The following is a 57,671-nucleotide window of genomic DNA, read 5'->3' as shown; positions in this document are numbered from 1 at the left end:
AAGGCCGAGCGGCCGGCCAGCTTCAGGCACAGGCGGTTCAGGCGGCTGGGCGTGATGCGCAGCTTGTCCGCATACACCGCGACCTGCCATTGTTCGCGGAAATGCTGCTCCACCAGCGTGCGGAAGCGACTGAACAGCTCGAAGTCGCCGCGTCCGGACAGCTCGGCCGAACGATGATCCGCTTCCAGTCGCACCAGCAGCAGCATCACGCTGCGCGCCAGCCATTCCAGCATCAGCGTATGGCCGGTGCGAGGTGCGGCGGACTCGGCGATCAACAGGCGTAGCAGGGTTTCCATGCGCGTGTGCAGGTCCGGCACCCGGCCCAGTTCGATCGCCATGGGGCGCAGGAACAGTGGTGAAAAAAGTTCGCCATGGGCATCGCCGCCGGCCGAAAACACCACGTGCGGATCGACGGTCAGCACGAAACCCACGGCCCGTTCCGAAAAGTCGAAACCGTGTACCAGCGAGGGGTAGATGGTGATGACCACCGGCCCGTCGTATTCCCAGACCTCGTCTTCCATCAGAGCGCTGACATGGCCCGACATTAAAAAAAGTACCTGAAAAAGACCGGTGTGGGTGTGCGGTGCAATATGCCAGTCATGGATGCGGCTGCGCGTCTCGATCAGTTCGATATGCACCGATTCCGCATCGTCCGGCCGCACAGCCTCGCCGTACAGGGAAAATTGGGGAACCTCGCTGGCGCGGGGTTTGCTGCGTGCCTGAGGCATGGTGTCTCCTTCGACTGTGCGAGAGCGACAGACGGATCTTGTTGGTATGTAAAAATAGTACAAGTTTTTGGCGTGATCATCCATTTTTAATTTGCCCTCTGCCGACTAAGATGGCCGCCATAACAACAAGAAAAACAGATGTGTACCGGCATTCCGGCGCCCCTGCGAAGGCGCGCGGATGTACCTGACCCTGATCACGGAGACCCCCATGCGTACCCAAGTTGCCATCATCGGCGCCGGCCCGGCCGGTTTGCTGCTATCCCACCTGCTGCATCTCAAGGGCATCGAATCTGTCGTGCTGGAGACCCGCAGCCGGGAAGAAATCGAATCCACCATCCGTGCCGGCGTGCTCGAACAGGGCACCATGGACATCCTCACCGAGACCGGTGTGGGTGAGCGGATGAAGCGCGAAGGCGCCCTGCACCACGGCATTGAACTGGCTTTCGGCGGCCGTCGCCACCGGATCGACCTGACCGAGCTGACCGGCCAGGCCATCACCGTCTATGCCCAGCACGAAGTGATCAAGGACCTGGTGGCGGCGCGCCTGGCGGCGCAGGGCCAATTGCTGTTCGGCGTCAGTAGCACCACGATCGAAGGGATCGAGAGCGACAAGCCGCGCGTACGCTTCATGCATGAGGGCGAGCAGCACACCCTGGAGGCCGATTTCATCGCCGGCTGCGATGGCTTCCATGGCGTCTCGCGTCCGGCCATTCCGGAGAGCCGTCGCCAGGACTACCAGCGTATCTATCCCTTCGGCTGGTTCGGTGTGCTGGTGGAGGCGCCGCCTTCCTCGGACGAGCTGATCTATGCCCAGCATGAGCGCGGCTTCGTGCTGGTGAGCACGCGCTCGCCTACGGTGCAGCGCCTGTACTTCCAGTGCGACCCCAAGGACAGCGTGGACAACTGGAGCGACGACCGCATCTGGAACGAATTCCACACCCGGCTGGAAAACGGTGATGGCTGGCGAGTCAAGGAAGGCCGGATCTTCCAGAAGGGCATCATCGGCATGCGCAGCTTCGTTTCCACGCCGATGCAGCACGGACGACTGTTCCTGGCCGGCGATGCGGCCCACATCGTGCCGCCGACCGGGGCCAAGGGTCTGAATCTGGCGGTGGGGGACGTCAAGCGCCTGGCCGAAGGAATCGACGGCTTCTATCGCAAGTCCAGCGAGGAAGGGCTGGCTTCCTACACCGAGCTGGCGCTCAAGCGCATCTGGCGCGCCGAGTATTTCTCGTGGTGGATGACCAGCATGCTGCACACCTTCGAGGATGCCACGCCGTTCCAGCGCCAGATCCAGCGCGCCGAGCTGGAGAATGTAGTCAATTCGCGGGCGCTGTCGACGGCGCTGGCGGAAAACTACGTCGGCGCCTTCTGAATCCGCGCCGCATCGCCATTCCGATGTTGCCGCCAGGATCCGCGCGAAGGCCGGATCACTGGTAACGGCCCGCTTCCGGCGGCCGTTTCTCCACGGCCCTGTCACCTTGTGCCAGCAGCCGGCGGTAGTAGCGTCGGGCGACGTAGACGCAGGCGTGCCAATAGCACTCTGCCCCGGCGAGCACTCCCAGGATGCTGCCGGGATGGCCCAGGCCGACACTGCGCCCCAGCCCCGCCAGCACGGCGCAGGCCAGCAGGCCCATCCAGGTTTGCCAGTGACGAAGCAGGCGCGGCGAGAGCCCCCGCCAGCGCGCCAGGCGTTGCCTGCGGTCAAGGCCGGCGAGTTCGGGAATCTGTTTGAGCGACCAGTAGATTTTCATGCCAGGCTCCGTTTGTTCCCGCCGTGGCGCGGGACGAGTGACGTGCTGCAATCTGGACATCGAGGGGGATGCATCGAGTCCTCATGGTGGCACAGCGCTCTGACAATGCACTGACGCTGCCCTGACGCCAGGATGTCAAGCAGCGGCCTGAGCGCCCCCCGGCGCCAGGCTCTACAATGCCGCCATGACCTTGCCCGAACTCCATGCCAGCCTGTGGGACCACCTGCGCCTGGGCGCCAGTCCCACCCGATCTCCCTTCACCATCTGGCAGCTCGCCACGTGCGGACTGGACGGCGCCCCGCAGTTGCGCTCCATCGTCCTGCGCGAGGCCGACCAAGCGGCCGGCACGCTGGTCTTTCATACCGACCGCCGTTCGCCCAAGCTGGCCGAGCTGGCTGCCGACAGTCGGGTCGCGATGCTGGGGCTGGACCTGGACCGTCATCTGCAATTGCGCCTGAACGGCAGGGCGCAACCGGTACCGGACAGCGCGCGTGTACAGCGCATGTGGTCCGGTGCGCGCCCGCATACCCTGATCCTCTACCAGACGCCGCACGCCCCGGGGACGGTCATCGCCCGGCCGCAGGATGGCCAGGTGCAGTCGCAGCCGGATACGGATGGTTTCGAGAATTTCACGCTGGTGGAGGTGGTGCTGGAGGCCATCGACTATCTGGACCTGAGCCCGGGCCGGCATCGCCGCGCCCGATTCCGCCGCGATGCGGGAGCGTGGCAAGGGCAGTGGATCGCGCCCTGAAGCGCCACCGGCTCAGCCCAGCATCGGATAACTGAAGCCGAGGAAGTGCACCGCATTGAGCGCGAAGTGCACGGCAATGGCCGCTTCGATGCGGCCGCTGCGCTGGTAGGCGATGGCGTAGCCGAGACCGGCCACGCTGGCCAGTGCGGCATAGGGCAGACCGCCGCCCAGGTGGGCCAACCCGAACAGCAGGGCCGACAGCAGCACCGTCAACGTCGTGCCGCCGCGCCGCCCGCGCAGAACTACCTGCAGACGTTGCTGCAGCAGGCCGCGAAAGAATGCTTCTTCGGCCACCACCGTCAACAGCAGGTTGAGGGTGAGAAACAACGCGGCCTCAGGCGGCCATTTGGGATCGGGACGCAGCATGCCTGCCAGGCAGCCCAGCAGCATCACTGCGGCGATGGTGAGCAGGCCCGGCAGCAGCGCGCGGCGCAGGGCGTCCCGCCATTCCTGTGGCGCATGACAGCGGCGCGTCAACAGGGCCAGCAACAACAGGCCGGCGGCGCCCTTGTCCAGATTCGCATGCAGCGCAAAGGGCAGCGCCCCGGCGCTGAGAGCCTGCCTCGGCAGCACCAGCGGATTGCTGAAGCCGGGCCAGCGATGCAGGGCCAGCAGCAGGCTCAGGCCGATCACCAGGCTCAGCAGCAGGCCGTCCTGCCATGCGTAGCGCGCATGGGGCAGGCGCCAGGCAGCGAGGCCCAACAGCAACAGGCCGAGCACACCGACCGCATCGACCTGCGCTGCGAGCAGGGCGGCCATCAGTGCCAGCAGCAGCAAGGCCAGCCACGGCGGCAGGCGCAGTGCTCCTGTGCGCGGCCGGGCCGGGAGCCAGACGGCGCAGAGGGCCAGCATCAACAGCAGGGCGCCAGTCAGCGGTGGCAGTGACAAGGTGGACATGGAAAATTGAAGCACGGCGTGCGCCGTTTCCGGAATGGCGAGACCGCTGTTTTACCATGGGCACCGGTGGGGCGGTGATGCACTCGCGCCGATTCGTTAAGACATTGCGCAATTTCGGTCAGGATTTAGGGTGCCGATTCTTGCACAGTACGTCCCGTGAACCGAGGACAAGATGAGTGATGCACGCAAAAAATCGTATGTGGCCCGTTTCGAGCGGGTGCTCGACCATATCGAACGTCATCTCGACGAAGACCTCGATGTGGATCGTCTGGCCGGCGTCGCCCATTTTTCGCGGTTCCATTTCCAGCGGCAATTCGCCGATTTCGTCGGCGTCGGGGTCGCTCGCTACATCCTGCTCATGCGCTTGAAACGCGCCAGCCTGCAACTGGCGTTCCGGCATGAACGCAGGATCATTGAGATCGCCCTGGAAGCCGGTTTTGAAAATCCGGAATCCTTCACGCGCGCCTTTGGCAGTGCCTTCGGACAATCGCCTTCGCAGTTCCGGCGTGCGCCCGACTGGCCGGCCTGGAACGAGCGCTATGTATTCCGTATCCCTGAAAGGAAAGTGGACGTGCAAGTCGATATCGTCGTCGTAGAACCCATTCTCATCGCCGTGCTGGAACACCGAGGCCCGGTCTCCACCCTCAATGCCACCGTGGCGCGCTTCATCGAGTGGCGCAAGTCCACCGGCCTGTCACCGGTGGAGCGTTGCCGGACCTTCGGGCTGGCCTGGGACAATCCCGATACCACGCCCCCGGAGCAGTTCCGCTTCGATATCTGCGGCGAGATCGAGGGGGCGCTACCCGACAATCCGCAAGGGCTGGTGCAAAAGCTGATTCCGGGCGGACGCTGTGCGCGGGTACGCCATGCCGGTGCGCACGAGCGCATGGCCGATAGCATCTATCCGCTGTATCGGCAGTGGCTGCCTGGCAGTGGCGAGGAATTGCGGGACTTCCCGCTGTACTTCCACTATCTCAACCTGCTGCCGGACACGCCGCCGGGCGAGCTGCTGACCGATATCTATCTGCCGTTGAGGTAGCGCTGCGGGAGCGCCCCGGAAGAGATCCGTTCAGGCCACCAGGGCCCGCGAGAAATGCGCCACCTGGTGCGCCGGCACCAGTAGCGGGATGAAGGAGGCGTCGTTCACGGCCAGCCAATAGGGCAGGTGGGGGCTGGCATCGAAGCCATAATTGCTGCCATCCAGTTGCCAGAAGCGCGGCACCGCCAGTGGCGGACGCACCGTGTTCTTGAGCTGGTCCAGGCTGGCCAGGCGCCGCGCACAGGGCTGGAAGCCGGTCAGCGCGGCACGCTCGCCGCTGGCGGCGAAGCCAGCCGTGGCGAACCATTCCAGTACCTTGCGCGGGCTGGCGTACAGGCTGGACCAGTCGTGCGCATTGCCATTGCGCACGGCCATGATGCGCGGGCCGCTGCTGACATACAACTCGACCATGCCCAGCAGGGCGCCGGGGACGGGGACACGCACTTTGGCAAACGGCATCATGGGCTGGGGCTTCCTTGGAGGGCTGATCGACTGTTGCCAGTCTAGCCAGTCCCGCTATCGCTGCCGATAGGGGAATTCCTGACAATGAGCTGTCAGCGCCGCAGGCAGGACGTCAGGAATTTCCCGATGCCCGCCGCGGCCATGCTCCTGTACAACGGTAGGTGGCAGTGTGCCTTTGCCTTAGCCGTTATCCAGGATGTCCCGAGAATGAATTTCCCCAGTATCGTCATGATCGATCCCAGCCAGGAAGCCGTCGAACTGGCGCGCTTCGCGCTATGGCGCGCGGGCCTGCATTGCGCCTTCCGGAGCTGTCCCGACGCCAGCAGCGCGCGCCGCTGTCTGCTCCAGGGCCGGCGCAGCGGGGATGGTGTGGCACCCTGCCTGATCCTGCTGGAATCCGACATGGGCTGCTGCGATGGACTGGAGCTGTTGCGCGAGTTGCGCGCCAGCAAGCATCTCTCGCAGGCGCCGGTGGTGGTGTTTCCCTCGCGTGACACGGAAGGCGAGCAGGCAGCGCTGGCAGCTGGCGCGAGTCACTACCAGCCCAAGCCGGTCGATGGCGAACACTATGCGCGGTGCGTGGTGGAGATGGTGCAACGCTGGTGCGACGCGCATGCGGCCAGGGAACCGCTGGCGGCCACCGTAATGAGGGAGGTCAGGCAGGGGCTGGCCCCCCATCCGGCGCGACGGCACGACGACCCACCCCGGCCGGAAGGCGATACCGTGCATTGATGCGGCTGCGGATGCAGCGGCCTCCGGGCGGAAGGCAGCAAAGGGCCGGGTGGCCCTTTTTTCATGGGCGGCACGGCTGGCGATGGGCCCTGGCCTAGCGGCGGGTCTTGATCTTGGGCGTGGGGAGGGCGGTCTTGTACTTGATCTGCTTCAACGCGAAGCTGGAGCGGATGTTCTTGATGCCAGGGATCTTGGTGAGATGGTCGACGATGAAATGCTCCAGCGTCAGCAGGTCGGGCACCACGATGCGCAGCAGGTAATCCTCGTCGCCGGTCATCAGGTAGACTTCCATCACTTCATCGAAGGCGCTCACCGCGGTCTCGAACTGGGCCAGCGCTTCGGCGCCCTGGCGCTCCAGGATCACCTTGACGAAGACGTTGACCTTCAGGCCCAGCAGGTGCGGATCGGCCAGCGCCACGTAGCGCGAGATGATGCCTTCGGTTTCCAGCCGCTTGACGCGCGCCAGGGTCGGGGACGGTGAAAGATTGATGCGGCTGGCAAGCTCCAGATTACTGATCGAACTGTTCTCCTGAAGAATGTTCAGGATGCGCAAATCGGTGGTATCGAGTTCCATTATCGAAATTAAATTCTGTCGGTTTCAGTTTTTCAGCACTGGATGCTGATTATTGTACGGTAACTTCCTGTTTTAAGTGACTCATGCCGGGTCATCCGGCGTATCGTAGTCCGGTAGTCCCATCTCGCAAGCAAGCCCTCATCAACAAGACCAGACCGAAAAGGCGCCGGGCGCGGGAGACCGATGGCGCGGCCTGTGTTTTACCGGCTTTTGGTCTCTTTGCATAGCAGCGATTGCAGCGTCAGCAGCTTTTATGCCGGCCCGCGTTGCGCCCGCCTCGGCGCGCCACCAGACAGGAGATCAGGAAGTGGACATGTCCCGCCCCAGTGACAGCGATATCGCCCGCGATATCGACATCGACGCCCAGGAAACCCAGGAGTGGTTGCAGGCGCTGCAAAGCGTGCTGGCCGAGGCCGGACCGGAGCGTGCGCGCTTCCTGCTCTCGCGCCTGTCGGCGGCGGCCCAGCAGTGGGGCGTGAACTGGCGCGATGCGCGCAATACCCCTTACGTGAATACCATCCGCCCCGAGCAGGAGCCGCCGTTCCCCGGTGGTTCGGACGCCCAGGCCATCGAGGAACGCATCGCCAGCATCATGCGCTGGAACGCTCTGGCCATGGTGGTGCGCGCCAATCGTGCCTATGGCGAGCTGGGCGGGCATATTGCCAGTTTCGCCTCGGCGGCGGACCTGTTCGAGGTCGGCTTCAATCATTTCTTCCGCGCCCGCGATGACAAATTCGCCGGTGACGTGGTCTATTTCCAGCCACACTCGGCGCCCGGTATCTATGCCCGCGCCTTCCTGGAAGGGGCCTTGAGCGAAGAGGATCTGGCCTATTACCGCCGGGAGATCGAGGCCAAGCGCGTCGGTCGCCAGGGATTGTCGTCCTACCCGCATCCCTGGCTGATGCCGCAGTTCTGGCAATTCCCGACCGGCTCCATGGGCATCGGTCCCATCAATGCCATCTACCAGGCGCGCTTCCTGCGCTATATGGAGCATCGCGGCCTGTTGCAGGATCAGGGACGCAAGGTGTGGGGCGTGTTCGGTGACGGCGAGATGGATGAGCCCGAATCGCTGGCGGCGCTCTCGCTGGCCTCGCGCGAGAAGCTGGACAACCTGATCTTCGTGGTCAACTGCAACCTCCAGCGCCTGGATGGTCCGGTGCGCGGCAACGGTCACATCGTCGATGAGCTGGAGACCCTGTTTGCCGGCGCCGGCTGGAACGTCATCAAGCTGCTGTGGGGCTCGGACTGGGACGGCCTGTTCGCGCGCGACCGCGACGGTGAGTTGGTGGACGCCCTGAACCGCACGGTGGACGGTCAATTGCAGACCTTCGCCGCCAACGATGGCGCCTTCAACCGCCAGCATTTCTTCGGCCAGACACCGGGCACCCGCGCTATTGGCGCCACGCTCACCGATGAGGAAATCAACCGCCTGCGTCGGGGCGGGCACGACATGAGGAAGATCTTCTCGGCCTACCAGGCGGCGGCCCAGCATCGCGGCCAGCCGACGGTGATCCTGGCCCAGACCAAGAAGGGCTACGGCATGGGCGCGGCCGGTGAAGGCAAGATGACCACCCACCAGCAGAAGAAGCTGGACGAGGAAAGCCTGCTGCAATTCCGCGACCGCTTCAAGCTGCCGCTGTCGGATGGGCAGTGCCGCGAACTGGCCTTCTATAAGCCTGCGCCCGACAGCGCCGAGATGAAGCACCTGCATGCCCGCCGCGCTGCGCTGGGCGGCTACCTGCCACGCCGCGATGCCGGCCAGGCGCGCCGCGCGGTGCCGGCACTGGAGGCGCATAGCAAGTTCGCGCTGGAAGCCGATGGCAAGGAAATGTCGTCCACCATGGCGCTGGTACGCCAGCTCGGCAATCTGTTGAAGGACCCGGAGTTCGGCCGTTACGTGGTGCCCATCGTGGCCGATGAGGCGCGTACCTTCGGCATGGCCAACCTGTTCCGCCAGGTCGGCATCTACTCCTCGCAGGGGCAGTTGTACGAGCCGGAGGACATCGGTTCCATCCTCTACTATCGCGAGGCCAAGGATGGCCAGATTCTGGAAGAGGGCATCACCGAGGCCGGCGCGATCTCTTCCTGGACGGCCGCCGCGACTGCCTATTCGGTACATGGCACGCCGATGCTGCCGTTCTACATCTACTATTCCATGTTCGGTTTCCAGCGTATCGGCGACCTGATCTGGGCGGCGGCGGACCAGCGTGCGCGTGGCTTCCTGATCGGTGCCACGTCTGGGCGCACCACCCTGGGCGGCGAGGGTTTGCAGCATCAGGATGGCAATAGCCTGGTGACGGCAGCTTCGATTCCCAACTGCGTCTCGTATGACCCGGCCTATGCCTACGAGCTGGCGGTGATCCTCGACGACGGCATGCGCCGCATGATGGAGCGCGGCGAGGACGTCTTTTACTACATCACCGTCACCAACGAAAACGAGGCCCAGCCCAGCCTGCCGCCGGGCGTGCAGGAAGGCATCCTGCGCGGCCTGTACTGCCTGGGTCGCAAGGAGAACGCGCAGGCGCGTCTGTTGGGTGCCGGCCCGATCCTGAAGGAAGCAGTGGCCGCCGCCGCGTTGCTGCAGCAGCACTGGCAGATCGAGGCCGAGGTGTGGAGCGTGACCAGCTATACCGAACTGGCGCGTGATGGCGTGGCGGCGCAGCGCAGCCAGCGTCTGTCGGGCGCGCACCCGCTGCCCTATGTGACGCAGCAACTGCAGGGCAGCGCTGCACCGGTCATCGCGGTGAGCGACTACATCCGTACCCTGCCGGAGAGCATTCGTGCCTTCGTGCCGGCGCAGTATGTGACGCTCGGTACTGACGGCTTTGGCCGCAGCGACACGCGCGTGAACCTGCGCGACTTCTTCGAGATCGATGCACGCTGGATCGCCTATACGGCGTTGTGCGAGGTCTGGGGAGAGGATCGTGCGCGGCTGGAAGATGCAGCGCGTACGCTGGGTATCGATACGGCCAAGCCGCTGTCGAGCACGATCTGATGCGCAAGCGGCGGGACACATGAAAGGCAGGCCCAGGGATTGAAAATCCTTCATCTGGCCGCGTCTGGTGTTTGTTATAGTGGAAACCGCCCGTGCATCACGGGCGGTTTTTTTATCCGCCGACGATGCACGTTCCGTCCATAAGATCATTGAGGAGTCAACACGATGGCTGCACCCAAACGTATCGCGCTGGTGACCGGCGCAGGCTCCGGCATCGGCCGGCAGATTACCCTGGCGCTGCTGCGCGAAGGCTATGGCGTGGCCCTGGCCGGACGTCGCCAGGATGCGCTGGAAGAGACCGTCAAACTGGCCGGTGAGCACGGTGCCAATGCGCTGGTGGTCGCCGCCGACGTGACCGACCCGGCCTCGGTCAAGCAGTTGTTCGCCAAGACGCGTGACCGCTTCGGCCGGCTCGACATGTTGTTCAACAATGCCGGCATCTTTGCACCGCCGGTCTCGCTGGAAGAGCTGAGCGTGGAGCAATGGAAGGCAGCGGTGGACATCAACCTGACCGGCGTCTTCCTGTGCACCCAGGAAGCGTTCCGCATCATGAAGGAGCAATCCCCGCGGGGTGGCCGCATCATCAACAACGGCTCCATCTCGGCCCATGCGCCGCGTCCGTTCTCGGCCTCCTACACGGCCACCAAGCATGCCATCACGGGCCTGACCAAGGCCACCTCGCTGGATGGTCGCGCCTATGACATCGCCTGCGGCCAGATCGACATCGGCAATGCCTCCACCGACATGACCACGCTGATGAAGAAGGGCACCTTGCAGGCCGACGGCTCCACCAAGGTCGAACCGACCATGGACGCCGAGCACGTGGCCAAGGCCATCCTCTACATGGACAGCCTGCCGCTGGATGCCAATGTGCAGTTCATGACGGTGATGGCGACCAAGATGCCCTATATCGGTCGGGGTTGATTCTTCCCGGCGGGATCGGAAGTGAAGAAGTGGCCGCAGTTGTGTACTGCGGCCATTTTCATTGGTGTTGTTCGGGCAAGCCGCGTCTAGCCGATAAAGACCGATGCACCGACGCCGAAGCGCTGGGCCAGTGCCTTGACCTGACGCAGATTCAATTCGCGCTTGCCGCGCAGGATTTCGGAGACCACGCCTTGTGAGCCGATCTCGGGCAGGTCGGATTGTGTGAGCTGATGTTGCTCCATCAGGAATTGCAGGACATCCACAGGAGAGACCTGCTGCAACGGGAAGTGCTTGTCGTCGTATTCGGCAATGAGGCTGCCGAGTGTATCGACCAGATCGGCCAGAGGGTGCTTTTCATTGCCGGCACCGGCGTCGAGCAATTGATTCAGGGTGGTGACTGCGCGGTCATAGTCATCATCAGAACGAATCGGCCGCAGCGGGATGAGAGACGACAAGGCCGCAAAGTGCGAGGTGATGTCGTCCATCACGTGTTTTTCGATCAAGGCTTCCATTGGTCGTACTCCCTGTGTGTGAAAACCTCCCGGATGTAGAGTTTCTGGCTGGCGAAGTTCACCAGCGTGATGATCCGGTATTTGTTGCCGCCCACATCGAAAATGATGAAGTCGCCCGCTTTGTCGATGGCGTTGAAGGCTTTCTTCAGTTCAGCAAAATGATCGAAGCTGCGCGACTCGATGATCTTGCGCCACGCTTGCAGCGGTGTCGCTGCTTGCGGGTGGCGCAGGGCAAAATCGGCCAGGGCTTTGTTGGAGATGACGCGCATGCATGGCATGATATCTCAATTTGAGATATTTGCAATCCGGCGTTGGGAATACCTATGTGATCGACGGGGAAGACGTCAGTCCCGGTCGCCCTTCATGCCTTGCCATTCAGGGGTGAGCTGCAGCGAAATGCCGAACATGTCCAGCACGCGCCCGAGGGTGTGATCGACCATTTCTTCCATCGAGGCCGGGCGCTGGTAGAAGCCGGGTAGCGGCGGGAAGATCACGCCGCCCATCTCGGTGACGGCGGTCATGTTGCGCAGGTGGGCCAGGTTGAAGGGCGTTTCGCGCACCATCAGTACCAGGCGACGACGTTCCTTCAGGACTACGTCGGCGGCACGGGTGATGAGGTTGTCGGAGAGACCATGCGCCACGGCGGCCAGGGTCTTCATCGAACAGGGCGCCACCACCATGCCGGTGGAGGCAAAGGAGCCGCTGGCGATGCAGGCACCGACGTCGCGCACGTTGTGCACCACGTCGGCCAGGGCTTCGACGTCCTTGCGCCGCATGTCCAGTTCCTGGTGCAGATTGAGCACGCCGGCTTCGGAAATCATCAGATGGGTTTCCACCTGACCATGCTTGCGCAGGTGCTCCAGCAGGCGCACGCCATAGATCGCGCCGGTCGCACCGGTGATGGCGACGATCAGGCGCTGGCGTGGCGGACTGGAAGTGGAACTCACGAGGGAAACCGGAGCAGGGCAGCGATGCGCCGGGTTTAGCCCTTGATCAGGTTCTGCAGTTCGCCCGAGGCGTACATTTCGCTCATGATGTCGGAGCCGCCGACGAATTCACCCTTCACGTACAGCTGGGGAATGGTTGGCCAGTTCGAATATTCCTTGATGCCCTGACGCACATCGGCGCTTTCCAGCACGTTGACGGTGACGATGTTCTCGGCGCCGCTGGCCTTGAGCAGCTGGATGGCCTTGCCGGAGAAGCCGCATTGCGGGAACTGGGCCGTCCCCTTCATGAACAGCACGACAGGGTTTTGGGTCACGGTTTCTTTGATCCAGGATTGGACGTCGCTCATGGCTATGCCTTTAAAAATGGGATTGCCGACATTATAGGGAAAAGCCGCCGCTCGCGTTGAAGTCGGCAGGGCCGCAGCGTGGTTGGGATGTGGCCCGAAATTTCTCGGAGGAAATCATTTATACGATTTCCGCATTGGACCTTGCCTTAAAGATGAGGGCGGGAGGTTCTCCTTCAAGGCTCATTGCGAGCTGCGCCGGGACGCGGGATCACTGTTTGCCACAGGAAATGAAACAGACCCCCGGCGCCGCAAAATGAAAAAGGGCGCTTGCGCGCCCCTTCCTCATGAAATCCCACCTTTCGCGTCACGCTGTCGTTGCGCACACGCCGGCAGGAATGGTCCCTGGGTCCTTGTCTTATGCCGCACCAGCCACTGCGTCAGTGGGGGTATCGTCGGGCAGACGCTTGGCCATGGAGTGGTGTTCCTGCAGCCGGTCCTTGTGCTTGATGACCTGGCGATCAAGCTTGTCGATCAGCGCGTCGATGGCGGCATAGAGGTCGTGCGCAATGCTTTCCGCATGTAGATCCTTCCCCTTGATGTGGACGTTGATTTCCGCTTTTTGGCGCTTTTCCTTTTCTGTGAGTTTATCTACGCTCAGGATCACGCTGACGTCGATCACGTTGTCGAAGTGGCGCTTGATACGAGCGAGCTTGCTTTGCACGTATTCCCGGATGGCGGGGGTCAATTCGAGGTGGTGTCCACTGATGGTCAGATTCATACAAGACTCCTATCGTGAAGTCACTGGAGGTTCGTGCGACTGATCCTCTACAGCTGCTGTACCACGGGCACGGTCTTCGTGTCGGATGGCATGGGCACCAGGTAGGGATGCTTGCCTGAACACAGCAACGGTACTACAGAAAAACTGAGGGAAAGCTCAGAGGGACTTGCGGAGATTGACTGGCGGAATCTTCAACACTTCGCGGTATTTGGCGACTGTGCGTCGCGCGACCACCATGCCTTGTTCTGCCAGCATATCCGCAATCTTGCTATCGGATAATGGGGTCTGCGGGTTTTCGGCTCCTATCAACTGTTTGATCAGCGCCCGTATCGCGGTGGAGGAGGCTTCGCCTCCGGTTTCAGTCGCGACGTGGCTACCGAAGAAGTACTTCAACTCGAACATGCCGTGCGGCGTGAGCATGTATTTCTGAGTTGTCACGCGAGAGATTGTGCTCTCGTGTAGACCCAGTGTATCAGCAATTTCACGCAGCACAAGGGGCCGCATCGCCACCGCGCCATGTGAAAAGAAGTTTCTTTGACGTTCGACAATAGCCTGCGCGACTCGCAAAATTGTATCGAAACGTTGCCGCATGTTCTTGATGAGCCACTTGGCTTCCTGCAACTGCGAGGACAGCGATCCTTCGCCCTTAGCCTGCTTGAGCGCGCTGGCATACATGGCATTGACGCGCAGCTTGGGCATGACCTCATGGTTGAGCATGACCTGCCAGCCGTTCTTTGTTTGTTTGACAATCACGTCCGGCACCACGTAGTCCGAAGCATCGCGCGCGAATTCGGCACCCGGATGCGGGCGGCACTGACGGATCACCGTCTGTGCTTCGCGCAGGTCCTCGTCGTCGCAGTCGAGGGCCTTCTTGATCTTGTTGAAGTCGCGCTGCGCAAATAAAGGAAGGTAATCCTCGACAATCCTCAAGGCCAGCTTGCGGGTGACGAAGGGCACCTTGGGCAGGCGGCGGATCTGCAGTGCCAGGCATTCGCCGGCACTGCGCGCGCCGACCCCGGCCGGGTCCAGGCTCTGCAGCAGCTTCAGCGAGATCGACAGTTCCTCCAGGTCGATCTCCAGTTCTTCCGGCAGGCGCGCCAGGATGTCTTCCAGCGGTTCTTCCAGGTAACCACTTTCGTCCAGCGCATCGGTGAGCAGTTCCAGCAGCGCACGGTCGCGCTGGGTGCGGGCGGTGACGCGGATCTGGTCCAGCAGGTGTTCGCGCAGGGTCAGCTCATGCGCTTCCAGCTGCGGGCGTGCATCGTCGTCCTCGGGCGACTTGCCGCTGCGCGCGACATCGTCGAAGCTCCAGTCGGATTCGCCGCTGACGCCACCCTCGGGACTGTTGTCGGGATAGTCGAAACTGGATTCGCCATCGGCGGCGGCGGGGGCGGCTTCGCCACCCGTTTCGCCGCCGGTTTCGGCCACGCCGCTGGAGGGTGCGCTGGAGACGGCGCCGTCGGCCAGCAGGCGCACCGAGTTGTCGAGCGCGTCGTCGAGCCGTTCGAGCAAGGGGTTGTCGGACAGGATCTGTTCCAGTTCCTGGTGCAGTTCCAGCGTCGACAGTTGCAGCAGTCTGATCGACTGCTGCAGTTGCGGCGTCAATGCGAGGTGCTGCGAGGTACGTAACTGGAGCGACTGTTTCATCTGTCTTTCTGGAAGCGGCGTGGTCCGCTGGTTGCAATCGTGGTGCTGCCGATGCCTGCCGGGGCTTACATACGGAAATGTTCGCCCAGGTAGACGCGGCGCACCGATTCGTTGGCGATGATTTCTTCCGGGTTACCGCTGGCCAGCACCGTGCCCTGGTTGATGATGTAGGCGCGATCACAGATCCCCAGTGTCTCGCGCACGTTGTGGTCGGTGATGAGCACGCCGATGCCGCGTTCCTTGAGGAAGCGCACGATGCGCTGGATCTCGATCACGGCGATCGGATCGATACCGGCAAACGGTTCGTCCAGCAGCACGAAGCGCGGATCGGTGGCCAGCGCGCGGGCGATTTCCACGCGTCGACGTTCGCCACCTGAGAGCGACAATGCCTGGCTCTCGCGCAGCTTTTCGATTTGCAGTTCATGCAGCAGGTTGTTCAGGCGACCCTCGATTTCATCGCGCGAGAGCGGCTTGCCGTCCTCCTGGCGCAACTCCAGCACGGCGCGGATATTGTCTTCCACCGTCAGCTTGCGAAATACCGAGGCTTCCTGCGGCAGGTAGGACAGACCCAGTGTGGCGCGCTTGTGGATCGGCAGGCGCGAGATGGGTGCGCCGTCCAGATCGATCTCGCCGCCATCCGACGGCACCAGGCCGACGATCATGTAGAACGAGGTTGTCTTGCCGGCCCCGTTGGGGCCAAGCAGGCCGACCACTTCGCCACTACGCACTTCCATGGAGACGTCACGCACTACCTGGCGCGCGCCATAGCTTTTCTTCAGGCCGCGAACGACCAGTGAGCTTGCCATCTTTACTGGTCCTTTCCGTTCTGACGACGCTGCGCCGGCGCCGGTGTAGCGGGCTGGGCGGGCGTGGAAGGCTGGGCGGCATCCGCCGGTGGCGGGTTCTTGGGCTGGATCACGGCAGTGATGCGTCCTGCCCCCGGCTTGCTTTCGCCGCTGGCGGTGTTGTTGACGGAGTAGAACTCGGCGCGGCTGTCATAGGAAATGAATTCGCCATTGACTTCGTCAGTGATGCGGTTGCCATCCATGCGCTGAATGTGCGCCCGCTGGAACAACTTGGAGACTTCGGTCTGCTCGGAATACTCGATGCGCTCGGCCTGGCCCTCGATCCACAGATTGGGTCCGCCGTCGCGTTTCTGGCGGAAGTTCGCCAGCGATCCGGGGGCGGCGTACAGAACCGCGTTTTCATAGCCATACTGGTCGGTCGTGAGCACCACGCGGCCCGCCTTGATGATCAGGGTGCCGCGGGTCATGACCACGTTGCCGGTGAAGGTCTTCACCTGGCGCACGTCGTCATAGACCATCTGGTCCGCCTCGATGTTGGTGGGCTTGGTGGAGTCCGCCTTTTCGGCGTGGGCCACGCCGCACACGGCAGCCAGCATCAGCATCGGCAGTAAGAGTGAGCGTTTCATGGATTTCCTGTCTGGTCGGTTCTTGGCGTTTTTATCCGGGGGACAACCGGGTTAGCGTTTCTTTGGCGTGGGTTCGTAATAACCGCGCACGTTGCCGAACAACTGCACGACCTGGGTGGCGTTGTTGGCCAGCATGCCCACACCGTTCAATCTGGTGGTGCCCATCGTCATTGCAACCGGTTTATCGGTCTTGACGATCTCGTCGTCAGGCAGCAGCAACAGGTATTCCGAGACCAGGTGCATGGGCGCGCGGCCGTTGGCGGCCCCACGGATGGCGTTGGCATTGCCATACATATGGATCTGGGTCTGGTCGTCGGTCACGCGTGCCGTGTCGGAATACAGTTCCATCGGAGGCTTGTCCTTGTCCAGGCTGTGAACCACGGGCTTGGTGATCTCGAAGGAGTCATCCAGCGGGAAGTGGACCATCCTGGTACCGGACACGTCATAGCGCGGCAGACCGGTGGGGCCCAGTTTCACGTAGCTGAAGTTTTCCAGGTAGTAATCGGGTTTGCCGCGTGGGCGCTGCACCGCATGCTGGTCACCGGAGGCGCGCAGCGCCTGCAGCATCCAGAAGCTGCCCAGAGCTGCGCCGATCAGGATCACCACGATCACCGCCAGCCGGATGCGCTCGGCGGCGCGTTCTCCGCTGCGCCCGCTCATGCCAGGTACGGCGCCAGCGCCGCCTCGTAGTTGCCCTGCGCAGCCAGGACCAGGTCGCAGACTTCACGCACGGCACCGTTGCCGCCGCTGGCCTGCGTCACGTAATCCGAGCGGACCTTGACCTCGCGATGACCATTGGCCACACAAGCCTTGAAGCCTACGCGGGTCAGTACCGGCAGGTCGATGATGTCGTCGCCCAGATAGCCACATGCGGCTGCCGTGAGCTGGGTGTGCTGCAACAGTTGTTCGAAGGCCTGGCGCTTGTCGTGCACGCCCTGGAAGACATGGGCGATGCCGAGGTCGCGCGCGCGCCGCAGCACATAGGGCGACTGACGCGCGGTGATGATGGCCGCTGCCGTGCCGTACTGCTGCATCAGCTTGATGCCGTGACCATCCAGGGCATTGAAGCGCTTGACGCTCTCACCCTCTTCGCCATAGTACAGGCCACCATCGGTCAGGACGCCATCGACGTCGAAGATCATCAGGCGGATACCGGCGGCCTTGGCGAGGGCAGCGGGCGGCAGGGAGCTGGCGAAGGCGGACGCGGTCATCAGATTACCTTGGCGCGGGTCAGGTCATGGATGTGCAGCGCGCCCGTGAGCACGCCCTCGGCATCGGTGACCAGCAACTGGTTGATACGAAATTGTTCCATCAGCTGCACGGCGTCCACCGCCAGCTGATCCTGGTTGATGCTTTGCGGCTGAGCGTGCATCACTTCGGCGATGCTGAAGCTGGTGAAATCCTGGCCCCGCTCCAGCAGGCGGCGCAGGTCACCATCGGTGAATACGCCGATCGGCCGGAACTGCTCATCCACCACGGCCGTCATGGCCATGCCCTTGCGCGTGATTTCCATCAGCGCGGCCGACAGCGAGACATCCGGACGCACCGCCGGGATGGCCTCGCCACTGCGCATCACGTCACGCACGTGGGTCAGCAGGCGGCGGCCCAGCGCACCGCCGGGATGGGAGCGCGCGAAATCTTCTTCCAGGAAACCGCGCGCGTCCAGCAGCGACACTGCCAGCGCATCGCCCATGGCCAGCGTGGCCGTGGTGCTGGCCGTCGGTGCCAGATTCAGGGTACAGGCTTCCTTTTCCACGCCGACGTTGAGGTGGATGGCCGCCATCCGTGCCAGGCTGGATGCGTCATTGCCGGTCATGGCGATGATCACCGCCCCCATGCGCTTGATAAGGGGCGCGATGGCCAGCAGTTCGGCGGTTTCGCCGGAGTTGGAAATGGCGATGAAGACGTCCCCGGCCGTCACCATGCCGAGGTCGCCATGCAAGGCTTCGGCCGGATGCATGAACAGCGAAGGCGTCCCGGTGGAGGCCAGGGTGGCGGCGATCTTGCGGCCAACATGGCCGGATTTGCCGATTCCTGACACCACCGCCCGGCCCCGGCACTGCAGTACGGCGTGCACGGCCTGCGCCAAAGGCTCGGCGCTGTCGTCGCGCAGGCGGCTCTTCAGCGCCAGGATGGCATCGGCTTCGATCTGCAGGGTCTGGCGCGCCAGCTCGACGGCGCGACGGGCATCCTCGGCGGAAAAAGATGCAGATGGGGTTTTGTCATCGGTTACACTCATAACCGAAGTATAAACGAATTAGCAAAGCAAAAAACTTGCCAGATGTAAGGGAGTGCTGCCGTGCCTGCTGTCGCGGGCTCGCTTTCATCGCGCCGCATCATGGCTGTATGAGGGGGGAGCTGCTCGATTCCTGCGCGCTACAGCGGCATTCGGTTGCGCTGCAGCAGCCGCTTGGTGCTCGCCGATTGCATGAATTAATCTGCAGTCCTGCCGGCTGGCGCATGAATTTTGCGCCCCAGGGCGGGGCAGGTCGGCAGGGCGGTTTTTGCCTTTCGCTGATTGTTTGCATTTTGTCCATTGCATTTCACAATAAACTCAACAAACGATGTTTTCCGGACTGGAACTGACTCTCTTCCTTCTGGCTGCGGCGGTGCTGGGCGTGGTCGCCTTCCGCATGATGCAGTTGCCGCCCATGCTGGGCTATCTGGTGGTCGGCATCATCATCGGCCCGCACGGGCTGGCCTTCGCCGAGGACAATGAAACCACCCACGCCCTGGCTGAATTCGGGGTAGTGTTCCTGATGTTTTCCATCGGCCTGGAGTTTTCCCTGGCCAAGCTGTCGGCCATGCGTCACATCGTCTTCGGCCTGGGCGTGGCGCAGGTAGCCACCACCATTGCCGCCACCATGATCCTGGCCTGGGGCTCGGCCATGGTGCTGCCGCAGTTCATCAACGTCAGCTGGCAGGCGGCCTTCGCGCTCGGAGGCGCCTTGACCATGTCCTCCACCGCCATCGTCTCCAAGCTCCTCACCGAAAGGCTGGAACTGGAAACCGAGCATGGGCGCCGCATCATGGGCGTGCTGCTGTTCCAGGATCTGGCCCTGGTGCCGCTCTTGATCGTGGTGCCGGCGCTGGCCAACAATTCCGGCAACATCATGGTCACGCTGGGTTGGGCGGTGGGCAAGGCGATGGTGGTGCTGGCGTTGCTGCTGTTCTTCGGCAGCAAGCTCATGCGTGGCTGGTTCCGCATCGTGGTCAAGCGGCGCTCGCAGGAACTGTTCATGCTGAACCTGCTGCTGATCACCCTGGGCGCGGCCTGGATCACCGAAAAGGCCGGGCTGTCGCTGGCCCTGGGCGCTTTCATCGCCGGCATGCTCATTTCCGAGACGGAGTTCAAGCACCAGGTGGAAGAAGATATCAAGTCCTTCCGCGATGTCCTGCTGGGCCTGTTCTTCATCACCATCGGCATGCTGCTCAACGTGCGTACGCTGGTCGATCACTGGTTCCTGGTGTTGCTCCTTTTGACCGGCCCGGTGCTGCTCAAGTTTGCCCTCATCGCCGGGCTGGCGAAACTGTTCGGATCGTCCAGCGGGGTGGCGCTACGGGTCGGCCTCGGCCTGGCGCAGGCGGGGGAATTCGGCTTCGTGCTGCTGAGCCAGGCCGGCGGACTCAAGCTGGTCGATCCCTTGTTGATCCAGGTGATCCTGGCAGCGATGGTGCTGTCGATGCTGGCTACGCCCCTGATCCTGGCCAAGTCCGACGCCATCGTCATGCGTTTTTCTGCCAACGAGTGGATGCTGCAGTCCCTGGCCCTCACGCAACTGGCCACCCGCACCATGGGTGTGCAGAAGCACGTCATCATCGCCGGTTTCGGCCGCAGCGGTCAGAGCCTGGCGCGACTGCTGGAAGAAGAGGGGATCGCCTACCACGCGCTGGAGATGGACCCGGAACTGGTGCAGGATGCCCGCAATGGGGGCGCCAATGTCTCCTACGGCGATGCCGCCCGGCGCGAAAGCCTGGTGGCCGCCGGCATCCATCGCGCGGCCGCCCTGGTGGTCACCTATGCCAGTACGCCTTCGGCGCTGAAGGTCTTGCATCATGCCGCAGAACTGGAGCCCGAACTGCCCGTGATTGTACGCAGCCATGACGATGCCGACCTAGAAAAACTGCTCGCTGCCGGTGCCACCGAGGTCGTGCCCGAAGCGCTGGAAGGCAGCCTGATGCTGGCCTCGCATGCGCTGGTGATGCTGGGCGTACCATTGCGCCGCGTGGTGCACCGCGTGCAGGATGCGCGCGATGAGCGCTATGCGTCGCTGCGCGGCTATTTCCACGGGATGTCCGATGCCGAGGCCGACGGCGTGGGCATGAACGTCCGTCTGCAATCGGTCACCCTGATCAGTGGTGCCAGCGCAGTCGGTCATACCCTGGCCGAGATCGATCTGCCCGCGCAATGCGGCGCCGAGGTCGCCATGCTGCGACGGGGCAAGCAGCGTCTGGATGCGCCTGATCAGGCGCTGCTCATGGCTGGTGACATCGTGGTCTTGCGCGGCAGTTCGGAGAGCATCCTGCGTGCCGAAAAGCGCCTCCTCAGCAAATGAGGGCAACCCCGCGCAATGAGGTTTTGTTCCCCTGGTACGGGAAATGCTAGTGTTGCCTGACGGTAGCGGCGCGGCTTATTCGCCTGCGTCGAACGTGTCAGGACAAGGGCTTCGCACAACGAGTCCCTTGTTGAAAAAACAATAGCAAGTCCGGGAGGAACATGTTTAGCACACTCACGATCAGGGCTCGCCTGATCTTCGTCATTGGTTTTCTGGCCCTGCTGCTGGTGGCATCGGGCGTTCTCGGTCTGGTCGGTCTGCGCTCGACCAATGCACAGATGCGTTCGCTCTATGAAGACCGGCTGGTCGCCCTGTCCCAGCTGGAGCGCATGTCGGCCGCGCTGGATGCGGCGCGCAACGGCATTTCCACCTCCATCGTCGGTGATTCCGGCGACATCGACGCCAACATGGACAGGCTGGAAAAGGCGCTCAAGGCCAATGATGTCATCGTCAAGCAATACCAGGACACCTTCCTCACACCCGAAGAAAAGACCTTGCTCGACAAGCTGCTGCCGCAGCGCCAGAAATTCCTCAGCGATGGCCTCAAGCCGGCGGTCGAGGCGCTGCGCAACCGTGATTTCCAGGGCGCCATCGAGCTTTACGGCGGTGTCATGCTCAAGCTGTATGCCGAGGCCCATGCCACGCTGGGCCAGTTGATGGACCTGCAGCGCAACGTCGGACGTGATCTCTACGAGCAGGCACAGCAGCGCTACCAGACCCTGCTGGTGGTGATGGGCGTGGCGGTGGCGGCCGGCCTGGCGGTGGCGCTGCTGATGGGGTTCTTGCTGGTGCGGGCCATTTCTGTGCCGCTGCGCCATGCCGTATCGCTGGCGCAATCGGTGGCGGCCGGCGACCTCACGCGCGAGATCGTGGTGCACAGCCGGGACGAGACCGGCCAGCTGATGGCGGCGCTCAAGCAGATGAATGACAACCTCCAGGGCATCGTCGGCCAGGTGCGCCTGAGCACCGATACCATCGCCACCGCTTCCAGCGAGATCGCCCATGGCAACCTGGATCTTTCTTCACGCACCGAACAGCAGGCCGGCGCGCTGGAAGAAACCGCCTCGGCCATGGAACAGCTGACCTCGACCGTGCGCACCAACGCCGATAATGCGCAGCAGGCGCGGCAACTGGCACATTCGGCTTCCGAAGTGGCGGTACGTGGGGGGGAAGTGGTGCGTCAGGTGGTCGATACCATGAGTTCCATCAACCAGTCCTCCAGCAAGATCGTGGACATCATCAGCGTGATCGATGGCATCGCCTTCCAGACCAACATTCTGGCGCTCAATGCCGCCGTGGAAGCGGCACGTGCCGGCGAGCAGGGGCGCGGCTTTGCGGTGGTGGCTTCCGAGGTACGTTCGCTGGCGCAGCGCTCGGCCGCGGCAGCCAAGGAAATCAAGGTGCTCATTGATGACTCGGTCAGCCGCGTGGGCAGCGGCAGTGCGCTGGTAGCCCAGGCGGGCGCCACCATCGACGAAGTGGTCAGCAGTGTGCAGCGGGTCAGTGAAGTGGTCAGCGAGATCAGTGCCGCCGGCCAGGAACAGAGCCAGGGCATCGAAGAAGTCAATCACGCCATCACGCAGATGGACGAGACCACCCAGCAGAATGCGGCGCTGGTGGAACAGGCCGCTGCCGCTGCCCAGGCCATGCAGGAGCAGGCGGCGCGCCTGTCGGACGCGGTCAGCGTTTTCCGCCTCGGCGGCAGTGCCGCTGCGGTGTATCAGCCATCCAGGCTGACATCCTCGGAGGCCGCCGAGCGCGTGCCCGGCAACGGGGGATTGCTCTTGCCGTGATAGGCAAACACCGCCGAGCACTTGACCTGATTGCTGTCATTGCGGCCAGCCGCGTGGAACAGGCCGCTATGGAACAGCACCACGTCGCCCGGCTCCAGTGACAGCGCAATACCTTGCGCGAACAGGGCCTGGTTGGCCGGCACTTCGGGGCGCAGGAAATCCAGTTCGTCCATCTGTTCGGCTTGCAGTGTCAGCTTGTGCGAGCCGGGGATGAACTTGAGCGCGCCGTTTTCGGGCGTCTCCGCGCCCAGTGCCAGCCACACCGAGATCAGATCGTTGCGCGGGAAGGACCAGTAGCGGATGTCGCGGTGCCAGCCGGTGGCAGTGCCGAAGGCCGGATGCTTGGTCATCACGCAATTGTGGTGGGCCAGGGTGAGGCAGACCGGTTCTTCGAACAGTTGATGCAGCATGGCCACCAGTTGCTTGTGCCCGGCCCACTCGCGGTAGACCGGGTCGCGCTGCCAGGCTGCGCGCAGGCGCCGCGCCGTGCGGCCGCCTTCGGCCTCCAGCGAGGCGGGTGCACCTTCGTAGCCGACCTCGGCTTCGTATTCCAGCGGAGCGACGGCGCGTTGCAGGTGATCACGGGTGACGGCGAGCATGCGCTCGCGCAGATCGGCAGGGACCATGCCCTTCAACAGCAGATAGCCCTGCTCGCGGAAAAAGGCGACCTGGGCGGGTGACAGCGGGTTCGACATGTGGATCTTTCGGAGTTGCACGGTGGCATGCCGGTGGCGATGCCTGCCTTCATTGTGCGCCGGATGGCGGCCAGATGCATGACTGTAGGCCAAGCCCGGCGGCGCGCAAGATACAGATGCAGCCCAATTCTGTATCGTTTGCGCCCGCGCAAGTCCGGTCTTCTTTTTTTACTTCGCTTTCTTCTTCAGCAAGGGGGCCAGGTACTTGCCGGTGACGCTGGCCGGGTTCTTCGCCACGTCCTCGGGCGTGCCGGCTGCGACGATCTTGCCGCCGCCCGCGCCCCCTTCGGGCCCCAGGTCGATGATCCAGTCGGCAGTCTTGATGACGTCCAGGTTGTGCTCGATGATGGTGACCGTATTGCCCTGGTCGCGCAGGCGGTGGATCACCTTGAGCAGCAGGTCGATGTCATGGAAGTGCAGGCCGGTGGTCGGCTCATCCAGGATGTAGAGCGTGCGGCCGGTATCGCGCTTGGACAGTTCCAGCGACAGCTTCACGCGCTGCGCCTCGCCACCCGAGAGCGTGGTGGCGCTCTGGCCCAGCTTGATATAGCCCAGGCCCACGTCCAGCAGCGTCTGCAGCTTGCGGGCGATCAGCGGTACCGGCTTGAAGAACTCATGGGCATCTTCCACCGTCATGTCGAGGATCTCGGTGATGTTCTTGCCCTTGTATTGCACTTCCAGTGTTTCGCGGTTGTAGCGCTTGCCATGGCAGACGTCGCAAGGCACGTACACGTCCGGCAGGAAGTGCATTTCCACCTTGATCACGCCATCGCCCTGGCAGGCTTCGCAGCGTCCGCCCTTAACGTTGAAGGAGAAACGACCGGCACTGTAACCACGTTCCTTGGCCATCGGCACCGTGGCGAACAGGTCGCGGATCGGCGTGAACAGGCCCGTATAGGTGGCCGGGTTGGAGCGCGGGGTACGGCCGATGGGGGCCTGGTCCACCGCGATCACCTTGTCGAAATGCTCCAGACCGCCGATGGCTTCATGCTCGGCCGGCTCGGTCTGCGAGCCATACAGGTGGCGCGCCGCCGACAGGTAGAGCGTGTCATTGACCAGGGTCGACTTGCCCGAGCCGGAGACCCCGGTCACGCAGGTCAGCAGGCCCACGGGCAACTCCAGGTCAACGTTCTTGAGGTTGTTGCCGGAGGCGCCGGTGATGGTCAGCATGCGCGACTCGTCGCAGGGCGTACGCTTCTTGGGAACCGAGATTTCCAGCGAGCCGTTGAGGTACTTGGCGGTCAGCGACTTCTTGTTCTTCAGGATTTCCGGCAGCGAGCCATGGGCGATCACATCGCCACCATGCACGCCCGCGCCGATGCCCATGTCGACGATGTAGTCGGCGGTGCGGATGGCGTCTTCATCGTGTTCCACCACCAGCACGGTGTTGCCGATGTCGCGCAGGTGGCGCAGGGTATCGATCAAGCGATCGTTGTCGCGCTGGTGCAGGCCGATGGAGGGTTCATCCAGCACATACATCACGCCGGTCAGGCCCGAGCCGATCTGCGAGGCCAGGCGGATACGCTGGGCTTCGCCGCCGGAGAGCGTATCGGCGCTGCGTTCCAGGGACAGGTAGTCCAGCCCGACGTTGTTGAGGAAGGTCAGGCGCGAGACGATTTCCTTGATGATGCGGTCGGCGATTTCCTTCTTGGCGCCGGTCAGCTTCAGGGTCTCGAAGAAGGACAAGGTCTCGCGCAGGGGTGTGGCGGCCACTTCATAGATGGCGCGCTGCTGCTTGCCGCTGCCCACCTTCACGTAGCGTGCCTCCACCCGCAGGCGCGCGCCGTGGCAGGAGGGGCATTGCTTTTCGTTGATGAACTTGGCCAGCTCTTCCTTGACCGCCATCGAATCGGTTTCGCGGTAGCGGCGCTGCAGGTTGTTGACCACGCCTTCGAAGGTGTGCTCCTTGACCACGGTACGGCCGCGCTCGTTGACGTAGGCGAAGGGGATGGCCTGGCGGCCGGAGCCGTACAGCACCACTTGCTGGGCCTTGTCGTCGAGCTGTTCAAAGGGAACGTCGAGGTCGAAGTCGTAGAAGGCCGCGATGCTGGTGAGCATCTGGAAATAGAACTGGTTGCGACGGTCCCAGCCCTTGATCGCGCCCGAAGCCAGCGACAGGTTGGGGAAGGCCACGATGCGCTTGGGATCAAAGAATTCGATGTGGCCCAGGCCATCGCATTCCGGGCAGGCCCCCATCGGGTTGTTGAAGGAGAACAGCCGCGGCTCCAGCTCCTGCAGCGAATAGCCGCAGATGGGGCAGGCGAACTTGTTGGAATACAGGTGTTCCTTGCCGCCATCCATTTCGAGCGCGATGGCGCGGCCGTCGGCCAGACGCAGGGCGGTCTCGAAGCTTTCGGCCAGGCGCTGCTTGATCTCGGCCTTGACCTTGACGCGGTCGATGACGACATCGATGGTGTGCTTCTCGGTCTTCTTCAGCTTGGGCAGCTCATCGACCTCGTAGACCTTGGCCGTGCCGGTGCCGCTCTGGATGCGGAAGCGCACGAAGCCCTGGGCCTGCATCTCCTCGAACAGGTCGGCATGCTCGCCCTTGCGGTTGGCCACCACCGGCGCCATGATCATCAGCTTGGTCTCTTCCGGCAGGGCCAGCACCGCATCGACCATCTGCGAGACCGATTGGGCCTCCAGCGGATGTTCGGGGTGATCCGGGCAGTAGGGCGTGCCGACGCGGGCGTACAGCAGGCGCAGGTAGTCGTGGATCTCGGTGACAGTGCCGACCGTGGAGCGCGGGTTGTGCGAGGTGGCCTTCTGCTCGATGGAGATGGCCGGCGACAGGCCCTCGATCATGTCCACATCCGGCTTTTCCATCAGCTGCAGGAACTGGCGCGCATAGGCCGACAGGGACTCCACATAGCGGCGCTGGCCCTCTGCATACAAGGTATCGAAGGCCAGCGAGGACTTGCCCGAACCGGACAGCCCCGTGATGACGATGAGCTTGTTGCGGGGGAGGTCTAGGTTGATATTCTTGAGGTTATGCGTGCGCGCGCCGCGAATGCGAATTTCTTCCATGGATGCCTTCAGCTAGGGGTTTCCTGCCGCCGCGTGGAATGACGCCTTGCGCGGAGCAGCGGTGGGACAACATGTAACTATAACAGGACTGCGAATGGCCGGCAGGCGTGGCTGCAGCGGCAGATGACCCATGTGGGAGCGCATCGGCGAATTGAAAGCGCGGCAGTGGAAAAAGCCACCGTCCGGCCTTGCGGCGGGCCCTCCTGCAGGCCCTCCTGCAGGCCGTGCACACCGGCGCCACCGGGCCGGGCTGTCGGACCTGATGGGCAGAAAAAAGCCGACGCGGGGTCGGCTTCGATGCAGGGCGGGGGGGACGCCGGTCTCAGCCGGCGCGCTGGTAGATCTTGAACAGCTGTCCGTCATCGCCATCGCGGCGACCTTCCCAGAACAGCGACCAGTGGCCGGGCGGACGGCGGGTGGCTTCCGGTTTCTCCTGGATCAGCCAGCGGCAGCTGGTGGTGCCGTCACTGCCCACCGGCTGGTGCAGGATGCCAGTGTAGTAGTACAGCATCGGCGCTTCCGATTCGCCCAGCGCCTGGCTGGCCATGCAATCGCCCTCGCGCCAGGCCGGCCCTATTTTGCTTTGGAGATCGGTGTAGGCATATTCATAACTCTTGCCATAGTCGGCCCAGGGCAGCAGCAGGGTGAAGGCCAGGCCCCACATCAGCGTGATGCCGCCGAACCAGGAGAACGCGCCGCGCCACTTCCCGGCCAGGCGCAACAGGCCCAGCGAAACGATCCACAGAATGCTTATGGCGCCGGCCGCCAGCAGCGCCAATGGCTGGATGGGCGTGACGAAGGTCAGCGGCAGCCACTTGCCCATGAAGGCGATCGGCTGGTGCTGGTCCGCCGGCCAGGTGGAGACCAGGTAGATACCCCAGATGGCGATGGCCAGCAGGCCGAAGCCGAGCCGCGCAAGCCAGTCCCAGGCCAGGTTGACGCCGTCCGGCAGACGGGGGACGACGCGCGCGCCCAGCATCACCAGCGGCAGCAGCACCGGCAGCAGATAAAGCTGGCGCGCCGTGGCCGAGCTTTGCAGCACGGCCAGGCTGATGGCGGCGAACACCAGCGGCAGCGCCACCCGCGCGTTGCCGGCCTGACGCCAGTCACCGGCGGCCAGCGCCAGCAGCGCCAGCACCGAGCCCGGCAGGGCGAAGCCGGCCAGCGCCCGCAGGATCACGGTATGGTCGTTGTCCGAACCCAGCTTGTGCACCGAAAAACCGAAGAAGCGGCCGACGTTGTTGTCCCAGAACCATTCCATGAACAGCGGCACCGAGTGCTGGGCCAGCAGCGCCGGCCAGATCACGAAGAAGGGAAGCGACACCAGCACCGCCACGCCTACCATCTGCCAGTAGCCGCGCGAGCGACAGGAGCGCAGTAGCAGGCCCAGCACCAGTACGGTGGCGGCAAAGGTCAGGGGCACGAACAGGCCCTTGGTCATCTCGGTGATGCCCACGCCCAGTCCGAACCAGAAGGCTGCCATCCAGGATGGCGTACGGCGTTCCTGGTTGAGGGCGATGGCCAGCAGTCCGTAGGTGGCCATGGTGGCGCCGCACACCAGGGCGACGTCGGTGAACATGTCGTGGGCATGCTTGACCATGCCCGGGGAGCCGGCGAATAGCGCCAACGTGGCCAGCACAGGCAGGCTCATCAGGCTGCGCTGGTTCCACATCATCTGGGCGATGCGCGCCACGAACACCAGGGTCACCAGGTTGTAGACCACACTGGCCAGGCGCGCCCCCTCGTGGTACGGCAGCAGCGGATGCAGCAGCTTGGCCAGCAGCACCGCCGTCCAGTAGTACAGCGGCGGCTTTTCCATGAAGGGCTGGCCGGCATTGGTCGGCACCAGGTACTCGCCGGAGACCAGCATATGGTGGATCATGCCGAAAGAATAGGTTTCGTCCTGCTTCCAGGGGCCATGCCCGAAGATGCCAGGCAGCAGCCATGCCGCCCCGGCCAGGACCAGCAGCAGCCAGGCGGTACGCGTGGAGATGCCACGCTGGGCCAGGACCGGCGTCGAGGCGTTCGAAAGAGAGGGTCCCGAGCTGCGTTCGGAGACCGAGTCGAATAGGAACATGCTGAATACAGATGCGAGCCGCCTGCGCTGCCCGCGAAAAAATCAAAAAACGAAAACCTGGGTACAGAGTGGCAACCAGCGCCATCCCCGACCCGCCGCAGCATGGTGCCTGGGATTGCTTCGCCATCCTCTGCATCGGGTTTTCTCCCCCCTGATGCGTGCTTGCTTTATTTTTCTTGGCGAGGATTATTGCCTTGCGGGAATTCGCCAGGGAGGCGAAATCGGCGGCTGTTATAGGACACTGCAGAAAAAATGAGCAAGCCCTCATTCTGGCATAAGCACTAAAAAAAATGACGTATTTGTCAGGAAAGATGTGAAGATTCGCTACATAGTGTCAAGATCCTGGCCCCGGTGTTGGATTGACGCAGCACGGCCGGTCGCGAGAAAGGCGGTCGAGAAGGCCGGCGCAGCGGCGCCGGGCTGACGGCTGGCAGGACTATCCTGTTACCATACTGCTTTGTCCTACAGCCCGGTTTCACGAAAGACCGGGCAGCCGCCAACGCCAGTCTCTACACGTCACACGTATGTCCCACGACACAAGTTCATCCGCACAGCCCGAGAAAACCGGCATGTCGCGCGCCGAGGTGCGTGCCAGCGTTTCCCTGGCTTCGATCTTTTCCCTGCGCATGCTGGGTCTGTTCCTGGTGCTGCCGGTGTTCGCCGTGCACGCGCACAGCCTGCCGGGCGGCGACAGCGATACGCTGGTCGGCATCGCCCTGGGCATCTATGGCCTGGCGCAGGCCTGTGGACAGATTCCCTACGGTATCGCCTCCGACCGCTATGGCCGCAAGCGCATCATCGTCATCGGCCTGTTGCTGTTCGCGCTGGGCTCCTTCGTCGCTGCCGGCGCCCAGAGCGTGATGTGGCTGCTGGTCGGCCGGGCGCTGCAGGGGTCGGGCGCGATCTCGGCCGCCATCACCGCCTTCATCGCCGATTCCACCCGCGAGGAACATCGCACCAAGGCCATGGCCATGGTCGGGGCCTCCATCGGCGTGACTTTCGCGGTCTCGATGGTGGCTTCGCCGCTGCTCTACCGCGCCATCGGCATGGGCGGCATCTTTGGCCTGACCGGTGTGCTTTCGCTGCTGGCCATCGCGGTGGTGGTATGGGCGGTACCGGCTGCGCCGATGGTACAGGCCCGGCGGGTGTCGCTGCGCGAGGTGCTGCGCCAGACCGAACTGCTGCGCCTGAACTGGGGGGTGTTCACGCTGCATCTGACCCAGGTCGCGATGTTTCTGGTGGTGCCGGCGGCGCTGGTGCAAACGGCCGGCCTGCCGCTGGGCGAGCACTGGAAGATCTACCTCCCCGTGGTCCTGGCGTCCTTCGTGCTGATGCTGCCGCCCATCATCGTGGCCGAGAAATACGGACGCATGAAGCCGGTCTTCGTCGGCGCCATCAGCCTGATGCTGCTGGTACAGGTGGGGTTCTGGCTGGTGCTGTCCCGTCCCCTGGGAAGTGTCTGGATGCTGGTGACCTTGCTGTTCCTGTTCTTCGTCGCCTTCAACATCCTGGAGGCGGCCCAGCCTTCGCTGGTCTCGCGCATCGCACCGCCGGCGGCCAAAGGCGCCGCGCTCGGTGTCTACAACACGCTGCAGGCGCTGGGTCTGTCCTGCGGCGGTGCGCTGGGTGGCTGGCTTCAACAACATGTGGGAAATTCCGCGGTGTTCCTCTTGTCTGCTGTGCTCACCCTGACCTGGCTTATAATCGCGGCTAACATGAAAAACCTGCCGCGCCGCTCAGCGCCGGCGGCGGGTGCAACAGCCTAAACGTATTCAGGAGAAACAATGGCATCGGTCAACAAAGTCATCATCGTCGGCAACCTGGGACGCGACCCGGAAACACGCTACATGCCCAACGGCGAAGCCGTCACCAACATCGCCGTCGCCACGACCGAGAGCTGGAAGGACAAGAATTCCGGCGAAAAGAAGGAGCTTACCGAATGGCACCGGATCACCTTCTATCGCAAGCTGGCTGAAATCGCCGGCCAGTACCTGAAGAAAGGTTCGCAGATCTACGTCGAAGGCCGCCTGCAGACCCGCAAGTGGCAGGACAAGGAAGGCGTGGAGCGCTACACCACCGAAATCATCGCCGATACCATGCAGATGCTGGGCAGCCGCCAGGGCGGCGGCGGTGGCGGCATGGATGAGGGCGGCTACGGTGGCGGCGGTGGTGGCTACGGCGGAGGTGCCCCGCGCCAGAGCGCCGGCGGTAATGCTGGCGGCGGTGGCGCTGCCCCGCGTCAGCAACCGGCGCAGCGCCCGGCGCCGAACTTCTCGGACATGGACGACGATATCCCGTTCTGATCCCGATGCGGCAGGCCGCGCCGCGGCAGGTGTACCGACCAACCCCTTGACTGCCATGCAGCGAGGGGTTTTTTCATGGCCGGTTACAACTGAAACCTGGGTGGCCTGCACTGCAATCTGGCGGTAACCAGGCGACGCGATGATGTCAACAAGCCGAAGCAAACAGCATCGGTCCCAAGTCACCAGATCAAGGAAAACATCATGCTCATCGGACTCATCCTCGCCTTCACCGAAACCGTGTCCCACCTGCTCGGCGTCTGAGCGCCGGCACTCACCAGGAGAACAATATGCTCATCGGACTGATCGTCGCCTTCAGCGAAACCATGGCTCACCTTTTCGGCGGTTGAATCAACTTACCTTCAGGAGAACAACATGCTCATCGGACTCATCCTCGCCTTCACCGAAACCGTGTCGCACCTGCTTGGTGTCTGAGCGCCGGCACTCACCAGGAGAACAACATGCTCATCGGACTGATCGTCATCTTCAGTGAAACCATGGCCCAGCTGCTGGGGGGCTGATGACAGGCATTACACGCAAGGCTCATGGCGGCCGCTGCCAGCCGGGAAGAATTCCACCGGCTGCCAGCGGCCGTCATGCCTGAAGAGGGTATAGCGCGGATGGGCATTGCTGCCGTCGGGGGCGAAGCTGATGGGGCCATGCAGGCCGGCGTAACGCATCTGATGCAGCGTGGCAGCGATCCTGGGACCCTCTGCGCTGCCGGTCTGCAGGATGGCGGCGCTCAGGATGCTGGCGGCGTCGTAGGCATGGAAGGAATAGGTAGTCGGTGCCGTCCCGAACTTGTTGCGATACGCCAGGGCCACCTTCTTCCATTGCGGGCAATGGTCGCGCGCGATCTCGTATTCCAGCACATGCAGGCGTGGTTCCGCTTGCGGCGGCAGTGGCAGGTTGCTGGCACCACCTGTGAGGAGGATGCGTGCCTTCGATCCCGAGCGACGGGCCGCCTCGATGAAGGCACGCGCCTGCGGGTACAAGGCTAGGAACACGATGACATCGGCCTCGTGCTGCATCGCTGCCTGCACAGCATTATGGAAGTCGGTGGTCCGGCGCGCCACCTGGATGCGGCCCAGGGCGATGCCGGAACTGGTGGCCGCCAGCTTTTCCAGCAGGGCATCGGCCAGGGCATTGCTGTAGGCCGAATCGTTCTGGATCACGAACACCCGCCGGCCGCCCAGTGAGCGGCTGGCGACTTCGGCCAGGGCGGCGGCCAGTTCCCGGGTGCCACCGACGACCCGGAAGGGCATGCGGTGGCCCATCCCCGTCCATTGGCTGCTGGTGGCGGTAAAGCCGATCTGGGGAATATGGGCGCTTTCGTAGATGGTCGCCGTGGCCAGGGCGGCGTCGCTGCTCCACGGGCCGATTACGCCGGCCACGTTTTCCTTGATGTAGTAGCGCGCGATGTTGACGGCGAAATTCTCGTTGCCGTGGTCATCCTGGGGCAGCAATGTGAAGCGCAGCGGTGAACGGCGTCGCACTGCCATCGCATTGGCATCATCGATGGCCACTTGCGCACCCTGCAGGGCGCTTTGTGTGATCGGCTCGGAGAGTCGACCGGTAAAGCCCAGCGTGATGGTGGTCAGGTTCTCCGACCCTGCCGGTGCCGCCAGCACATAAAGCAGCAAGCTGATGGCGAGTATCGACCTGCGATATGGTCTGCGCATGGGGCCCCCCGTGGTCCGCTGAATTCCTGTCAACATTGCTTCATGCGTCTTGCTGGGGAAAATATACACATCAATACTCAGTGAGGCCAGCGGACTTCGAAGCAGCTACCTCCCAGCGGCGAGGGGCGGCAGTCGGCCGTGCCGTGATGCGCGCTGGCAATGGCCCGTACCACGGCCAGCCCCAGGCCGCTGCCGCGGTGTCGGGCCTGCTCGCTGCGCGGGCCGCGTTGGAACGCGTTGAAGATCATCGCAGCATCGACGGCCGCAAGCCCGGGGCCGCTGTCCTCGACCCGCAGGCAATGCTGGCCTGAGTGGCTCGCGGTGCTGATATGCAACGGGCCCGGCGTGGCATGCTGCAGGGCATTTTCCAGCAGGGCCAGCAGGGCCTGCCGGATGCGAACCGGATCGCAGGCAGTGCGCTGCAGCGACAGTGCCAGGGTGACGGTGAATCCTTTCTCCTCCAGCGCCGGTTCGCAGGCCGTGAGGACGGCGCCGATCTCTTGCGGCAAATCGACCTGCTGCGTCTGTATCTGCAGGTGGCCGCTTTCGGCCAGACCGACGATGCGCAGGTCCTCGATCAGCCGCGCCAGTCCTTCGACCTGCCCCAGCAGACTGGAAAACAGTGCCGGTTCGGGCTGGAACACGCCATCGGAAAGACCCTGCAGCCGACCACGCAGGATCGTCACCGGTGTGCGCAATTCATGGGCGATGGCAGCGTTCCAGAAGGTGCGTTCCTGTTGTACCCGTTCCAGTCGCTCGGCCATGGCGTTGAAATCGTTGATCAGCTGCCAGGCTTCATCCAGCGGTTGCCGTTGTGCTCCCGCCCGTGCGGCCAGATCGCCCTGTGCCACGCGGCGCAGGCTGGTAGCGACCGAATTGAGCGGCGTCAGAATGCGGCGCGCCAGGCGCATGGCGACCCAGATCGCAATCCCCAGGCCCAGCAGCGTAGTGCCGGCGATCCAGCCCCACTCGGCCGGCGAGGGCAGCCAGCTGTCCGGTGCCGACAGGGCGCCCGGAACGAAGATGAACATGGTCGAATAGAAGGCGTAGGAGCCCAGTAACACCATGAGCATGATGGTCAGCGCCAGGATCGCCACCGAACGGATGATCTGCCGGGCCAGGCCCTTGCCGCGCCACAGTGCCAGCAGGTCGACGCCGGGCTTCATGAGTTGGCCTCCATGGTCTCAGCCGCCTTGCTGGAAACGATAACCGACCCCGCGGATGCTGACCGGAATGCCGCTGATACCCAGGTCTTCCAGTTTCTTGCGCAGCTTGCTGACATGGCTGTCCACGGTGCGTTCCAGCGTATCCCCTTCCGGCAGGCAGGAGGCCAGCAGTTCGGCGCGACTGAACACGCGCCGCGGTGAGCGCGCCAGTTGCGCCAGCAGCTTGAATTCGGTGAGCGTGAGCACCAGCACATGCGCGACGCCGTCGATCTCGGCCATGGCCTCGTGCTGCTCGAAGTCGATCATGAAGGGTGGGGCGCGCAGGATGCGCCGGTCGTCGCGATCGTCACGCGGCTGACTGCGGCGCAGCACAGCTTCCACCCGCGCCACCACCTCGGCCGGATTGAAGGGCTTGACCACGTAGTCGTCGGCGCCGATGCGCAGGCCGGTGAGTTTGTCGACATCCTGGTCCAGGGCGGTGAGCATGATGACGGGGGTCTGATCGCGCTGGCGAATCTGCGCCAGCACCTGCCAGCCTGTGAGTTGCGGCATCTGGATATCCAGCAGCACCAGGTCCGGCTTGAGGGCAAGATGCAATTCCAGTGCCCTGACCCCGTCGGCGGCATGCACGCTGCGCATGCCGCTGCGGGCGAGGTAGGCGGCCAGGATCTCGGCGATCTCGGGAGCATCTTCGGCGATGAGCACCAGCGCACCCGAGGCCGGCGCCGTGGATGCCGTACCAGGTTCGGCGACCGACTGCAGCGGCGCGGGCATTCTTTCCTTCTCCATCGAATCTCCATCGTTGTATCGCGCAATCCTCATGCTAATCGCCCAGACTCCGCCTTCGCTCGCGATTGTACTGTCGGGTGGCCCGGGTCGCAAAAATGCCGCCATCCAGGCCGTCGGCAGGTGACGAGCCTGACTGATGGAGTTCTTGCATGCCCCGCTTTTTTATCGACCGCCCGGTCTTCGCCTGGGTGGTCGCCCTGTTCATCGTGCTGTTCGGCGTGATCGCCATGAGCCAGCTGCCCATCGCGCGCTATCCCTCGGTGGCGCCGCCCACGGTCTCGATCAATGCCACCTATCCGGGTGCCACGCCGCAGACCATGAACGATGGCGTGATCAGCCTGATCGAGCGCGAACTGTCGGGCGTGAAGAACCTGCTCTATTTCGAGTCCTCGGCCGATACCTCCGGCAGCGCCCAGATCAGCGTGACCTTCAAGCCCGGCACCGATGCGGAACTGGCCCAGGTGGATGTGCAGAACAAGCTCAAGGCCATCGAAGCGCGACTGCCGCAGGCGGTGCGCCAGAATGGCGTGACCGTGGAGTCGGCCGCTTCGGGCTTCCTTCTGATGGTGAGCCTGACCTCGACCGATGGCCGCTATGACGAAGTAAGGCTGAGCGACTACCTGGCGCGTAATATCGTGGAGGAATTGCGCCGCGTGGAGGGCGTCGGCCGGGTGCAACTGTTCGGTGCCGAACAGGCCATGCGCGTCTGGATCGATCCCTTCAAGCTCAATGCCTTCGGTCTGACCGTCACCGATATCAGCACTGCAGTGAGCCAGCAGAACGCCCAGATCGCGCCGGGTCGGCTGGGTGATTCGCCTGCCGTACCGGGCCAGCAGATCGCCGTGCCGCTGACGGTACAGGGGCAATTGCAGTCGCCGGCGCAGTTTGCCGCCATCGTGCTCAGGGCCAAGAGCGACGGTTCGCGCGTGTTGCTGGGGGATGTGGCGCGGGTGGAACTGGGCGCACAGTCCTATGCCTTTTCCAACCGTGAGGACGGCAGGCCGGCGGGCGTAGCCGCCGTGCAGCTCGCTCCCGGTGCCAATGCGGTGCGCACGGCGGCTGCCATCCAGGCACGCATGGAAGAACTGCGCCCCAGCCTGCCGGCGGGCATGGCGTTTTCGCTGCCCTATAACACCGCGCCCTTCGTCAAGGTCTCCATCCAGAAGGTGGTACAGACCCTGATCGAGGCCATGGTACTGGTGTTTCTGGTGATGTATCTTTTCCTGCAGAACGTGCGCTATACCCTCATCCCGGCCATCGTCGCGCCCATTGCGCTGCTGGGTACGCTGGCGGTGATGCTGGTGGCCGGTTATTCGGTCAATGTGCTCACCATGTTCGGGATGGTGCTGGCCATCGGCATCATCGTCGATGACGCCATCGTGGTGGTCGAGAATGTCGAGCGCATCATGGCGCAGGAAGGTCTTGCACCACGCGAGGCCACCATCGAGGCCATGCGCGAGATTACCGGAGCCATCGTCGGCATCACATTGGTGCTGACGGCGGTCTTCATTCCGATGGCGCTGGCCGGTGGCTCGGTAGGCGTGATCTATCGTCAGTTCGCGCTGGCCATGGCGGTGTCCATCCTGTTCTCGGCGTTCCTGGCGCTGAGTCTGACGCCTGCTCTGTGCGCCACGCTGCTCAAGCCGGTGGCACCCGGGCATCATGAAAAGCGCGGATTCTTTGGCGCGTTCAACCGGGCCTTCAATCGCCTCACCGTGCGCTATGAATCTGCATTAGCGCGCCTGATCGCACGAGGGCTGCGCATGATGCTGGTGTACGCGGCGCTGTGTCTGCTGCTGGTACTGGGATGGCGGACCTTGCCTTCGGCTTTCCTGCCGGAAGAGGACCAGGGCTATTTCATGACCTCCTTCCAGTTGCCGGCCGATGCCACCAGCGAGCGCACCGCACGCGTCGTCGATCAGTTCGAGCGCTACCTGAAGACCCGCGAGGATATCGGCGCCAATCTCTCGGTGCTGGGCTTCGGCTTTTCCGGTTCCGGTCCGAACGCGGCCATGGCGTTCACCGAGTTGAAGCACTGGAAGCAGCGCCAGGGCGCGACTGCGGCCTCCGAAGCCATGGCCGCCCAGGAGGCCATGGCTACCGGCGTCGATGGCGTGGTGATGAGCCTGTTGCCCCCGGCCATCGAGGAGCTGGGTAATTCCTCAGGCTTTGCCATGCGTCTGCAGGATCGCGCAAACCAGGGTAATGCCGCCCTCAAGGCCGCCGAGACAAAGTTACTGGCGCTGGCGGCCGGCAGCGCCAAGCTGGCCGGCGTCTATTCGGATGGCTTGCCGCCCGGGGCGGGCGTGGCGCTCGTGATCGACCGCCACAAGGCTGCCGCCCTCGGGGTCTCGTTTGCCAGCATCAGCGATACGCTGTCCACTGCCATGGGGTCTTTCTATGTCAATGATTTCCCCAATGCGGGTCGCATGCAGCAGGTCATCCTGCAGGCTGAGCCGGGCGCTCGCATGCAGATCGAGGATGTGATGAAACTCTACGTGCGCAACCAGACCGGTGGCATGGTGCCACTGGCCGAACTGGTACAGGCTACGTGGCAAGAGTTGCCCACCCAGCTACAGCGCTACCAGGGATTGCCGGCGGTCCGCATTGCCGGCAGCGCCGCCCCCGGGGTATCCAGCGGTGAGGCCATGGCTGAGATGGAGCACCTGGCGCGGCAGCTTCCGGCAGGTTTTGCCGTGGCGTGGACCGGTCAATCCCTGCAGGAACGCTTGTCGGCGGCGCAGGCACCGATCCTCATGGCCTTGTCCATGCTGGTGGTGTTTCTGGTGCTGGCCGCCTTGTACGAAAGTTGGCGTCTGCCACTATCAGTCATGTTGGTGGTGCCGCTCGGTCTGATCGGTGCAGTGGCGGCGGTCATGCTGCGCGGACTGCCCGACGATGTCTTCTTCAAGGTCGGGCTGATCACCGTCATTGGTTTGTCCGCCAAGAATGCCATCCTGATCGTGGAGTTTGCGCGGCAGCTGCGGTCTGAAGGCATCGGACTGGTGGAGGCGGCGATCCGGGCAGCGGTATTGCGCCTGCGCCCTATCCTCATGACCTCGCTGGCTTTCGCGCTGGGTGTGGTACCCCTGATGCTGGCCTCGGGCGCCAGCGCGGAGACGCAGCGCGCCATCGGCACCGGCGTGTTCGGCGGGATGGTCAGCGCCACCGTGCTGGCGGTGCTGTTCGTGCCGGTGTTCTTCGTCCTTGTGCTGGCCAGCGGGCGGGCGTGGCGCAGCACGGAGGCATGACATCCTTCCCGCGTGCGAATGTGCAAGGCGCAGCGCTGGCGCGGAAATGCTCAGGCGCCCACAGGTGGTGCGAAATCCCCATCCTTGCGGACGACCGGGTCGGCTGGCTTGGCCTGTGCAGCGGGAGCGCTGTCAGGCGCGTGCTGCTGGGTACCTTCGGCCACCACGCTGCTTTCCTGCGCGACCGGTTGCATATCTTCTTCTCCCATGACGCTGGGCATGCCGGAGTCGGTCTCGCGCTTGCGGCGTCGGTTGATTTCGTCGAACTGGCGCATCACTGGCTTGGCGCAGGCCAGCATGGCCAGCGAGCCCGCAGCAAGCATGAACAGGGAAGTCTTTTTCATGGCGGCTCCTGCAGAGAATGATCGGAGCACTGATTATCCCCAGCCGGGGGCGCCACGCCTGTCGGACGATGGCGCAACTTCCCGTCGGTGGGCGGGAGAGATGATGGTTGAGCTGGCGCACGTGGCAGGGGCAGACGCTGCGGGCAGCGAAAAACAAAAAAGGGCCCATCTTGCGATGGACCCTTTTTCTACTACATATGGTGCGGCTGGCAGGAATCGAACCCACGACCCCTTGGTTCGTAGCCAAGTACTCTATCCAGCTGAGCTACAGCCGCGAAAGAACGAGATTATAAGGAGGTTTTCTGAAAAGTACAAACTTTTTTTCGGGAGCGGACAAAAAGTGTCTCAATACACCTCCCGCGAGGCGAAGGGATGGTACTGGAACAGCCAGGTCTCGCTGAGCGCCTGTCCGTCGTGTCGCAGGAACAGGCGCAGCTCGACCGGTTCGTCGCCGGCGGCACTCAGGTCGAACTGGGCGCGCCAGTGGCCGGGGACGTCGTTGGGCAGGGCTTCGGTATAGACGTAGGAAATGCTGCCCCTGGAAGCGGTGATGACGGCTTCCGGTTTCACGCCATAGGGCAGCCCTTCGAGCGGCTTGCCCTTGAACTCGACCATGAACTTGCGCACCTGGGCCGGACGCGCCTGGCCGGGCTGGCCACCGCGTCCCAGGCGGGTTGCCACGCAGCGCGCCAGCGCGGTGGGAAAGGGCTCGTCGTGCTGCCAGTAGAGCCGGTAGCGCAACCGATAGCTGGCGCCGGCCCGTGCCGGTTCTTTGGGCACCCACATGGCGACGATGTTGTCGTGGATCTCGTCATCGGTGCGCAGTTCGATCAACTGTACCTCGCCCTGGCCCCAGTCACCTTGCGGTTCCACCCACAGGCTGGGGCGGCGCTCGTAATGCACGCCGTCCAGGTAGTGATCGACGTTGCGGTCGCGTTGCAGCAGGCCGAAGCCATGCAGGTGCTGGTCGCCAAAGGCCGAGGCGGTGGTGCGAGGCGGATTGTTCAACGGCCGCCACAGGTGTTCGCCGGCGCCGGTCCAGATCGCCAGGCCGTCCGAGTCATGCACCTCGGGTCGCCAGTCCACGCCGGTACCCTTCACGGTTTCGGAGAACCAGTACATCGAGGTCAGCGGCGCCAGGCCCAGGCGGGCGACGTCGCGGCGCAGGAACAGCGCCTTGTCCACCTCCATGGTCACGCCGGCACCGCGTTGCAGGGTGAAGCGATAGGCGCCGGTGATGCTGGGGCCATCCAGCAGGGCATAGACCACGACGGTATCGCTGCCCGGTGCCGGTGGCTCGAAGAAGAATTGCGTGAAGTCGGGGAATTCCTCGGGGCGGTCGGCTTGTGCGACGTCGATGGCAATGCCGCGTGCCGACAGGCCATATTGATAGAGGTCGCCGATGGCGCGGAAGTAGGACGCGCCGAGGAAGGCCACCCAGTCGTTCTTGCGCCAGTCCTTGGCCTGCTGGTCGGCCAGGCGGCTTTCCTGGAAGCGGAAACCGGCAAAGCCGCTGCCGGCAGGGAGGCGGTGGGCCGGGCTGTCGGCCGGCATGTCGAAGTAGTCGTCGCGATACAGCAGTTCACGCGCGCGCGTGGGAGCAGGAGCATTGCCCTGGCCGTCCAGCACGAACATGCGCACCGGTACGCGGAAGAACTTGCCGAGATGGAAGAAGGTCAGCGGGAACGGGCCGGGGCCGCCGGCGAAGACGGCGTAATCGGACTTGAAATGGATCTTGCCGTGGGCTTCGTAGTCGATCTGGTCCAGCACCGCGGCCGGCACCGCCGGTGGCGCCTGGTAGGGCGTTCTGGCCATGTCGCGGGCGCGGGCGATGAGCTGGTCGAAGCTGAAGGCCTGGGCCGGCCCCCTCTTCATGGACTGTGCGGCCAGCGCCTGGGGCGGCAGGCCCAGGGCGGCGAGCGCGGCGGCAGCGCCGGAGGCGGTGAGGAAATGTCGGCGACTGGGCATGGGCGGGTTCTCCGGTCTGTCTGGAACTCTACAGAGTAGCGGCTGACGAGCTTGGTTCCGGCCAGAAAAAAGCCCGCTGGGCGCAGGGCGGCAGCGGGCGGGTGGTGCGGTAGGTTGGTGATGCGTAAGACCGATGCCGTAGGCGGATCAGTATTCCCAGAACATCTTCTGGATTTCCTTGCTGTCGGTGGTCTTGGTCAAAGCCAGCATCAGCAGGATGCGCGCCTTCTGCGGGTTCAGGGTGTCGGAGACGACGAAGTCCAGCTTGTCGTCGTCGGCTTCGCCATTGCGCGCCACGATGCCCTGGCCGACACGGCTGGAACGCACGATGACCACGCCCTTTTTGCGGGCTTCGCTCAGGGAGGGCAGCACGGTGTTGTTCAGGCTGCCATCGCCCACGCCGGCGTGGATGATGCCTTGTGCACCTGCAGCGACGAAGGCGTTGAGCGCGATCGGGTTCATGTTGGCGTAGCCATAGACGATGTCCACTTGCGGCAGCTTGTCCAGGTTCATGATGTCGAACGGGGTGTCGACCGTGTTCTTGCGGGTGGACTGGCGGTAGAAGTAGGGCTTGCTACCCTGGATGTAACCCAGGAAGCCCAGTTCCGGCGTCTTGAAGGTGTCCATCGTGGAAGTGTTGGTCTTGGTGACTTCGCGACCCGCATTGATCTGGTCGTTCAGGGTCACCAGCACGCCCTTGCCGACGGCTTCCTTGGAACCGGCCAGCAACACGGCGTTGTACAGGTTGATCGGACCATCGGCGCTGATGGCGGTGGACGGGCGCATGGCGCCCACGATCACCACCGGCTTCTTGCTCTTGACCACCAGGTCGAGGAAGTAGGCGGTTTCCTCGATGGTGTCGGTGCCGTGGGTGATCACGATACCATCCACGTCGCTCTGCGCCAGCAGGGTGTTGACGCGCTTGGCCAGCTTGAGCCAGGCGTCGTTGTTCATGTTCTCGCTGGCGATCTGCATGACCTGCTCGCCGCGCACGTTGGCGACCTTCTTGAGTTCAGGGACAGCGGCGATGAGCGCATCCACGCCGACCTTGGCGGCGGTGTAGCCAACCGTGGTGGTGCTGGTGGCGCCGGTGCCGGCGATGGTGCCGCCGGTGGCCAGGATGACCACGTTGGGCAGGGTTTGGGCCTGTGCAGCGGCGGCTGCGGCCAGGCAGAGCAGGACCAGCATCTGCTGGAAGATTTTTCTGATGAGCATATGTGCCTCGGTAGGAGTGGTTGTGGAAATTTTCTTAGTTTTATTGTGATGCCCGCTGCGACGCGCGTCATCGGCCGATGCATGATGGTCGCGGCAAAAGCGCCGACACGATAGCATCGGCTCGCGTGGGGATCAAAGCTTTTTTTAAGCGGTGAGAAAGCCGCACGGCGAGCGGATTTTAGAGGGGAATGCATGCACGTTTCGTGCAAAACCGCGTATTCGGCAGGGCCCAGGCGGATGAAATGACTCGCAACTGACAACGGGCTGACGAATGGACGGGCTGAAACACTGTGGGCCACAGCGATGGGTCGACGCAAGTGTAAAGAAAATAAGTAAACGGCGAGGAGGGAGCTTGGAAGATATCACCGAATCCCGCGCCGGCCAAGACGCGGTCGCCACGCGTTGTACAGGCTCCTCGCGGCTGCTTCCTGCTGCGTGAAGTCGCCCGCTCTCAGGTAAGATGGTGCTGCGCAAAAGTTGTTTCGATGAATGACCGGCCAGACCGGCCGCGCCGCTCCAGCGCAGTTCGACCCCACCCCGGCGCGGCGCGCGGCAATGATGGAGAACACGATGTTTGCCACAGAAAAATTCACCAATCCCGAAGCCGCCTACGCACGCGTGCTGGAAATCTATGAGCACAACACCGCCATCCTGCGCGATGCCTTCCGCCAGTTCTCCAGCGGCCAGGGCATGTCGCAGCGGGTGCGTGCCTGCTATCCCTTCGTGCGCATCACCACCGAGAAATCCACCCATACCGATACCCGCCAGTCCTTCGGTTTCGTCGCCGGTCCCGGCTGTTACCAGACCACGCTGACGCGACCGCAGCTGTTCCACCAGTACCTGCTGGCCCAGTTCAAGCTGGTGCTGCAGAACCATGAGGTGCCACTGGAAATCGGCGTGAGCGACATGCCCATTCCGGTACATTTCGCCTTCCCCGAGGGTATACACGTCGAGGGCAGCCTCGACCCGGAACACCTGCGTACCTTGCCTGACTACTTCGATCTGCCGGACCTGGCGACCATGGACGATCGCATCGCCAACGGTAGCTACGAGGTGGACAACGGCGCCTGGCGCGAGGGTGTGCATCCGCTGGCCTTGTTCACCGGCCCGCGCATCGACTATTCGTTGCATCGTCTGCGTCATTACACAGCCACTTCGCCCGACCAGTTCCAGCGTTATGTGCTGTTCACCAACTATGCCTTCTACGTCGATGAGTTCGTGCGCCTTGGCCGACGCCTGATGGAGCCGACCGACGATCCGGAAGAGCTGGCCTATCGTCGCCAGTACACCGCTTTCGTGGAGCCCGGCAACGTCACCACCTGGAGCGCCAACCAGGAAGGCCTGGAAACGCGGGCCGCTTCCGGCGTGGCACCGGCGCGCCAGCCGCAGATGCCGGCCTATCACCTGCAGCGCGCCGATGGCAGCGGCATCACGCTGGTCAATATCGGGGTCGGTCCTTCCAATGCCAAGACCGTCACCGACCACGTGGCGGTGCTGCGTCCGCACGGCTGGCTGATGCTGGGTCACTGCGCCGGGCTGTCGGCGTCGCAGCGGATGGGGGATTACGTGCTGGCGCATGCCTATGTACGCGATGACCACGTGCTCGATGACGACCTGCCGCTGTGGGTGCCGATTCCGGCGCTGGCCGAAGTACAACTGGCCTTGCAGGATGCGGTGGCCAGCATCACGCAGCTGGAGGGCTACGAGTTGAAGCGCATCATGCGCACCGGTACCGTGGCCTCGGTCGATGACCGCAACTGGGAGTTGCGTGACCACCGCATGCCGCTGCTGCGTTTTTCGCAGAGTCGCGCCATTGCGCTGGACATGGAAAGCGCCACCGTCGCGGCCAACGGCTTCCGCTTCCGGGTTCCTTATGGCACCTTGCTATGCGTGTCGGACAAGCCGCTGCACGGCGAGATCAAGCTGCCCGGCATGGCCAATACCTTCTATGAGCAGCGCGTGGCGCAGCACCTGCAGATCGGTATCCGCGCGCTGGAGCTGTTGCGTAACAATGGTATCGAACAGGTACACAGCCGCAAGCTGCGCAGCTTCGCGGAACCGGCGTTCCGCTGATCGGCAATGCGGCAGTATTGCGCCCGCGACAGTGGATGTCGCGGGCGTTTTCCATTCAGGCGGTCTGGCGTGGCAACGGATGGCTGCGCGTCAGGCGGTAATACAGCCCGGCACCGATCAGCAAGGTGGCCGCCGCCACGCACAGCGAAGGCGTGAAGGACCCGCTGCCGTGCACCAGCGCGGTGGCCAGCGGCGGTCCGGCAATCTGGCCGATGCCGTAGGCAGCCGTCATCAGGGCCATCAGGCTGCTGGCCTGTTCCTTGCGCAGGCGGCGTGCCTCGCGCATGCCGAACAGGGTGATGGCGGTGAAGGGCAGACCCAGCAACAGGCAGCTCAGCGCGAAACCCAGCGCATTGGGGAATAGGATCGACAGCAGCACCCCGGCCGCCTGCATCAGGTAGGCACCGGTCAGCAATAGGCGCTGATCGCCCAGTACCGACAAACGGGTGGCACTGAAGGCACCCAGCGCGACCGACAGGCCGAAGATGGGCCAGAAGTAGTCCGGCCAGGCCGAACCCGGCAGCGCCCGGCGCGCGATCACCGGCAGGAAGGTGGCGGTGATGATGTAGCCGAAGCCGGCGATGCCATAAGCGATCACCTGCACCAGCACTTCGCGTTTCTGCTGTGTGCTCTCGACGGCCTTGGATGCTTCGCCATGGAGCGGGTCGCTGTGCACGCTCAGGCCGCGACCGGCATCGAAGCTGAAGGATTTCCAGACGACTGCCGTCAGGGCCAGTGCAATGACGCCAAAGGCGATCCAGCCGCCCGCGGCCAGCCAGCCGGCCGCGATCATGGGGCCGGAAAGCAGCCCGGTGATGGCGATCCCCAGACCGGGACCGCAGAAGATCACGCCGCCCAGTTCGGGCCGGCCCAGCTGCGTCAGCTGCTGCAGGCACCAGCCGGCGGTATAGACGAAGACATAAGCGCTGGCCACGCCCGAGAGAAAGCGCATCCACAACCAGGCCCAGTCCTGATGCAGCACGCCCATGCCCAGGGTCAGCAGGATGGTCACCACCAGCCCGCCGCGCAGCATTGCCACGCCGCGCTTGCTGCGATGGAAGGCGCACAGCATGGCCCCGGCGAAATAACCCAGGTAGTTGGCAGTGGCCAGCCAGCCGCCCATCTGCAGCGAAAGGCTGCCTTCGTGCAGCATCATCGGCAACAGCGGCGTGAAGGCGAAGCGACCGATCCCCATTGCCACCGACAGCGCCACCATGCCCGACAGGCAGACCTTCCAGGCCATGCCGTGGCGCGAGCGGGTGGGAGGGGCAGCGGTGGGTGGGGACATGGCGGTCATTGTGGGTGGTCGATGGCTGTCAGGGACGGGGGTCTATGCTATCGTTTTCCGGTCATTCGAAAAAATGAATAATAAGAATGACTTCATCTTTTTTTGAGAACCATTTCGGGAGTACGCCATGGAACTGGCTGAACTGGAGATATTTCGTACCGTCGTCGCGGAAGGCGGAGTGACGCGCGCCGCCGAGCGTCTGAACCGGGTGCAGTCGAATGTGACCACGCGCATCAAGCAGCTGGAAGAGTCCATCGGCGTGCCGCTGTTCGTGCGAGACCGCCGTCGCATGGTACTGACCGCCGCCGGCGAGGCGCTGCTCGATTATGCCGAACGCATCCTCGACCTGGTGCAGGAGGCGCGTCACGCGGTATCCCCGCAAAGCCCGCGCGGGCGTCTGCGCATCGGTTCCATGGAAAGCGCGGCGGCCAGTCGCCTGCCCGCGCCGCTGGCCGAGTTCCACCAGCGCTGGCCGGAAGTGCGGCTGGAATTGTCGACCGGGCCTACCGATGTGCTGCTGGCCCAGGTCCGGGCTTGCCGGCTCGATGCGGCGCTGGTCTCCGGCCCCGTCGACGATCCGGCCTTCGACGCGACGCCGCTGTTCAAGGAAGAACTGATGCTGGTGACCCCGCGCAGCCACCGCAAGGTGCGCTCCCCCGAGGATGTGATGCTGGACACCCTGATCGTCTTCGAGCAGGGCTGTGCCTATCGGCGGCATGCCCAGCAATGGTTCGCCAAGCGCGGGCGCGGCGGCGCGCCGGTGCGCATCCTGGAGCTGGCGTCCTACCACGCCATCCTGGCCTGCGTGGCCGCCGGTGCCGGGGTGGCCGTGGTGCCGCGGTCGGTGATCTCGATGCAGATGGAGCCACATGGCTTTGCCACGCATTCGCTGGGGCGCGATGGTCGGGTCACCACATATCTGATCAGTAGACAAGATCGCTACTCGGCGTCCTTCCTGGCGCTGCGTTCTTTACTTATGGCCGCTGTTTGATATATTTAATTCGCTAAATGAATTCATCCAGGTCGGGCAGGATATGAAGTTGGGAGTTTTCCAAATATGTCCTGCCCTGCAGCATATGAAGAGGGTGTAACGATTTGTAAAAACGGCTGCTAGCCGAGATTGATTTCCCTATATTGAAGTTCCCCCTCCATTCTCCCCCCCGAGAATGGGATTTACCCCACGGCTCGCAAGGGACGTGGGGTTTTTCTTTGGTACGCCGGTTCCGGTGGCGCCATTTACCTCTCGCCCAGGCGCTCGCCTCTGCTACCTCTTCCTTCACTGCGAAGGGAGCGGTCGTGAAGGCTGTTTGACGTCACATTATGCTCGTCACTTCCGATTTTTCGCGATCCTGCCCCGGGCGTGGCTAGTCCGGGCGGGCGGCCTTGCCTCTGTTTCGGGCCGTCGCCGGCGCGCTGCCCACGTCCAGGTTGCCGCGCGCCGCCGACTGGATGGCCAGCACGGCGGGATGGGTCAGTCGACGTTCCACCGAGATCGCATAGAACTGCTCGCGGATGGCATCGGTCCGGCCGATTTCGACCAGCCCGTACTGCTTGCGGATCTGGGTGGCAATGGCGGCGGGGGCCGCGAAGATGCCTGCACCCGCATCGCCGAAGGCCAGCAGCAGGGCGCCATCGTCGAACTCGCCGGTGACCTGCGGGCGTATCTGCTGCTTCTCGAACCAGCGCAGCAGGCGGGGCCGTACGGCGGCATCTTCCCCGGGCATCAGGAAGGGCGCGCCCTCGAAGCTGCGCGGGAAATCCTTGCGATAGCGGCGGGCCAGCTCGGGCGTGGCGAAGAAGCTGGTATCGCACTCTCCCAGCAGGTGGTGGTAGCCCCGCACATCGACATTGGGCGGCATCGGACTGTCGGCAATGATGATGTCCAGCTTGTGGATGGCGAGGTCGGCCAGCAGCGCATCCAGCTTGCCCTCGCGGCAGATGATACGGATCGGCTCGGGCATCGCCAGCGCGCTCTCCAGCAACAGATAGGCGATCGCCTTGGGCACCGCGTCGGCCACGCCTACCCGCAGTTGCAGGGCGCGGCCACCGGGCCGCAGACGCAGCGCCTCTTCCAGCTCTTCGCCGATGCTGAAGATGCGTTCGGCATAGTCGAACACCATCCGCCCCTCGTCATTGAGTTCCAGCCGCCGTCCCACGCGCCTGAAGAGCTTGTAGCCCAGGCTTTCCTCGAACAGGCTCAGCTGGCCGCTGATAGTCTGCGCGGTCAGGTGCAGGCGCTCACTGGCACGCGCCACGCCACCGGTCTTGGCGACCGTCCAGAAGTAATGCAGATGCTTGTAGTTGAGGCTGGTCATGGCGCGTGGGGCTTCCTGAATCATTCGGTTTTTACGAATTATTATCTCAGAATATTCGAATTTTCATTCATCAGCCTTTCCCCTAAAGTAGCGCCTTGTCCGGTACGGAAAACGAGTTGTCAACCTGCCGGCTATCGTTGCCATCCCTGACAAGAAGGAGAAGCCTGATGAAATGTCCCGTCTGTACATCTCACAACCTGCTGATCTCGGAGCGCCAGGGCATCGAGATCGACTATTGCCCGCAGTGTCGCGGCGTCTGGCTGGATCGCGGTGAGTTGGACAAGCTCATCGAGCGCGCTGCCGGCCAGGTGACGGCGGCACCGATGCCGTCGCCGACGGCGGCCTGCGATCCGCGCTTCGGCCGTGCCGGATATCCGGCCTACGGCCATGAGCACAAGCGTAGAAAGAAGGGCTTCCTGGGCGAGATCTTCGATTTCGACTGAAGACCGCTCACCCGGCAGTCATGCAGACAGAACATAGAAAAGAAAAGAGAGGTTCATCGTGAACGGCGTAGAGAGTTTCGCAAGCCTGCCCATGTGGGGCGGTTTCATCCTATTCGTGCTGGGCATGCTGGCGCTGGACATGTTCGCGCTCGGCGGTCGCCATGCCCACCGCGTCACCCCGAAGGAGGCACTGGGCTGGTCGCTGGGCTGGGTGTCGCTGGCCTTCCTGTTCGCCGGCCTGATGTGGTGGTACCTGGATGCCCATGTCGGACGTGAGTTCGCGAACCAGAAAGGCGCCGAATTCCTGTCCGGCTACCTGATCGAGAAGGCGCTGTCGGTCGACAACATCTTCGTGTTCCTGATGATCTTCAGCTACTTCGCGGTGCCGCCCGAGATGCAGCGCCGTGTGCTGCTGTACGGCGTGATCGGTGCCATCGTCATGCGCGCCGTGATGATCCTGCTGGGCGCCTGGATGATCGCCCAGTTCAGCTGGATCCTGTATGTCTTCGGTGCCTTCCTGGTCTTCACCGGCGTGAAGATGCTGATCTTTGCCGACAAGGAGGCCGACCTGGGCGACAACCCGCTGCTGCGCTGGTTGCGTGGCCATATGAAGATCAGCAACGACTACGACGGTGAAAAGTTCACCATCCGCATCAATGGCGTGCGCTATTTCACCCCGCTGATGCTGGTCCTGCTGCTCATCGAAATCTCCGACGTGATCTTCGCGGTGGACAGCATCCCGGCCATCTTCGCCATTACCAAGGATCCGTTCATCGTCTTCACCTCGAACATGTTCGCCATCATGGGTTTGCGGGCGCTGTACTTCCTGCTGGCCGATTCGGCCGAGCGCTTCCACCTGCTCAAGTATGGCCTGGCACTGGTGCTGCTGTTCGTGGGCGGCAAGATGCTGCTGGCCTACTGGTTCCATGTGCCGGTGCTGGTATCGCTGTCCATCGTCGGCGCCATCCTGCTGGTCTCCATCATCGCCAGTCTGGTGCTGACCCGGGGGCAGGAGCAGGGTCCAAGCAAGTCCTGATTTCAACCATCAACGTGGGGTTTGACCGGTCGGAGCAATCTGGCCGGTTTTTTTATGCTCGTCGTCTTTCGAGTCCAGCCCTGTTTCTTGTCATGCTGATTTGGCATCGTCCTTTTATTGGGGACGGAGTGCATTAGAATAGCCCCTCCTTCCTTCAGGTTTGTAGTGTTCGCCATGGCCCGCCTTCCCCGTCTCGTCGTTCCCCACCAGCCTCATCACATCATCCAGCGCGGTCATGACGGTCTGGTCATCTTCCGCGATGCGGATGACCACTTGGCCTTCCTGGGCTGGCTCAAGGAAGCTGCGCGGCAATTCAAGGTGGCGGTGCACGCCTATGTGCTCATGCCAGACCACCTGCACCTGCTGGCGACGCCCGCCGATGACCAGGGCCTGGCACGGATGATGCAATGGATAGGGCGCCATTACGTTCCCTATTTCAACCAGAAGCATGGACGCAGCGGCACCCTGTGGCAGGGGCGCTATCGCGCCACCGTCATCGATGCCGAGCTCTACCTGCTCGCCATCTGCCGCTACATCGAACTCAACCCGGTACGCAGTGGCTTGGCGGCGGGGCCCGGCGAGTATCCCTGGTCCAGCTATATGCATCATATCGGTGCCAAGCAGGATGGCCTGATCACCGATCATCCTCAGTATTGGTCGATTGGCAACACTCCCTTCGATCGCGAGATCGTCTATCGCCAGCTCACCGAAGAGGGATTGGCGCGCGCCGAAGTGGAGCGCATCACCGATGCCACGCTCAAGGGTTGGGCGCTGGGCTCGGACGAATTCAAGCAAGGCCTGGAGCGTCAGACGCATCGTCGCGTCAGCCCCGCCAAGCGCGGCCGTCCGGCGGTGACAAGGGTGGTGACCGAAGTGGAAGATGTAGACGCGCGGCAAGAATCCTGATGTCGTAAAAATAAGTCTTTGGAATCAAGGGCTTGAGTCTGTATTCCATTGCTCTGTCCCCAATTAAAAAATCCGGAAATTTTTGGGGATTTAAATTGCACTCAGACCCTAATTATTTTCATTGAACTATTGGGTGCAGTGCACTATTCTTCAAATCCTTACTGTCAATGTGGTGGAGTTCCGTTATGAACGCGCAAGGCCTTTACGACCCAGCAAATGAACATGATGCCTGTGGCGTCGGTTTCATCGCCCATATCAAGGGCAAGAAATCCCATTCCATCGTTGACCAGGGTTTGCTCATTCTGAAGAACCTGGATCACCGGGGCGCAGTGGGCGCCGACCCGTTGATGGGTGACGGTGCCGGTATCCTGATCCAGATTCCCGACCAGTATTACCGCGAAGAGATGGCCAAGCAGGGCGTGGACCTGCCACCGCCGGGCGAATATGGCGTGGGTATGGTGTTCCTGCCCAAGGAAAACGCCTCCCGCATCGCCTGTGAACAGGAAATCGAGCGCTCGGTGCTGGCCGAAGGCCAGATCGTGCTGGGCTGGCGCGATGTGCCGGTGGACCGCGACATGCCGATGTCCCCGACCGTGCGTGAAAAAGAGCCGGTGATCCGCCAGATCTTCATCGGCCGTGGCCCCGACGTGATGGTGACCGACGCGCTGGAACGCAAGCTCTACGTGATCCGCAAGTCTTCCGGTCACGCCATCCAGGCGCTGAACCTGCTGCACGGCAAGGAATTCTTCGTGCCCTCGATGTCGGCCCGTACCGTGGTCTACAAGGGCTTGCTGCTGGCCGACCAGGTCGGCGTGTACTACAAGGACCTGCAGGACGAGCGCTGCGTCTCGGCCCTGGCCCTGGTGCACCAGCGCTTCTCCACCAACACCTTCCCCGAGTGGCCGCTGGCCCACCCGTACCGCCTGATCGCCCACAACGGTGAAATCAACACTGTCAAGGGCAACTTCAACTGGATGCGCGCCCGCGAAGGCGTGATGCAGTCGGCCGTGCTGGGTTCGGACCTGAAGAAGCTGTTCCCGCTGATCTATGAAGGCCAGTCCGACACCGCCAGCTTCGACAACGCGCTGGAACTGCTGGTCATGGCCGGCTATCCGCTGCCGCAGGCGATGATGATGATGGTGCCCGAAGCCTGGGAAAACCACACCTCGATGGACGACAACCGTCGCGCCTTCTATGAATACCACGCCGCCATGATGGAGCCGTGGGACGGCCCGGCCGCGCTGGCCTTCACCGACGGCCGCCATATCGGCGGCACGCTCGACCGTAACGGCCTGCGTCCGGCACGCTACATCGTCACCGACGACGACCTGGTGGTGATGGCGTCCGAATCCGGCGTGCTGCCCATTCCCGAATCCAAGATCATCCAGAAGTGGCGCCTGCAACCGGGCAAGATGTTCCTGATCGACCTGGACGCCGGCCGCATCATCGACGACAAGGAACTCAAGGACACCTACGCCAACGCCAAGCCCTACAAGCAGTGGATCAACTCGGTGCGCGTCAAGCTGGACGAACTGAAGGAAGAGCCGCACCAGCCGTCGTCGCCGCTGAAGCTGCTGGACCTGCAGCAGGTCTTCGGCTACACCCAGGAAGACATCAAGTTCCTGATGGCCCCCATGGCCACGGGCGGTGAGGAAGCCATCGGTTCCATGGGCAATGACTCGCCGCTGGCGGTCATGTCCAACAAGAACAAGACGCTCTACAACTACTTCCGCCAGCTGTTCGCTCAGGTGACCAACCCGCCGATCGACCCGATCCGCGAAGCGCTGGTCATGTCGCTGGTGTCCTTCATCGGCCCCAAGCCCAACCTGCTGGACACCAACAACATCAACCCGCCGATGCGTCTGGAAGTGTCGCAACCGGTGCTGGACTATGACGACATCGCCAAGCTGCGCAACATCAGCGCCCACAGCGGCGGCAAGTTCAAGTCCTATGAACTGAACATCTGCTACCCCGTCGCCTGGGGCAAGGAAGGCATCGAAGCCCGCCTGGCCTCGCTGTGCGCCAAGGCCGTGGATGCGGTCAAGTCAGGCCACAACATCCTGATCATCTCGGACCGCAAGGTCGATGCCGACCAGCTGCCCATCCCGGCACTGTTGGCTACCTCGGCCATCCACCAGCACCTGGTCAGCAAGGGCCTGCGCACCTCCACCGGCCTGGTGGTGGAAACCGGCTCGGCCCGCGAAACGCACCACTTCGCCCTGCTGGCAGGTTATGGCGCCGAAGCCATCCACCCCTACCTGGCGATGGATACCCTGTCCGACATGGCCAAGGGCCTGTCGGGCGACCTGTCGCCGGAAAAGGCTATCTACAACTTCCAGAAGGCAGTCGGCAAGGGCCTGCTGAAGGTCATGTCCAAGATGGGCATCTCGACCTACATGTCCTACTGCGGCGCGCAGATCTTCGAAGCCATCGGCCTGTCCAAGGCGCTGGTGGACAAGTACTTCAAGGGCACCGCCTCCAACGTCGAAGGTATCGGCGTGTTCGAAGTGGCCGAAGAGGCACTGCGCCTGCACACCGCCGCCTTCAGCGCCGACCCGGTGCTGGCCAACGCTCTGGACGCCGGTGGCGAATACGCCTTCCGCATCCGCGGCGAAGAGCACATGTGGACCCCGGACGCGATCGCCAAGCTGCAGCACTCGACCCGTTCGAACAGCTACAACACCTACAAGGAATACGCTCAGATCATCAACGACCAGTCCAAGCGCCACATGACGCTGCGTGGCCTGTTCGAGTTCAAGATCGATCCGTCGCGTGCCATCTCCATCGATGAGGTGGAGCCGGCCAAGGAAATCGTCAAGCGCTTCGCCACCGGCGCCATGTCGCTGGGCTCGATCTCGACCGAAGCCCACGCCACCCTGGCCATCGCCATGAACCGCATCGGCGGCAAGTCCAACACCGGCGAAGGCGGTGAAGACGTCAACCGCTACCGCAACGAGCTGAAGGGCATCCCCATCAAGCAGGGCGCCACTCTGGCGTCGGAAATCGGTCGCGAACACATCGAAGTCGATATCCCGCTGCAGGAAGGCGATTCGCTGCGCTCGCGCATCAAGCAGGTGGCTTCGGGCCGTTTCGGCGTCTCTGCCGAATACCTGATCTCGGCCGACCAGATCCAGATCAAGATGGCGCAGGGTGCCAAGCCGGGTGAAGGCGGTCAGCTGCCGGGTCACAAGGTCTCGGAATACATCGCCAAGCTGCGCGTGTCGGTGCCGGGCGTGGGCCTGATCTCGCCGCCGCCGCACCACGACATCTACTCCATCGAAGATCTGGCACAGCTGATCCACGACCTGAAGAACGTCAATCCGCGTGCCTCGATCTCGGTCAAGCTGGTCTCGGAAGTGGGCGTGGGTACCGTGGCGGCCGGCGTGGCCAAGGCCAAGTCGGACCACGTGGTCATCGCTGGCCATGATGGCGGTACGGGCGCATCGCCGCTGTCGTCGATCAAGCATGCCGGCTCGCCGTGGGAACTGGGCCTGGCCGAAACCCAACAGACCCTGGTCCTGAACGGCCTGCGCAACCGCATCCGCGTGCAGGCCGACGGCCAGATGAAGACCGGTCGCGACGTCGTCATCGGCGCCATGCTGGGCGCGGACGAATTCGGTTTCGCCACCGCACCGCTGGTGGTCGAAGGCTGCATCATGATGCGCAAGTGCCACCTGAACACCTGCCCGGTGGGCGTGGCTACGCAAGATCCGGTGCTGCGCGCCAAGTTCTCCGGCAAGCCGGAACACGTGGTCAACTTCTTCTTCTTCATCGCCGAAGAAGCGCGCCAGATCATGGCCCAGTTGGGTATCCGCAAGTTCGACGAGCTGATCGGCCGCGCCGACCTGCTGGACCGTTCCAAGGCCATCGCCCACTGGAAGGCCCGTGGCCTGGACTTCAGCCGCATCTTCCATCAGCCGGAATCGAAGCTGCCGGTGTATCACACCGACTTCCAGGATCATGGCCTGGACAAGGCACTGGACCACAAGCTGATCGCGCAAGCCAAGATCGCGCTGGAAAAGGGCGAGAAGGTCTCCTTCATCTCCCCGATCAAGAACCTGAACCGTACCGTCGGTGCCATGCTCTCGGGTGAAGTCGCCAAGCGTTACGGCGATGAAGGCCTGCCGGATGACACCATCCACATCCAGCTGCAAGGTACCGCAGGCCAGTCGGCCGGCGCCTTCCTGGCCAAGGGCGTGACCCTGGACCTGGTCGGCGAAGGCAACGACTACGTCGGCAAGGGTCTCTCGGGTGGCCGCATCATCGTGCGTCCCAACACCGAGTTCCGTGGCCGCGCCGTGGACAACATGATCTCCGGTAACACCGTGCTGTATGGCGCCATCAATGGCGAAGCCTTCATCAACGGCGTGGCCGGCGAACGCTTCGCAGTGCGTAACTCGGGCGCCACCGCCGTGGTGGAAGGCACCGGCGACCACGGTTGTGAATACATGACCGGCGGCACCGTGGTGGTGCTGGGCAATACCGGCCGCAACTTCGCAGCCGGCATGTCGGGCGGCATCGCCTACGTGTATGACCCGGAAGGTGATTTCGCCGGCAAGTGCAACACTGCCATGGTCAGCCTGGAAAAGGTCCTGTCGGACACCGAACAGGAACAGACCGTCAACCGCGACATCTGGCACAGCCTGCTGCGCGGTGGCGAGCGCCAGACCGACGAAGCCATCCTGCGCGGCTTGATTGAGCGTCACTTCAAGTACACCGGCAGCACGCGTGCGCGCTACCTGCTGGATAACTGGGCGGCATCGCGTGCCAAGTTCGTCAAGGTGTTCCCGACGGAGTACAAGCGCGCGCTGGCCGAGCTGGCTGCCGCTGCCCAATCGAAGAAGGAGAAGGTCGCTGCCTGATCGTCATCAGCCAGCGTAACTTTCGAGTCAATCAAGCACGCCGGCGGGCGTGGCGCCAGAAATGAAGAGCGCCGCCCGCCGCATCCTTAGCGAGAATGTGAGAGGAAAATGGGAAAAGCAACCGGTTTCATGGAATACCAGCGCCTGAAAGAGGCCAGCGAAGCGCCAGCTGCGCGTACCAAGCACTACAAGGAATTCGTCCTGCACCTGAGCGACGCCGACGCCAAGATCCAGGGCGCGCGCTGCATGGATTGCGGCATCCCCTTCTGCAACAACGGCTGCCCGGTCAACAACATCATTCCCGACTGGAATGACCTGGTCTACCGCGGCAACTACAAGGAAGCCCTGGATACCCTGCACCAGACCAACAACTTCCCCGAGTTCACCGGCCGCATCTGCCCGGCACCCTGCGAAGCCGCCTGCACCCTGGGCATCAACAATGACGCCGTGGGCATCAAGTCGATCGAGCACTTCATCATCGACAAGGGCTGGGAAAACGGCTGGGTGGTGCCGCAACCGGCCGCCGTCAAGACCGGCAAGAAGGTCGCCGTGGTCGGCTCCGGCCCCGCCGGTATGGCCGCTGCCCAGCAGCTGGCGCGCGCCGGTCACGACGTGACCGTGTTCGAGAAGAGCGATCGCGTGGGCGGCCTGCTGCGTTACGGTATCCCCGACTTCAAGATGGAAAAGTCGCACATCGACCTGCGCGTGGAACAGATGAAGGCCGAAGGCGTGACCTTCCGTACCAGCGTCTTCGTGGGCAAGGATTTCCCCGAGACCGTCAACAACTGGTCCAAGGAAACCGTCTCCCCCGACGAACTGAAGAAGGAATTCGACGCCGTCATCATCGCCGGGGGCGCCGAGTCCCCGCGTGACCTGCCGGTGCCTGGTCGTGAGCTCAAGGGCGTGCATTTCGCCATGGACTTCCTGCCGCTGCAGAACAAGGTCAATGCCGGTGACAAGCTGAAGAACCAGATCATGGCCACCGGCAAGAACGTGGTCGTCATCGGCGGTGGTGACACCGGCTCCGACTGTGTCGGTACCTCCAACCGTCACGGCGCTACCTCCGTGACCCAGTTCGAACTGATGCCGCAACCGCCGGAATCCGAAAACAAGCCGCTGGTCTGGCCCTACTGGCCGATCAAGCTGCGTACCTCGTCCTCGCATGAAGAAGGTTGCGAGCGCGATTTCGCGGTCACCACCAAGCGCCTGGAAGGCAAGGGCGGCAAGGTCGAGAAGCTCATCGCTGCGCGCGTCGAGTTCAAGGACGGCAAGATGGTCGAAGTCCCCGATTCGGAATTCGAGATCAAGGCCGACCTGGTGCTGCTGGCCATGGGCTTCGTGTCGCCGGTGCAGCAGGTGCTGGATGCCTTCGGCGTGGACAAGGATGCCCGCGGCAACGCCAAGGCCACCACTGATGGCGAAGGCTGCTACAAGACCTCGGTGGACAAGGTCTTTGCCGCAGGCGACATGCGTCGTGGCCAGTCGCTGGTGGTGTGGGCGATCCGCGAAGGTCGCCAGTGCGCCCGCGCGGTGGACGAGTTCCTGATGGGCAGCTCGCTGCTGCCGCGCTGATTCCGCATGACGACTGCATCAAACGATTTATATGATTTAAATAGTTTTAACGGTTAGCTTCATTTGACCCTGGACCCGGATCGACGCAAGTCGGTCCGGTTTTTTTATTTTTGCCGCGTGTAAAATGGGCCATCGCCGCCCGCCGGCATCATCTCCACACTGCAATGGCCACCCCGATCCGCTACAGCATCACTTCCCTCAATCCCGCCTCCCATGTCTATGAGGTCAGCGTCACCGTCGATTCGCCCGCGCCGGAGGGCCAGGTGTTTTCGCTACCGGCCTGGATTCCGGGCAGCTACATGATCCGCGAGTTCGGCAAGAACATCGTAGCCTTGCGCGGTGAATCAGCCGGTCGCAAGGTGCAGGTCAGGAAGCTGGACAAGCACACCTGGCAAGCCGCGCCCTGCAAGGGCGCGCTCACCCTGCATTACCAGGTCTATGCCTGGGACCTGTCGGTGCGCACCGCGCACCTGGACGAGACCCATGGCTTCTTCAATGGCACCAGCGTGTTCCTGGCCGCGCATGGTTTCGAGCAGGGCCAGCAAGTGGTGGAGATCCGTCGTCCCGAGGGCGACCAGTTCAAGCGCTGGCGCGTCGCCACGGCCATGGCTGAACTCAAGGCCAAGCGCTATGGCTTCGGTACCTATGTGGCGCAGAACTACGATGAGCTGATCGATCATCCGGTGGAACTGGGTGAGTTCGCGCTGGCCAGCTTCCAGGCGCATGGCGTGCCGCATGACGTGGTCATTACCGGCCGCGTGCCCAATCTCGACATGGCGCGCCTGTGCGACGACCTCAAGAAGATCTGCGAAGCCCAGATCGCCTTCTTCGAACCACGTACCAAGCGCGCGCCCATGGACCGCTATGTCTTCATGACGCTGGCCGTCGGCGATGGCTACGGCGGCCTGGAGCATCGTGCGTCCACCGCCCTGATCTGCTCGCGCGCCGACCTCCCGGTCAAGGGCAAGCCGGAGCAGACCGATGGCTACCGTACCTACCTGGGCCTGTGCAGCCACGAGTATTTCCATACCTGGAACGTCAAGCGCATCAAGCCGGCCGTATTCGCCCCCTATGATCTGCGGCAGGAGAACTACACCTCGCTGCTATGGCTGTTCGAGGGCTTCACCAGCTATTACGACGACCTGTTCCTGGTGCGTACCGGCGTCATCGATACCGACAACTATCTGAAACTGATCGGCAAGACCATCACCGGCGTGCTGCGCGGCAGCGGTCGCAAGAAGCAGAGCGTGGCCGAATCCAGCTTCGATGCCTGGGTCAAGTATTACCGCCAGGATGAAAACGCCAGCAATGCCATCGTCAGCTATTACACCAAGGGTTCGCTGGTGGCGCTGGGACTGGACCTGACGATCCGCCAGCAGACCGGCGGTCGCCGTTCGCTGGACGATGTCATGCGCGGGCTGTGGACTGCTTTTGGCCGCGACTTCTACCAGGGCAAGCCGAAGGGTGTGCCGGAAGAAGGCATCCTGCAGCTGATGGAACAATTCGCCGGCACCGACCTCAGGCGCTTCCACGACCGCTACATCCGCGGTACCGAAGACGTGCCGCTGGAAGCGCTGCTGCCGGCCTTCGGACTGGCCTATGAGGCAGCGATGCCCGCCGACGCCAAGCCCTGGCTGGGCGCGCGCATCACCAAGGAAGGCAGCGACGCCAAGCTGGCAGCGCTGTACGAAGGCGGCCCTGCGATGCGGGCGGGCCTGTCGGCCGGAGACAAGCTGGTGGCCATCGATGGCTTGCGTGTGCCTGCATCCGGTCCCGATGGCTTGCTGGCGCGTTACCGACTCAACGATACGGTGCGTGTGCATGCCTTCCGTCGTGATGAACTGATGGAATTCA

47 protein-coding genes and 1 tRNA gene (1 of these 48 running past the window's edge) are annotated in these 57,671 nt (G+C 63.2%); 20 read left to right on the top strand and 28 right to left on the bottom strand.

Annotated features, from left to right (window positions below):
* Window positions 1-728, bottom strand: the 5' portion of a protein-coding gene (locus VE092_RS16815) for a helix-turn-helix domain-containing protein (protein WP_324878695.1). It extends 181 nt beyond the left edge of the window; the window shows 728 of its 909 coding nt (coding positions 1-728); its start codon is at window positions 726-728; the stop codon falls past the left edge of the window.
* A gap of 208 nt (window positions 729-936) precedes the next feature.
* Here VE092_RS16815 and VE092_RS16810 point away from each other — a divergent pair, with 208 nt between their 5' ends.
* Window positions 937-2,103 carry a 4-hydroxybenzoate 3-monooxygenase gene (locus VE092_RS16810; RefSeq protein ID WP_324878693.1) on the top strand — a complete coding sequence of 389 codons (1,167 nt, stop codon included), beginning with the start codon at window positions 937-939 and terminating at the stop codon, window positions 2,101-2,103.
* Between the two features lie 55 nt (window positions 2,104-2,158).
* Here VE092_RS16810 and VE092_RS16805 read toward each other — a convergent pair whose 3' ends face one another.
* Window positions 2,159-2,482, bottom strand: a complete 324-nt coding sequence (locus VE092_RS16805; RefSeq protein WP_324878691.1) for a hypothetical protein — start codon at window positions 2,480-2,482, stop codon at window positions 2,159-2,161.
* A gap of 184 nt (window positions 2,483-2,666) precedes the next feature.
* On the opposite strand from VE092_RS16805, the gene VE092_RS16800 reads away from it, so the two are divergent.
* Complete coding sequence (locus tag VE092_RS16800; protein WP_324878689.1) at window positions 2,667-3,233, top strand: pyridoxamine 5'-phosphate oxidase family protein; 567 nt, start codon at window positions 2,667-2,669, stop codon at window positions 3,231-3,233.
* 12 nt (window positions 3,234-3,245) lie between these two features.
* Here the strand turns inward: VE092_RS16800 and VE092_RS16795 are convergent, their stop codons facing one another.
* On the bottom strand, window positions 3,246-4,130 hold the full coding sequence (locus VE092_RS16795) for a CPBP family intramembrane glutamic endopeptidase (protein WP_324878687.1): 885 nt from the start codon (window positions 4,128-4,130) through the stop codon (window positions 3,246-3,248).
* Between the two features lie 172 nt (window positions 4,131-4,302).
* On the opposite strand from VE092_RS16795, the gene VE092_RS16790 reads away from it, so the two are divergent.
* On the top strand, window positions 4,303-5,169 hold the full coding sequence (locus VE092_RS16790) for an AraC family transcriptional regulator (RefSeq protein ID WP_324878685.1): 867 nt from the start codon (window positions 4,303-4,305) through the stop codon (window positions 5,167-5,169).
* A 30-nt stretch (window positions 5,170-5,199) separates the two neighbouring features.
* On the opposite strand, the gene VE092_RS16785 is transcribed toward VE092_RS16790, so the two are convergent.
* Window positions 5,200-5,631, bottom strand: coding sequence for a hypothetical protein (locus tag VE092_RS16785; RefSeq protein WP_324878683.1), 432 nt, complete (start codon window positions 5,629-5,631; stop codon window positions 5,200-5,202).
* Between the two features lie 207 nt (window positions 5,632-5,838).
* Here VE092_RS16785 and VE092_RS16780 point away from each other — a divergent pair, with 207 nt between their 5' ends.
* Window positions 5,839-6,363 carry a response regulator gene (locus VE092_RS16780; RefSeq protein WP_324878681.1) on the top strand — a complete coding sequence of 175 codons (525 nt, stop codon included), beginning with the start codon at window positions 5,839-5,841 and terminating at the stop codon, window positions 6,361-6,363.
* A gap of 94 nt (window positions 6,364-6,457) precedes the next feature.
* On the opposite strand, the gene VE092_RS16775 is transcribed toward VE092_RS16780, so the two are convergent.
* Window positions 6,458-6,937 (bottom strand): Lrp/AsnC family transcriptional regulator, encoded by a 480-nt coding sequence (locus VE092_RS16775; protein ID WP_006461679.1) that lies wholly within the window; start codon window positions 6,935-6,937, stop codon window positions 6,458-6,460.
* Window positions 6,938-7,250: 313 nt separating this feature from the next.
* Between VE092_RS16775 and mdeB the strand changes: the two genes are divergently transcribed.
* Together mdeB and VE092_RS16765 are read left to right on the top strand one after the other, a co-directional pair.
* Window positions 7,251-9,932: an alpha-ketoglutarate dehydrogenase gene (mdeB, locus tag VE092_RS16770; RefSeq protein ID WP_324878679.1), complete on the top strand. Its 2,682-nt coding sequence runs from the start codon at window positions 7,251-7,253 to the stop codon at window positions 9,930-9,932.
* 165 nt (window positions 9,933-10,097) lie between these two features.
* Entirely contained in the window at window positions 10,098-10,856 is a 759-nt protein-coding gene (locus VE092_RS16765) for an SDR family oxidoreductase (RefSeq protein ID WP_324878677.1), read from the top strand.
* Between the two features lie 86 nt (window positions 10,857-10,942).
* On the opposite strand, the gene VE092_RS16760 is transcribed toward VE092_RS16765, so the two are convergent.
* The 11 genes from VE092_RS16760 to VE092_RS16710 all read right to left on the bottom strand — a co-directional run bounded on the left by VE092_RS16760 (window position 10,943) and on the right by VE092_RS16710 (window position 18,698).
* Entirely contained in the window at window positions 10,943-11,368 is a 426-nt protein-coding gene (locus VE092_RS16760) for a helix-turn-helix domain-containing protein (protein WP_180671022.1), read from the bottom strand.
* Window positions 11,356-11,637, bottom strand: a complete 282-nt coding sequence (locus VE092_RS16755; RefSeq protein WP_182993024.1) for a type II toxin-antitoxin system HigB family toxin — start codon at window positions 11,635-11,637, stop codon at window positions 11,356-11,358. Before VE092_RS16755 ends, VE092_RS16760 begins: the two co-directional genes overlap by 13 nt.
* 75 nt (window positions 11,638-11,712) lie before the next feature.
* Window positions 11,713-12,315, bottom strand: coding sequence for a UbiX family flavin prenyltransferase (locus VE092_RS16750; RefSeq protein WP_324878674.1), 603 nt, complete (start codon window positions 12,313-12,315; stop codon window positions 11,713-11,715).
* A 35-nt stretch (window positions 12,316-12,350) separates the two neighbouring features.
* Window positions 12,351-12,662 (bottom strand): Grx4 family monothiol glutaredoxin, encoded by a 312-nt coding sequence (gene grxD / locus VE092_RS16745; RefSeq protein ID WP_324878672.1) that lies wholly within the window; start codon window positions 12,660-12,662, stop codon window positions 12,351-12,353.
* Between the two features lie 355 nt (window positions 12,663-13,017).
* Window positions 13,018-13,380 carry a ribosome hibernation-promoting factor, HPF/YfiA family gene (gene hpf / locus VE092_RS16740; protein WP_006461684.1) on the bottom strand — a complete coding sequence of 121 codons (363 nt, stop codon included), beginning with the start codon at window positions 13,378-13,380 and terminating at the stop codon, window positions 13,018-13,020.
* A gap of 156 nt (window positions 13,381-13,536) precedes the next feature.
* Window positions 13,537-15,027, bottom strand: a complete 1,491-nt coding sequence (locus tag VE092_RS16735) for an RNA polymerase factor sigma-54 (RefSeq protein ID WP_324878669.1) — start codon at window positions 15,025-15,027, stop codon at window positions 13,537-13,539.
* 65 nt (window positions 15,028-15,092) lie between these two features.
* On the bottom strand, window positions 15,093-15,833 hold the full coding sequence (lptB, locus tag VE092_RS16730; protein WP_324878666.1) for an LPS export ABC transporter ATP-binding protein: 741 nt from the start codon (window positions 15,831-15,833) through the stop codon (window positions 15,093-15,095).
* Between the two features lie 2 nt (window positions 15,834-15,835).
* Window positions 15,836-16,459 (bottom strand): lipopolysaccharide transport periplasmic protein LptA, encoded by a 624-nt coding sequence (gene lptA / locus VE092_RS16725; RefSeq protein WP_324878664.1) that lies wholly within the window; start codon window positions 16,457-16,459, stop codon window positions 15,836-15,838.
* Window positions 16,460-16,510: 51 nt separating this feature from the next.
* Window positions 16,511-17,119, bottom strand: a complete 609-nt coding sequence (gene lptC, locus VE092_RS16720; RefSeq protein ID WP_324878662.1) for an LPS export ABC transporter periplasmic protein LptC — start codon at window positions 17,117-17,119, stop codon at window positions 16,511-16,513.
* Window positions 17,116-17,670 (bottom strand): HAD family hydrolase, encoded by a 555-nt coding sequence (locus VE092_RS16715; protein ID WP_324878660.1) that lies wholly within the window; start codon window positions 17,668-17,670, stop codon window positions 17,116-17,118. Before VE092_RS16715 ends, lptC begins: the two co-directional genes overlap by 4 nt.
* Entirely contained in the window at window positions 17,670-18,698 is a 1,029-nt protein-coding gene (locus tag VE092_RS16710; RefSeq protein ID WP_324878658.1) for a KpsF/GutQ family sugar-phosphate isomerase, read from the bottom strand. The genes VE092_RS16715 and VE092_RS16710 overlap by 1 nt, the downstream gene beginning before the upstream one ends.
* A 325-nt stretch (window positions 18,699-19,023) precedes the next feature.
* Between VE092_RS16710 and VE092_RS16705 the strand changes: the two genes are divergently transcribed.
* Together VE092_RS16705 and VE092_RS16700 are read left to right on the top strand one after the other, a co-directional pair.
* Complete coding sequence (locus VE092_RS16705) at window positions 19,024-21,015, top strand: cation:proton antiporter (protein WP_324878656.1); 1,992 nt, start codon at window positions 19,024-19,026, stop codon at window positions 21,013-21,015.
* A 161-nt stretch (window positions 21,016-21,176) separates the two neighbouring features.
* Window positions 21,177-22,808 (top strand): methyl-accepting chemotaxis protein, encoded by a 1,632-nt coding sequence (locus VE092_RS16700; RefSeq protein WP_324878654.1) that lies wholly within the window; start codon window positions 21,177-21,179, stop codon window positions 22,806-22,808.
* Here VE092_RS16700 and VE092_RS16695 read toward each other — a convergent pair.
* The 3 genes from VE092_RS16695 to VE092_RS16685 all read right to left on the bottom strand — a co-directional run bounded on the left by VE092_RS16695 (window position 22,736) and on the right by VE092_RS16685 (window position 28,607).
* Window positions 22,736-23,503 carry a phytanoyl-CoA dioxygenase family protein gene (locus VE092_RS16695; protein WP_324878652.1) on the bottom strand — a complete coding sequence of 256 codons (768 nt, stop codon included), beginning with the start codon at window positions 23,501-23,503 and terminating at the stop codon, window positions 22,736-22,738. The two genes, VE092_RS16700 and VE092_RS16695, sit on opposite strands and share 73 nt — an antisense overlap.
* Window positions 23,504-23,671: 168 nt before the next feature.
* Window positions 23,672-26,530 (bottom strand): excinuclease ABC subunit UvrA, encoded by a 2,859-nt coding sequence (gene uvrA / locus VE092_RS16690; protein ID WP_324878650.1) that lies wholly within the window; start codon window positions 26,528-26,530, stop codon window positions 23,672-23,674.
* 322 nt (window positions 26,531-26,852) lie between these two features.
* A complete protein-coding gene (locus VE092_RS16685) occupies window positions 26,853-28,607 on the bottom strand; it encodes a glycosyl transferase (RefSeq protein WP_324878647.1) in 1,755 nt (584 codons plus the stop codon).
* Between VE092_RS16685 and VE092_RS16680 the strand changes: the two genes are divergently transcribed.
* The 3 genes from VE092_RS16680 to ssb all read left to right on the top strand — a co-directional run bounded on the left by VE092_RS16680 (window position 28,606) and on the right by ssb (window position 30,910).
* Window positions 28,606-28,863: a hypothetical protein gene (locus tag VE092_RS16680; RefSeq protein WP_324878646.1), complete on the top strand. Its 258-nt coding sequence runs from the start codon at window positions 28,606-28,608 to the stop codon at window positions 28,861-28,863. The two genes, VE092_RS16685 and VE092_RS16680, sit on opposite strands and share 2 nt — an antisense overlap.
* A gap of 268 nt (window positions 28,864-29,131) precedes the next feature.
* A complete protein-coding gene (locus VE092_RS16675; RefSeq protein ID WP_324878644.1) occupies window positions 29,132-30,373 on the top strand; it encodes an MFS transporter in 1,242 nt (413 codons plus the stop codon).
* 18 nt (window positions 30,374-30,391) lie between these two features.
* Window positions 30,392-30,910, top strand: coding sequence for a single-stranded DNA-binding protein (gene ssb, locus VE092_RS16670; RefSeq protein WP_324878642.1), 519 nt, complete (start codon window positions 30,392-30,394; stop codon window positions 30,908-30,910).
* A gap of 527 nt (window positions 30,911-31,437) precedes the next feature.
* Here the strand turns inward: ssb and VE092_RS16665 are convergent.
* The 3 genes from VE092_RS16665 to VE092_RS16655 form a co-directional block, all read right to left on the bottom strand.
* The gene (locus VE092_RS16665) at window positions 31,438-32,589 is read right to left on the bottom strand and encodes a branched-chain amino acid ABC transporter substrate-binding protein (RefSeq protein ID WP_324878641.1); all 1,152 of its coding nucleotides are present in this window, start codon (window positions 32,587-32,589) and stop codon (window positions 31,438-31,440) included.
* A 77-nt stretch (window positions 32,590-32,666) separates the two neighbouring features.
* Complete coding sequence (locus VE092_RS16660) at window positions 32,667-33,755, bottom strand: ATP-binding protein (RefSeq protein WP_324878639.1); 1,089 nt, start codon at window positions 33,753-33,755, stop codon at window positions 32,667-32,669.
* Between the two features lie 18 nt (window positions 33,756-33,773).
* A complete protein-coding gene (locus tag VE092_RS16655) occupies window positions 33,774-34,544 on the bottom strand; it encodes a response regulator (protein ID WP_324878636.1) in 771 nt (256 codons plus the stop codon).
* A gap of 149 nt (window positions 34,545-34,693) precedes the next feature.
* On the opposite strand from VE092_RS16655, the gene VE092_RS16650 reads away from it, so the two are divergent.
* Window positions 34,694-37,795 carry an efflux RND transporter permease subunit gene (locus VE092_RS16650; RefSeq protein WP_324878634.1) on the top strand — a complete coding sequence of 1,034 codons (3,102 nt, stop codon included), beginning with the start codon at window positions 34,694-34,696 and terminating at the stop codon, window positions 37,793-37,795.
* Window positions 37,796-37,845: 50 nt separating this feature from the next.
* Here the strand turns inward: VE092_RS16650 and VE092_RS16645 are convergent, their stop codons facing one another.
* The 4 genes from VE092_RS16645 to VE092_RS16630 form a co-directional block, all read right to left on the bottom strand.
* Window positions 37,846-38,139 (bottom strand): hypothetical protein, encoded by a 294-nt coding sequence (locus tag VE092_RS16645; RefSeq protein ID WP_324878632.1) that lies wholly within the window; start codon window positions 38,137-38,139, stop codon window positions 37,846-37,848.
* A 198-nt stretch (window positions 38,140-38,337) separates the two neighbouring features.
* Window positions 38,338-38,414 (bottom strand) — tRNA-Arg (locus VE092_RS16640).
* A gap of 70 nt (window positions 38,415-38,484) precedes the next feature.
* Window positions 38,485-40,107: a glucan biosynthesis protein D gene (locus VE092_RS16635; protein ID WP_324878631.1), complete on the bottom strand. Its 1,623-nt coding sequence runs from the start codon at window positions 40,105-40,107 to the stop codon at window positions 38,485-38,487.
* A gap of 147 nt (window positions 40,108-40,254) precedes the next feature.
* Window positions 40,255-41,322, bottom strand: coding sequence for a type II asparaginase (locus VE092_RS16630; RefSeq protein ID WP_324878629.1), 1,068 nt, complete (start codon window positions 41,320-41,322; stop codon window positions 40,255-40,257).
* Window positions 41,323-41,892: 570 nt separating this feature from the next.
* On the opposite strand from VE092_RS16630, the gene VE092_RS16625 reads away from it, so the two are divergent.
* Window positions 41,893-43,395 carry an AMP nucleosidase gene (locus VE092_RS16625; protein WP_324878627.1) on the top strand — a complete coding sequence of 501 codons (1,503 nt, stop codon included), beginning with the start codon at window positions 41,893-41,895 and terminating at the stop codon, window positions 43,393-43,395.
* A 55-nt stretch (window positions 43,396-43,450) separates the two neighbouring features.
* Here VE092_RS16625 and VE092_RS16620 read toward each other — a convergent pair whose 3' ends face one another.
* Complete coding sequence (locus VE092_RS16620; RefSeq protein WP_324878625.1) at window positions 43,451-44,683, bottom strand: YbfB/YjiJ family MFS transporter; 1,233 nt, start codon at window positions 44,681-44,683, stop codon at window positions 43,451-43,453.
* A 127-nt stretch (window positions 44,684-44,810) separates the two neighbouring features.
* Here VE092_RS16620 and VE092_RS16615 point away from each other — a divergent pair, with 127 nt between their 5' ends.
* Complete coding sequence (locus tag VE092_RS16615; RefSeq protein ID WP_324878623.1) at window positions 44,811-45,674, top strand: LysR family transcriptional regulator; 864 nt, start codon at window positions 44,811-44,813, stop codon at window positions 45,672-45,674.
* 373 nt (window positions 45,675-46,047) lie between these two features.
* Here VE092_RS16615 and nhaR read toward each other — a convergent pair whose 3' ends face one another.
* Window positions 46,048-46,998 (bottom strand): transcriptional activator NhaR, encoded by a 951-nt coding sequence (gene nhaR, locus VE092_RS16610; RefSeq protein WP_324878621.1) that lies wholly within the window; start codon window positions 46,996-46,998, stop codon window positions 46,048-46,050.
* Between the two features lie 167 nt (window positions 46,999-47,165).
* Between nhaR and VE092_RS16605 the strand changes: the two genes are divergently transcribed.
* The 6 genes from VE092_RS16605 to VE092_RS16580 form a co-directional block, all read left to right on the top strand.
* Entirely contained in the window at window positions 47,166-47,441 is a 276-nt protein-coding gene (locus tag VE092_RS16605) for a zf-TFIIB domain-containing protein (protein ID WP_324878619.1), read from the top strand.
* A gap of 58 nt (window positions 47,442-47,499) precedes the next feature.
* A complete protein-coding gene (locus VE092_RS16600) occupies window positions 47,500-48,477 on the top strand; it encodes a TerC family protein (RefSeq protein WP_324878617.1) in 978 nt (325 codons plus the stop codon).
* 174 nt (window positions 48,478-48,651) lie between these two features.
* On the top strand, window positions 48,652-49,383 hold the full coding sequence (locus tag VE092_RS16595) for a transposase (RefSeq protein WP_324878616.1): 732 nt from the start codon (window positions 48,652-48,654) through the stop codon (window positions 49,381-49,383).
* Between the two features lie 185 nt (window positions 49,384-49,568).
* Window positions 49,569-54,245, top strand: coding sequence for a glutamate synthase-related protein (locus VE092_RS16590; RefSeq protein ID WP_324878614.1), 4,677 nt, complete (start codon window positions 49,569-49,571; stop codon window positions 54,243-54,245).
* Window positions 54,246-54,353: 108 nt separating this feature from the next.
* A complete protein-coding gene (locus VE092_RS16585; protein ID WP_324878612.1) occupies window positions 54,354-55,817 on the top strand; it encodes a glutamate synthase subunit beta in 1,464 nt (487 codons plus the stop codon).
* 164 nt (window positions 55,818-55,981) lie between these two features.
* Window positions 55,982-57,671: M61 family metallopeptidase (locus tag VE092_RS16580; protein ID WP_324878610.1), on the top strand; the 1,690-nt coding region annotated here is incomplete at its 3' end.

Source organism: Herbaspirillum sp., from assembly GCF_035644555.1.
Lineage (GTDB): Bacteria > Pseudomonadota > Gammaproteobacteria > Burkholderiales > Burkholderiaceae_D > Herbaspirillum.
The sequence above is the reverse complement of the archived record's forward strand: the minus strand, read 5'-3'. Positions and strand labels throughout refer to the sequence as shown.

Bases quoted from the DNA above. Each gene is read 5' to 3' on its own strand.
- VE092_RS16810 (WP_324878693.1), top strand. From the start codon at position 937: ATGCGTACCCAAGTTGCCATCATCGGCGCCGGCCCGGCCGGTTTGCTG.
- VE092_RS16805 (WP_324878691.1), bottom strand. From the start codon at position 2,482: ATGAAAATCTACTGGTCGCTCAAACAGATTCCCGAACTCGCCGGCCTT.
- VE092_RS16800 (WP_324878689.1), top strand. From the start codon at position 2,667: ATGACCTTGCCCGAACTCCATGCCAGCCTGTGGGACCACCTGCGCCTG.
- VE092_RS16795 (WP_324878687.1), bottom strand. From the start codon at position 4,130: ATGTCCACCTTGTCACTGCCACCGCTGACTGGCGCCCTGCTGTTGATG.
- VE092_RS16790 (WP_324878685.1), top strand. From the start codon at position 4,303: ATGAGTGATGCACGCAAAAAATCGTATGTGGCCCGTTTCGAGCGGGTG.
- VE092_RS16785 (WP_324878683.1), bottom strand. From the start codon at position 5,631: ATGATGCCGTTTGCCAAAGTGCGTGTCCCCGTCCCCGGCGCCCTGCTG.
- VE092_RS16780 (WP_324878681.1), top strand. From the start codon at position 5,839: ATGAATTTCCCCAGTATCGTCATGATCGATCCCAGCCAGGAAGCCGTC.
- VE092_RS16775 (WP_006461679.1), bottom strand. From the start codon at position 6,937: ATGGAACTCGATACCACCGATTTGCGCATCCTGAACATTCTTCAGGAG.
- mdeB (WP_324878679.1), top strand. From the start codon at position 7,251: ATGTCCCGCCCCAGTGACAGCGATATCGCCCGCGATATCGACATCGAC.
- VE092_RS16765 (WP_324878677.1), top strand. From the start codon at position 10,098: ATGGCTGCACCCAAACGTATCGCGCTGGTGACCGGCGCAGGCTCCGGC.
- VE092_RS16760 (WP_180671022.1), bottom strand. From the start codon at position 11,368: ATGGAAGCCTTGATCGAAAAACACGTGATGGACGACATCACCTCGCAC.
- VE092_RS16755 (WP_182993024.1), bottom strand. From the start codon at position 11,637: ATGCGCGTCATCTCCAACAAAGCCCTGGCCGATTTTGCCCTGCGCCAC.
- grxD (WP_324878672.1), bottom strand. From the start codon at position 12,662: ATGAGCGACGTCCAATCCTGGATCAAAGAAACCGTGACCCAAAACCCT.
- hpf (WP_006461684.1), bottom strand. From the start codon at position 13,380: ATGAATCTGACCATCAGTGGACACCACCTCGAATTGACCCCCGCCATC.
- VE092_RS16735 (WP_324878669.1), bottom strand. From the start codon at position 15,027: ATGAAACAGTCGCTCCAGTTACGTACCTCGCAGCACCTCGCATTGACG.
- lptB (WP_324878666.1), bottom strand. From the start codon at position 15,833: ATGGCAAGCTCACTGGTCGTTCGCGGCCTGAAGAAAAGCTATGGCGCG.
- lptA (WP_324878664.1), bottom strand. From the start codon at position 16,459: ATGAAACGCTCACTCTTACTGCCGATGCTGATGCTGGCTGCCGTGTGC.
- lptC (WP_324878662.1), bottom strand. From the start codon at position 17,119: ATGAGCGGGCGCAGCGGAGAACGCGCCGCCGAGCGCATCCGGCTGGCG.
- VE092_RS16715 (WP_324878660.1), bottom strand. From the start codon at position 17,670: ATGACCGCGTCCGCCTTCGCCAGCTCCCTGCCGCCCGCTGCCCTCGCC.
- VE092_RS16710 (WP_324878658.1), bottom strand. From the start codon at position 18,698: ATGAGTGTAACCGATGACAAAACCCCATCTGCATCTTTTTCCGCCGAG.
- VE092_RS16705 (WP_324878656.1), top strand. From the start codon at position 19,024: ATGTTTTCCGGACTGGAACTGACTCTCTTCCTTCTGGCTGCGGCGGTG.
- VE092_RS16700 (WP_324878654.1), top strand. From the start codon at position 21,177: ATGTTTAGCACACTCACGATCAGGGCTCGCCTGATCTTCGTCATTGGT.
- VE092_RS16695 (WP_324878652.1), bottom strand. From the start codon at position 23,503: ATGTCGAACCCGCTGTCACCCGCCCAGGTCGCCTTTTTCCGCGAGCAG.
- uvrA (WP_324878650.1), bottom strand. From the start codon at position 26,530: ATGGAAGAAATTCGCATTCGCGGCGCGCGCACGCATAACCTCAAGAAT.
- VE092_RS16680 (WP_324878646.1), top strand. From the start codon at position 28,606: ATGCTGAATACAGATGCGAGCCGCCTGCGCTGCCCGCGAAAAAATCAA.
- VE092_RS16685 (WP_324878647.1), bottom strand. From the start codon at position 28,607: ATGTTCCTATTCGACTCGGTCTCCGAACGCAGCTCGGGACCCTCTCTT.
- VE092_RS16675 (WP_324878644.1), top strand. From the start codon at position 29,132: ATGTCCCACGACACAAGTTCATCCGCACAGCCCGAGAAAACCGGCATG.
- ssb (WP_324878642.1), top strand. From the start codon at position 30,392: ATGGCATCGGTCAACAAAGTCATCATCGTCGGCAACCTGGGACGCGAC.
- VE092_RS16665 (WP_324878641.1), bottom strand. From the start codon at position 32,589: ATGCGCAGACCATATCGCAGGTCGATACTCGCCATCAGCTTGCTGCTT.
- VE092_RS16660 (WP_324878639.1), bottom strand. From the start codon at position 33,755: ATGAAGCCCGGCGTCGACCTGCTGGCACTGTGGCGCGGCAAGGGCCTG.
- VE092_RS16655 (WP_324878636.1), bottom strand. From the start codon at position 34,544: ATGGAGAAGGAAAGAATGCCCGCGCCGCTGCAGTCGGTCGCCGAACCT.
- VE092_RS16650 (WP_324878634.1), top strand. From the start codon at position 34,694: ATGCCCCGCTTTTTTATCGACCGCCCGGTCTTCGCCTGGGTGGTCGCC.
- VE092_RS16645 (WP_324878632.1), bottom strand. From the start codon at position 38,139: ATGAAAAAGACTTCCCTGTTCATGCTTGCTGCGGGCTCGCTGGCCATG.
- VE092_RS16635 (WP_324878631.1), bottom strand. From the start codon at position 40,107: ATGCCCAGTCGCCGACATTTCCTCACCGCCTCCGGCGCTGCCGCCGCG.
- VE092_RS16630 (WP_324878629.1), bottom strand. From the start codon at position 41,322: ATGCTCATCAGAAAAATCTTCCAGCAGATGCTGGTCCTGCTCTGCCTG.
- VE092_RS16625 (WP_324878627.1), top strand. From the start codon at position 41,893: ATGTTTGCCACAGAAAAATTCACCAATCCCGAAGCCGCCTACGCACGC.
- VE092_RS16620 (WP_324878625.1), bottom strand. From the start codon at position 44,683: ATGTCCCCACCCACCGCTGCCCCTCCCACCCGCTCGCGCCACGGCATG.
- VE092_RS16615 (WP_324878623.1), top strand. From the start codon at position 44,811: ATGGAACTGGCTGAACTGGAGATATTTCGTACCGTCGTCGCGGAAGGC.
- nhaR (WP_324878621.1), bottom strand. From the start codon at position 46,998: ATGACCAGCCTCAACTACAAGCATCTGCATTACTTCTGGACGGTCGCC.
- VE092_RS16605 (WP_324878619.1), top strand. From the start codon at position 47,166: ATGAAATGTCCCGTCTGTACATCTCACAACCTGCTGATCTCGGAGCGC.
- VE092_RS16595 (WP_324878616.1), top strand. From the start codon at position 48,652: ATGGCCCGCCTTCCCCGTCTCGTCGTTCCCCACCAGCCTCATCACATC.
- VE092_RS16590 (WP_324878614.1), top strand. From the start codon at position 49,569: ATGAACGCGCAAGGCCTTTACGACCCAGCAAATGAACATGATGCCTGT.
- VE092_RS16585 (WP_324878612.1), top strand. From the start codon at position 54,354: ATGGGAAAAGCAACCGGTTTCATGGAATACCAGCGCCTGAAAGAGGCC.